The organism is Serratia sp. CY74737 (assembly GCF_052166775.1).
GTDB lineage: Bacteria > Pseudomonadota > Gammaproteobacteria > Enterobacterales > Enterobacteriaceae > Serratia > Serratia ureilytica.
On the sequence record NZ_JBJNOF010000002.1, the window covers coordinates 283,759 to 341,429 of the forward strand.

The 57,671-nt window shown below is 59.7% G+C and carries 45 protein-coding genes and 1 pseudogene (2 of these 46 only partly in view); 36 read left to right on the forward strand and 10 right to left on the reverse strand.

Annotated elements, in window-relative coordinates; translation table 11 throughout:
* The 3 genes in view from tcyJ to tcyN are tightly spaced (at most 3 nt apart) and all read left to right on the forward strand, a layout consistent with a single transcriptional unit that may run on beyond the window.
* Positions 1 to 267, forward strand: the final stretch of a protein-coding gene (tcyJ, locus tag ACJ8PE_RS03330) for a cystine ABC transporter substrate-binding protein (protein ID WP_033650878.1). Its footprint begins 534 nt before the window's first position; the window shows 267 of its 801 coding nt (coding positions 535-801); its start codon lies beyond the left edge, outside the window; its stop codon occupies positions 265 to 267.
* Positions 267 to 929 carry a cystine ABC transporter permease gene (gene tcyL, locus ACJ8PE_RS03335; RefSeq protein WP_033643498.1) on the forward strand — a complete coding sequence of 221 codons (663 nt, stop codon included), beginning with the start codon at positions 267 to 269 and terminating at the stop codon, positions 927 to 929. Before tcyJ ends, tcyL begins: the two co-directional genes overlap by 1 nt.
* 3 nt (positions 930 to 932) lie before the next feature.
* Positions 933 to 1,685 (forward strand): L-cystine ABC transporter ATP-binding protein TcyN, encoded by a 753-nt coding sequence (gene tcyN / locus ACJ8PE_RS03340; protein ID WP_033643496.1) that lies wholly within the window; start codon positions 933 to 935, stop codon positions 1,683 to 1,685.
* A gap of 29 nt (positions 1,686 to 1,714) precedes the next feature.
* Here tcyN and ACJ8PE_RS03345 read toward each other — a convergent pair.
* Both ACJ8PE_RS03345 and putA read right to left on the reverse strand, forming a co-directional pair.
* Positions 1,715 to 1,810 (reverse strand): annotated as a pseudogene (locus ACJ8PE_RS03345) (type II toxin-antitoxin system HicB family antitoxin); the annotation flags it as partial.
* Between the two features lie 201 nt (positions 1,811 to 2,011).
* A complete protein-coding gene (gene putA / locus ACJ8PE_RS03350; protein ID WP_046896608.1) occupies positions 2,012 to 5,983 on the reverse strand; it encodes a trifunctional transcriptional regulator/proline dehydrogenase/L-glutamate gamma-semialdehyde dehydrogenase in 3,972 nt (1,323 codons plus the stop codon).
* Positions 5,984 to 6,554: 571 nt separating this feature from the next.
* On the opposite strand from putA, the gene putP reads away from it, so the two are divergent.
* From putP to lpxO, 6 genes are all read left to right on the forward strand, one after another.
* Complete coding sequence (gene putP, locus ACJ8PE_RS03355; RefSeq protein ID WP_033643494.1) at positions 6,555 to 8,039, forward strand: sodium/proline symporter PutP; 1,485 nt, start codon at positions 6,555 to 6,557, stop codon at positions 8,037 to 8,039.
* A 245-nt stretch (positions 8,040 to 8,284) separates the two neighbouring features.
* The gene (gene efeU, locus ACJ8PE_RS03360) at positions 8,285 to 9,130 is read left to right on the forward strand and encodes an iron uptake transporter permease EfeU (protein WP_033643493.1); all 846 of its coding nucleotides are present in this window, start codon (positions 8,285 to 8,287) and stop codon (positions 9,128 to 9,130) included.
* A 20-nt stretch (positions 9,131 to 9,150) separates the two neighbouring features.
* Positions 9,151 to 10,287 carry an iron uptake system protein EfeO gene (gene efeO, locus ACJ8PE_RS03365; protein ID WP_197793493.1) on the forward strand — a complete coding sequence of 379 codons (1,137 nt, stop codon included), beginning with the start codon at positions 9,151 to 9,153 and terminating at the stop codon, positions 10,285 to 10,287.
* Between the two features lie 11 nt (positions 10,288 to 10,298).
* Positions 10,299 to 11,597, forward strand: coding sequence for an iron uptake transporter deferrochelatase/peroxidase subunit (efeB, locus tag ACJ8PE_RS03370; RefSeq protein ID WP_197793494.1), 1,299 nt, complete (start codon positions 10,299 to 10,301; stop codon positions 11,595 to 11,597).
* A 717-nt stretch (positions 11,598 to 12,314) separates the two neighbouring features.
* On the forward strand, positions 12,315 to 13,103 hold the full coding sequence (gene phoH / locus ACJ8PE_RS03375) for a phosphate starvation-inducible protein PhoH (RefSeq protein ID WP_015378226.1): 789 nt from the start codon (positions 12,315 to 12,317) through the stop codon (positions 13,101 to 13,103).
* 234 nt (positions 13,104 to 13,337) lie between these two features.
* Positions 13,338 to 14,240 (forward strand): lipid A hydroxylase LpxO, encoded by a 903-nt coding sequence (gene lpxO / locus ACJ8PE_RS03380; protein ID WP_015378219.1) that lies wholly within the window; start codon positions 13,338 to 13,340, stop codon positions 14,238 to 14,240.
* A gap of 36 nt (positions 14,241 to 14,276) precedes the next feature.
* On the opposite strand, the gene chaA is transcribed toward lpxO, so the two are convergent.
* The gene (gene chaA / locus ACJ8PE_RS03385; RefSeq protein ID WP_025303229.1) at positions 14,277 to 15,380 is read right to left on the reverse strand and encodes a sodium-potassium/proton antiporter ChaA; all 1,104 of its coding nucleotides are present in this window, start codon (positions 15,378 to 15,380) and stop codon (positions 14,277 to 14,279) included.
* Between the two features lie 292 nt (positions 15,381 to 15,672).
* Positions 15,673 to 16,491: a siderophore-interacting protein gene (locus tag ACJ8PE_RS03390; RefSeq protein WP_033650884.1), complete on the reverse strand. Its 819-nt coding sequence runs from the start codon at positions 16,489 to 16,491 to the stop codon at positions 15,673 to 15,675.
* Positions 16,492 to 16,621: 130 nt separating this feature from the next.
* Between ACJ8PE_RS03390 and chaB the strand changes: the two genes are divergently transcribed.
* The 3 genes from chaB to cbl all read left to right on the forward strand — a co-directional run bounded on the left by chaB (position 16,622) and on the right by cbl (position 19,049).
* On the forward strand, positions 16,622 to 16,849 hold the full coding sequence (gene chaB / locus ACJ8PE_RS03395; RefSeq protein ID WP_197759714.1) for a putative cation transport regulator ChaB: 228 nt from the start codon (positions 16,622 to 16,624) through the stop codon (positions 16,847 to 16,849).
* 250 nt (positions 16,850 to 17,099) lie between these two features.
* Complete coding sequence (locus ACJ8PE_RS03400) at positions 17,100 to 17,795, forward strand: gamma-glutamylcyclotransferase (protein ID WP_033643457.1); 696 nt, start codon at positions 17,100 to 17,102, stop codon at positions 17,793 to 17,795.
* A gap of 300 nt (positions 17,796 to 18,095) precedes the next feature.
* A complete protein-coding gene (gene cbl / locus ACJ8PE_RS03405; protein WP_033634950.1) occupies positions 18,096 to 19,049 on the forward strand; it encodes an HTH-type transcriptional regulator Cbl in 954 nt (317 codons plus the stop codon).
* Positions 19,050 to 19,099: 50 nt separating this feature from the next.
* On the opposite strand, the gene ACJ8PE_RS03410 is transcribed toward cbl, so the two are convergent.
* Both ACJ8PE_RS03410 and ACJ8PE_RS03415 read right to left on the reverse strand, forming a co-directional pair.
* Positions 19,100 to 19,291: a hypothetical protein gene (locus ACJ8PE_RS03410; RefSeq protein WP_033643456.1), complete on the reverse strand. Its 192-nt coding sequence runs from the start codon at positions 19,289 to 19,291 to the stop codon at positions 19,100 to 19,102.
* Complete coding sequence (locus ACJ8PE_RS03415) at positions 19,281 to 19,928, reverse strand: hypothetical protein (protein WP_060660592.1); 648 nt, start codon at positions 19,926 to 19,928, stop codon at positions 19,281 to 19,283. Before ACJ8PE_RS03415 ends, ACJ8PE_RS03410 begins: the two co-directional genes overlap by 11 nt.
* Positions 19,929 to 20,207: 279 nt before the next feature.
* On the opposite strand from ACJ8PE_RS03415, the gene ACJ8PE_RS03420 reads away from it, so the two are divergent.
* From ACJ8PE_RS03420 to ACJ8PE_RS03445, 6 genes are all read left to right on the forward strand, one after another.
* Entirely contained in the window at positions 20,208 to 21,776 is a 1,569-nt protein-coding gene (locus ACJ8PE_RS03420; protein ID WP_197759715.1) for an ABC transporter substrate-binding protein, read from the forward strand.
* On the forward strand, positions 21,776 to 22,831 hold the full coding sequence (locus ACJ8PE_RS03425) for an ABC transporter permease (RefSeq protein WP_147838058.1): 1,056 nt from the start codon (positions 21,776 to 21,778) through the stop codon (positions 22,829 to 22,831). Before ACJ8PE_RS03420 ends, ACJ8PE_RS03425 begins: the two co-directional genes overlap by 1 nt.
* Positions 22,828 to 23,697 (forward strand): ABC transporter permease, encoded by an 870-nt coding sequence (locus tag ACJ8PE_RS03430; RefSeq protein ID WP_046687287.1) that lies wholly within the window; start codon positions 22,828 to 22,830, stop codon positions 23,695 to 23,697. The genes ACJ8PE_RS03425 and ACJ8PE_RS03430 overlap by 4 nt, the downstream gene beginning before the upstream one ends.
* On the forward strand, positions 23,687 to 24,529 hold the full coding sequence (locus ACJ8PE_RS03435) for an ABC transporter ATP-binding protein (RefSeq protein ID WP_042784795.1): 843 nt from the start codon (positions 23,687 to 23,689) through the stop codon (positions 24,527 to 24,529). The genes ACJ8PE_RS03430 and ACJ8PE_RS03435 overlap by 11 nt, the downstream gene beginning before the upstream one ends.
* Positions 24,526 to 25,197, forward strand: a complete 672-nt coding sequence (locus ACJ8PE_RS03440; protein WP_033643450.1) for an ABC transporter ATP-binding protein — start codon at positions 24,526 to 24,528, stop codon at positions 25,195 to 25,197. Before ACJ8PE_RS03435 ends, ACJ8PE_RS03440 begins: the two co-directional genes overlap by 4 nt.
* A gap of 132 nt (positions 25,198 to 25,329) precedes the next feature.
* Complete coding sequence (locus tag ACJ8PE_RS03445) at positions 25,330 to 26,913, forward strand: ABC transporter substrate-binding protein (protein WP_089197166.1); 1,584 nt, start codon at positions 25,330 to 25,332, stop codon at positions 26,911 to 26,913.
* Positions 26,914 to 26,981: 68 nt separating this feature from the next.
* Here the strand turns inward: ACJ8PE_RS03445 and ACJ8PE_RS03450 are convergent, their stop codons facing one another.
* Positions 26,982 to 28,250, reverse strand: coding sequence for an EpsG family protein (locus tag ACJ8PE_RS03450; RefSeq protein WP_197793496.1), 1,269 nt, complete (start codon positions 28,248 to 28,250; stop codon positions 26,982 to 26,984).
* 97 nt (positions 28,251 to 28,347) lie between these two features.
* Positions 28,348 to 29,037: a prepilin peptidase gene (locus ACJ8PE_RS03455; RefSeq protein ID WP_442536712.1), complete on the reverse strand. Its 690-nt coding sequence runs from the start codon at positions 29,035 to 29,037 to the stop codon at positions 28,348 to 28,350.
* Between the two features lie 526 nt (positions 29,038 to 29,563).
* On the opposite strand from ACJ8PE_RS03455, the gene ACJ8PE_RS03460 reads away from it, so the two are divergent.
* Positions 29,564 to 31,075, forward strand: a complete 1,512-nt coding sequence (locus ACJ8PE_RS03460; protein ID WP_089191922.1) for a YchO/YchP family invasin — start codon at positions 29,564 to 29,566, stop codon at positions 31,073 to 31,075.
* Here ACJ8PE_RS03460 and narL read toward each other — a convergent pair.
* Positions 31,072 to 31,722, reverse strand: a complete 651-nt coding sequence (gene narL, locus ACJ8PE_RS03465; RefSeq protein WP_033643446.1) for a two-component system response regulator NarL — start codon at positions 31,720 to 31,722, stop codon at positions 31,072 to 31,074. The genes ACJ8PE_RS03460 and narL overlap by 4 nt on opposite strands.
* A gap of 10 nt (positions 31,723 to 31,732) precedes the next feature.
* The gene (gene narX, locus ACJ8PE_RS03470; protein ID WP_033643445.1) at positions 31,733 to 33,517 is read right to left on the reverse strand and encodes a nitrate/nitrite two-component system sensor histidine kinase NarX; all 1,785 of its coding nucleotides are present in this window, start codon (positions 33,515 to 33,517) and stop codon (positions 31,733 to 31,735) included.
* Between the two features lie 351 nt (positions 33,518 to 33,868).
* Here narX and ACJ8PE_RS03475 point away from each other — a divergent pair, with 351 nt between their 5' ends.
* From ACJ8PE_RS03475 to narJ, 17 genes are all read left to right on the forward strand, one after another.
* A complete protein-coding gene (locus tag ACJ8PE_RS03475; RefSeq protein ID WP_033650893.1) occupies positions 33,869 to 35,263 on the forward strand; it encodes a NarK family nitrate/nitrite MFS transporter in 1,395 nt (464 codons plus the stop codon).
* Positions 35,264 to 36,034: 771 nt separating this feature from the next.
* On the forward strand, positions 36,035 to 36,934 hold the full coding sequence (locus tag ACJ8PE_RS03480; RefSeq protein WP_033650894.1) for a transcriptional regulator: 900 nt from the start codon (positions 36,035 to 36,037) through the stop codon (positions 36,932 to 36,934).
* A gap of 178 nt (positions 36,935 to 37,112) precedes the next feature.
* Positions 37,113 to 38,075: an NAD-dependent epimerase/dehydratase family protein gene (locus tag ACJ8PE_RS03485; protein WP_033643442.1), complete on the forward strand. Its 963-nt coding sequence runs from the start codon at positions 37,113 to 37,115 to the stop codon at positions 38,073 to 38,075.
* A gap of 173 nt (positions 38,076 to 38,248) precedes the next feature.
* Positions 38,249 to 39,298 carry a UDP-N-acetylglucosamine--undecaprenyl-phosphate N-acetylglucosaminephosphotransferase gene (wecA, locus tag ACJ8PE_RS03490; RefSeq protein WP_033643441.1) on the forward strand — a complete coding sequence of 350 codons (1,050 nt, stop codon included), beginning with the start codon at positions 38,249 to 38,251 and terminating at the stop codon, positions 39,296 to 39,298.
* Between the two features lie 45 nt (positions 39,299 to 39,343).
* Positions 39,344 to 40,477: a polysaccharide export protein gene (locus tag ACJ8PE_RS03495; RefSeq protein ID WP_197759717.1), complete on the forward strand. Its 1,134-nt coding sequence runs from the start codon at positions 39,344 to 39,346 to the stop codon at positions 40,475 to 40,477.
* Between the two features lie 27 nt (positions 40,478 to 40,504).
* Entirely contained in the window at positions 40,505 to 42,676 is a 2,172-nt protein-coding gene (locus ACJ8PE_RS03500; RefSeq protein WP_197759718.1) for a polysaccharide biosynthesis tyrosine autokinase, read from the forward strand.
* Between the two features lie 4 nt (positions 42,677 to 42,680).
* Entirely contained in the window at positions 42,681 to 43,970 is a 1,290-nt protein-coding gene (locus tag ACJ8PE_RS03505; RefSeq protein ID WP_197759719.1) for a flippase, read from the forward strand.
* Positions 43,960 to 44,808, forward strand: a complete 849-nt coding sequence (locus ACJ8PE_RS03510; protein ID WP_033643436.1) for an ATP-grasp fold amidoligase family protein — start codon at positions 43,960 to 43,962, stop codon at positions 44,806 to 44,808. Before ACJ8PE_RS03505 ends, ACJ8PE_RS03510 begins: the two co-directional genes overlap by 11 nt.
* Before the next feature lie 134 nt (positions 44,809 to 44,942).
* Positions 44,943 to 45,848: a glycosyltransferase family 2 protein gene (locus ACJ8PE_RS03515; protein WP_033643435.1), complete on the forward strand. Its 906-nt coding sequence runs from the start codon at positions 44,943 to 44,945 to the stop codon at positions 45,846 to 45,848.
* 1 nt (position 45,849) lies between these two features.
* On the forward strand, positions 45,850 to 46,905 hold the full coding sequence (locus ACJ8PE_RS03520; RefSeq protein WP_122003919.1) for a glycosyltransferase family 4 protein: 1,056 nt from the start codon (positions 45,850 to 45,852) through the stop codon (positions 46,903 to 46,905).
* A 10-nt stretch (positions 46,906 to 46,915) separates the two neighbouring features.
* Positions 46,916 to 47,659, forward strand: a complete 744-nt coding sequence (locus ACJ8PE_RS03525) for a glycosyltransferase family 2 protein (protein ID WP_033643433.1) — start codon at positions 46,916 to 46,918, stop codon at positions 47,657 to 47,659.
* A complete protein-coding gene (locus ACJ8PE_RS03530) occupies positions 47,656 to 49,539 on the forward strand; it encodes a carbohydrate-binding protein CenC (protein ID WP_197793499.1) in 1,884 nt (627 codons plus the stop codon). Before ACJ8PE_RS03525 ends, ACJ8PE_RS03530 begins: the two co-directional genes overlap by 4 nt.
* A 12-nt stretch (positions 49,540 to 49,551) precedes the next feature.
* Positions 49,552 to 50,538, forward strand: coding sequence for a glycosyltransferase family 2 protein (locus ACJ8PE_RS03535; RefSeq protein WP_033643431.1), 987 nt, complete (start codon positions 49,552 to 49,554; stop codon positions 50,536 to 50,538).
* A 45-nt stretch (positions 50,539 to 50,583) separates the two neighbouring features.
* A complete protein-coding gene (locus ACJ8PE_RS03540) occupies positions 50,584 to 51,486 on the forward strand; it encodes a glycosyltransferase family 2 protein (RefSeq protein WP_197759720.1) in 903 nt (300 codons plus the stop codon).
* Between the two features lie 279 nt (positions 51,487 to 51,765).
* Entirely contained in the window at positions 51,766 to 55,527 is a 3,762-nt protein-coding gene (locus tag ACJ8PE_RS03545; protein WP_197793500.1) for a nitrate reductase subunit alpha, read from the forward strand.
* Positions 55,524 to 57,068, forward strand: a complete 1,545-nt coding sequence (gene narH / locus ACJ8PE_RS03550) for a nitrate reductase subunit beta (RefSeq protein WP_108680949.1) — start codon at positions 55,524 to 55,526, stop codon at positions 57,066 to 57,068. The genes ACJ8PE_RS03545 and narH overlap by 4 nt, the downstream gene beginning before the upstream one ends.
* Positions 57,065 to 57,671 carry the 5' portion of a nitrate reductase molybdenum cofactor assembly chaperone gene (gene narJ, locus ACJ8PE_RS03555; protein WP_197793501.1) on the forward strand. The gene runs 116 nt beyond the window's last position, so the window shows 607 of its 723 coding nt (coding positions 1-607); it begins with the start codon at positions 57,065 to 57,067; the stop codon falls past the right edge of the window. The genes narH and narJ overlap by 4 nt, the downstream gene beginning before the upstream one ends.

Below are 57,671 nucleotides of genomic sequence, written 5' to 3' on the forward strand. Positions count from 1 at the left end.
GATCCGACCAAGTATCAGGATCTGCGCGTCGGCCGTATCAACGCCATTCTGGTGGACCGCCTGGCGGCGCTGGATCTGGTGAAGAAAACCGGCGATACGCTGGCGGTGGCCGGCCCGGCATTCTCCCGCCAGGAGTCCGGCGTGGCGCTGCGCAAGAATAACCCAGAGCTGCTGGCCGCGATTGACCAGGCGATCGCCGAGATGCAAAAAGACGGCACGCTGGCGAAGATCTCCGAGAAATGGTTTGGCGCGGACGTAACTAAATAATGCACGAAAGTATTCAACTGGCGCTGGATTCAGCGCCATTTTTATTGAAGGGCGCCATACTGACGCTCCAGCTTAGCCTGGGCGGTATGGCGTTCGGCCTGTTGCTCGGTTTTCTGCTGGCGCTGATGCGCCTTTCGCCGCTTTGGCCGCTGTCGTGGCTGTCGCGCATTTACGTATCGCTGTTCCGCGGCACGCCGCTGATCGCCCAGCTGTTTATGATCTACTACGGTCTGCCGCAGTTCGGCGTTGAATTCGATCCCTTCCCGGCGGCGCTGATTGGCCTGTCGCTCAATACCGCCGCCTACACCTCAGAAACGCTGCGCGCGGCGATTTCGTCGATCGATAAAGGGCAGTGGGAAGCCGCCGCCAGCATCGGCATGACCCGTTGGCAAACCCTGCGCCGGGTGATCTTGCCGCAGGCGGCGCGCACCGCCTTGCCGCCGCTGGGCAACAGTTTTATCGGCCTGGTGAAAGACACTTCGCTGGCCGCCACCATTCAGGTGCCGGAACTGTTCCGCCAGGCGCAGCTCATCACCTCGCGCACGCTGGAAGTGTTCACCATGTACCTGGCGGCATCGCTGATTTACTGGGTGATGGCGACCCTGCTTTCCGCACTGCAAAACCGTCTGGAAGCCCACGTTAATCGCCAGGATCAGGAGTAGCGCATGAGTGCCATTGAAGTTAAGCAATTGACCAAGCAGTTCAAGGGTCAGACGGTGCTGCATGGGATCGATCTGGCGGTGGACGCCGGCGAAGTGGTGGCGATCATCGGGCCGAGCGGTTCCGGGAAAACCACCTTGTTGCGCTGCATCAACCTGCTGGAGGAGCCGGATTCCGGCACCATCCGCGTCGGCGATATCCGGATCGACGGCAGCAAGCCGCTGAGCAAACAGAAAAATCAGGTGCGCGCGCTGCGTCAGCAGGTCGGTTTCGTGTTCCAGAACTTCAACCTGTTTCCGCACCGTTCGGTGCTGGAAAACATCATTGAAGGGCCGGTTATCGTTAAAGGCGAGGCGAAAGCCAGCGCCGAACAGCGTGCTCGCGCGTTGCTGGCCAAAGTGGGCCTGAGCGGCAAAGAGGCGGCTTATCCGCGTCGGCTGTCCGGCGGGCAGCAGCAGCGGGTGGCTATCGCGCGCGCGCTGGCGATGCAGCCGGAGGTGATTTTGTTCGACGAGCCGACGTCGGCGCTCGATCCCGAGCTGGTGGGGGAAGTGCTCAATACCATGCGCTCACTGGCGGAAGAGAAACGCACCATGGTGATCGTCACCCATGAGATGAGCTTCGCTCGCGACGTGGCCGATCGGGTTATCTTTATGGATCACGGCCGCATCGTCGAACAGGGCCCGGCGAAAGCGCTGTTCGCCAATCCGCAGCATCAACGCACCCAGCAATTCCTCGACAAGTTCCGGAATCAATAAGGCGGCGGGGGCGTTTCCCCCGACCGCATTCACTCCGCTTTCAACCATTCGTTTCGCGCGGCGGCGGCGAGAAATCCGCTGCGGCTGCCGTATCCCGGATATTGCCGAACCCGAAAGTCAATGCGTTTCGTAGCGCTCTGACGCGGCTTTCAAGCAGAGTAATCCGTCTATGTTGTTATCGTCCATGAGCGACGCCCCACCCTGTAAGGATAACAAGGCGCTAACGGCCGATCGGCCTGCGGACAATAAAAAAAACCCTGCACGAGTGCAGGGTTTGCGTAGCGGTAAGCCCATCAGGCTGCAACGCGTGCAGCCTTGAGGATGCATTAACCGATGGTCATCAGGCTGGCGTTACCGCCGGCGGCGGCGGTGTTGACGCTCAGGGAACGTTCGATCAGCAGGCGTTCCAACAGGATGTTGGTTTCACCGTGGGCGAAGCCCTGCACCGAGACGATGGCGCCGCCGCGCTGGGCGATCTGCTCGCACAGGGTGCGCAGCTGGTCGGCATCGCCGTGGTAGATGGCGGCGTCGAACTCGACCTTGTCCTGCTGCCAGTCTTTGCTGAAGGCGATGCGCGCCTGCACATCGTTCGGCAAGCGGCGGAACAGATTGCGTTGCAGTTCCGCTTCCGGCCACAGCGCGCAGCTGCCAACCGCCAGCACGGCGGCCAGCTGGATCAGCGCGTCGGTTTCGTTATCCGCCAGGCACAGCACGCGTTCACGCGGCAGCAGGGCATAGGTGTTGCGCTCGCCGGTCGGGCCCGGCAGCGGACGTACGGTGCCGCCCTGGCCCAGTTCCGCATAACGTTGCGCCAGTGCTGCCAGTTCGCCTTGTTGGCTGGTGACCGCCCACTTCTCCAGCGATTGCAGCGCGCCCAGCAGCTGCGGCCGCGCGGTGGCTTCCATCGGGCGCTCTTCGTCCTGGCGGTGCAGCGTACGTTGCAGCGCGTCGTCCGGACGGTTGGCCAGCAGACGGTACAGGTACAGCGGGCCGCCGGCTTTCGGGCCGGTACCCGACAGGCCTTCACCGCCGAACGGCTGTACGCCGACCACTGCGCCGACCATGTTGCGGTTGACGTACAGGTTGCCGACCTTGGCGCGTTCGGTCACCCGGGCGATGGTTTCATCGATACGGGTGTGAATGCCCAGCGTCAGGCCATAACCGGCGGCGTTGATCTGATCGACCAGCGCGTCCAGATTGTTGCGCTGGAAGCGCACCACGTGCAGCACCGGGCCGAAGATCTCTTTCTGCAGCTCGTCGAAGCTGTCGAGCTCGATCAGCGTCGGCTTGATGAAGGTGCCGCGCGCCCACTCTTTCTCATCCTGCGCGCTGCCTTTGGCGGCCTGGTATACCTTGCGGCCTTTGGCGCGCATCGCCTGGATGTGGCGTTCGATGCCGGTTTTGGCTTCGGCGTCGATCACCGGGCCCACGTCGGTGGACAGGCGTTCCGGGTTGCCCATGCGGCATTCGGCCATCGCGCCGCGCAGCATTTGCAGCGTGTGCTCGGCCACGTCTTCCTGAATGCACAGGATACGCAGCGCGGAGCAACGCTGCCCGGCGCTGTCGAAGGCGGAAGCCACCACGTCGGTCACCACCTGTTCGGTCAGGGCGGAGGAGTCGACGATCATGGCGTTCAGGCCGCCGGTTTCGGCGATCAGCGGCGTCGGACGGCCTTGCGGATCCAGACGGCCGGCGATGCTGCGCTGCAGAATGCCGGCGACGTCGGTGGAGCCGGTAAACATCACGCCGCGGACGCGGGCGTCGTTAACCAGCGTTGAGCCGACGGTTTCACCCTGGCCCGGCAGCAGCTGCAGCACGCCTTGCGGAATGCCGGCTTCCAGCAGGATACGCACCGCCTGCGCGGCCACCAGCGGCGTTTGCTCAGCCGGTTTGGCCAGCACGCTGTTGCCCGCCGCCAGCGCGGCGGCGATTTGGCCGGTGAAGATCGCCAGCGGGAAGTTCCACGGGCTGATGCATACCACCGGGCCCAGTGGGCGGTGGCTGTCGTTGGCGAAATCGTCGCGCACCTGGCCGGCGTAGTAGTGCAGGAAATCGACCGCTTCACGCACTTCGGCGATGGCGTTGTTGAAGGTTTTACCCGCTTCGCGCACCAGAATGCCCAGCAGGCTTTGTAGCTGGCTTTCCATCAGCTCGGCGGCGCGTTCGAGGATCGCGGCGCGCTCCGTCGGCGGTGTCGCGAACCAGATTGGGCCGGCGGCCGCGGCGGCGTCGAGCGCGCGGCTGACTTCGCCTTCGGTGGCTTCACGCACGTAGCCGACCACATCGCCCGGCTCGGCCGGGTTAATCACCGGCTGTTCGACGCCCTGATCCAACTCGGCGTCGATGATCGGTTCCGCGCGCCATGGATGGCTGGCGCTGGTGAGCAGGGCGCTGGACAGCGAAGCCAGACGCTGTTCGTTGGACAGATCCAGACCGCTGGAGTTGGTGCGCTTCTCGCCGTACAGCTCGCGCGGCAGCGGGATGCGCGGATGCGGCAGGCCAATTTGACCTTCGCTGGCCGCCAGCGCTTCCACGGCGCTGACCGGATCGGCCACCAGCTCGTCGAGTGGCAGGGTGGCGTCGGCGATGCGGTTGACGAACGAGGTATTGGCGCCGTTTTCCAACAGGCGGCGCACCAGGTAAGCCAGCAGCGTTTCATGGGTGCCGACCGGCGCGTAGATGCGGCAAGGGCGGTTCAGTTTGCCGTCGGCCACTTTGCCCACCACCTGTTCGTACAGCGGTTCACCCATGCCGTGCAGGCACTGGAACTCATACTGACCAGGGTAGTAGTTGTTGCCGGCCAGGTGATAAATGGCGCTCAGCGTATGGGCGTTGTGGGTCGCGAACTGCGGATAGATAAGGTTCGGCACCGACAGCAGCTTGCGGGCGCAGGCCAGATAGGAAACGTCGGTGTACACCTTGCGGGTGTATACCGGGTAGCCTTCCAGGCCGTCCATCTGGGCGCGTTTGATTTCGCTGTCCCAGTAGGCGCCTTTCACCAGACGGATCATCAGGCGACGGCGGCTGCGTTGCGCCATGTCGATCACAGCGTCGATGGCGAACGGACAGCGTTTCTGGTAGGCCTGAATCACGAAGCCGATGCCGTTCCAGCCGGCCAACTGCGGTTCGAAGCACAGCTTCTCGAGCAGATCGAGCGAGATCTCCAGACGGTCGGCCTCTTCGGCGTCGATATTGATGCCGATATCGTACTGGCGTGCCTGCAGGGTCAGCGACAGCAGGCGCGGGTAAAGCTCTTCCATCACGCGTTCGTACTGCGCGCGGCTGTAGCGCGGGTGCAGGGCGGACAGCTTGATGGAGATGCCGGGGCCTTCATAGATGCCGCGGCCGTTGGAGGCTTTGCCGATGGCGTGGATAGCCTGCTGATAGGAAACCAGGTAGGCCTGGGCGTCGGCTTCGGTCAGGGCGGCTTCCCCCAGCATGTCGTAGGAGTAGCGGAAGCCTTTTTCTTCCAGCTTGCGCGCGTTGGCCAGCGCCTCGGCGATGGTTTCGCCGGTCACGAACTGTTCGCCCATCAGGCGCATCGCCATGTCCACGCCTTTGCGGATCAGCGGCTCGCCGCTCTTGCTGATAATGCGGTTCAGCGAGCGGGACAGATTGGCTTCGTTATGGGTCGACACCAGCTTGCCGGTGAACAGCAGGCCCCAGGTGGCGGCGTTGACGAACAGCGACGGGCTGCGCCCCAGGTGCGAGTGCCAGTTGCCGTTGCTGATCTTGTCGCGGATCAGGGCATCGCGGGTCGGTTTGTCCGGAATGCGCAGCAGCGCTTCCGCCAGGCACATCAGCGCTACGCCTTCCTGCGAGGAGAGGGAGAACTCTTGCAGCAGGCCTTGCACCATGCCGGCGCGGCCGTTTGCACTTTTTTGGTTACGCAACTTCTCGGCGATGCCGTAGGCCATTTTGTGAGTAGCCTGTGCAAGATCGGCGGGTAATCGCGCCTGTTCGAGCAACATCGGCACCGCTTCGGTCTCCGGGCGGCGATACGCGGCGGTGATGGCGGCGCGGGTCACCGACTGCGGCAGAATTTGTTCGGCGAAATCGAGGAATGGCTGGTGTGACTCTTCCTGCGCTTGCGGCATAATGTCGTCCGCTTCAGGCTGGCCCGCTGCGGCCAGCGCTGGAATTTCAGGAATATCGGTACCGCTCTCGAGACGCTCGAGGTAATTAAAGATGGCCTGCTTGATGAGCCAGTGCGGCGTGCGATCGATGCGCTGCGCGGCGCTCTTGATCCGGTCGCGTGTTGCCTCGTCGAGTTTCACGCCCATTGTGGTAGTGCCCATGCCTGTCCAACTCCTGTGTTTAGAACCTATCCCATCAGGCTAGACAAACAGCAGGCCGGAAAGCCTGTTGGGATAGGTTCGTGAGATGTGTGGTGTCAAGAATGCAGACAATATCCTGCATGTTGCAACTTTGTGCAACCTTGTTAAATCAGGCGGATGAGCGAAGTGTGAGTTTCATCGATTTTTTAACACGGGCAGTTGGCACGAATGTTGCGTTATTGAGCGAACGCGGCGGGGTTAATGATGCCGCAGACGCTTTACCTTGCGGTATATAAGGGTAATAGCAAGGTGCAACTCATTTTGCTTGTCGTGAGTGCAACCTTTGGGCCCGGTAAATGTGACGCAGGGTAAACTTTGTGTAACTTTGTTGTTAAATATCTTGTTGGTTGATGAAAGGCTCATCTAGGATAACCGACGGTCAACAATTACGGGCAGAAACTATTTTACCTGCACTTGCTCGCAGGCTGCGCCACGTTCCGGCGCGGCGGCCAGTGAAATGCATTGCGCGTGGGTTTACCGGCGCCGGCTTGGCCGGAGCGAAACGCGAATAATAATGAAAGTGGAGAATTAAATGACAATGAGCACACCTATGCTGGTGACCTTCCTGGTATACATTTTCGGGATGGTGCTGATCGGCCTACTTGCCTACCGGGCAACCAATAACTTTGATGACTATATTCTCGGCGGCCGCAGTCTGGGCAGCGTGGTGACCGCGCTGTCCGCCGGCGCTTCCGACATGAGCGGCTGGCTGCTGATGGGCCTGCCGGGCGCCATCTTCCTCTCCGGCATCTCCGAAAGCTGGATCGCCATCGGCCTGACCATCGGCGCTTACCTGAACTGGAAGCTGGTGGCAGGAAGGCTGCGCGTGCATACCGAAGCCAACAACAATGCCCTGACGCTGCCGGATTATTTCACCAGCCGTTTTGAAGACAACAGTAAGCTGCTGCGGGTGATCTCGGCCATCGTCATCCTGGTGTTCTTCACCATTTACTGCGCCTCCGGCATCGTGGCCGGCGCGCGTCTGTTCGAAAGCACCTTCGGCATGAGCTACGAAACCGCCCTGTGGGCCGGCGCCGCGGCGACCATCCTGTATACCTTCATCGGCGGTTTCCTGGCGGTGAGCTGGACCGACACCGTGCAGGCCAGCCTGATGATTTTCGCGCTGATCCTGACCCCGGTGATCGTGATCTTCGCCGTCGGCGGCATCGATACCTCGATGCTGGTGATCCAGGCGCAGAACCCGGCCAACCTCGACATGCTGAAGGGGCTGAACTTCGTCGCCATCCTGTCGCTGCTGGGTTGGGGCCTGGGCTACTTCGGCCAGCCGCACATCCTGGCGCGTTTCATGGCGGCGGATTCTCACCGCACCATCCGCAGCGCGCGCCGCATCAGCATGACCTGGATGATCCTGTGCCTGGCCGGCACCATCGCCGTCGGTTTCTTCGGTATCGCTTACTTTGCCAATAACCCGGATCAGGCCGGCAACGTGTCGCAAAACGGCGAGCGTGTGTTCATCGAACTGGCGATGCTGCTGTTCAACCCATGGGTGGCGGGCGTGCTGCTGTCGGCGATTTTGGCGGCGGTTATGAGTACCCTGAGCTGCCAGCTGCTGGTCTGTTCCAGCGCAATCACCGAAGACCTGTACAAAGCGTTCCTGCGCAAAGGCGCCAGCCAGCGTGAACTGGTGTGGGTCGGCCGCGTCATGGTGCTGGTGGTGGCGTTGGTCGCCATCGCGCTGGCGGCCAATCCGGAGAACCGCGTGCTGGGCCTGGTGAGCTACGCCTGGGCCGGTTTCGGCGCCGCCTTCGGCCCGGTTGTGCTGATCTCGGTGATGTGGTCGCGCATGACCCGCAACGGCGCACTGGCCGGCATGTTGGTCGGCGCGGTGACGGTGATCGTCTGGAAACAGTACGAATGGCTGGGCCTGTACGAAATCATCCCGGGCTTCATCCTGGGCTGTCTGGCCATTGTGGTGGTGAGCCTGATGGGCCGCCAGCCGTCTTCCACCATGACCGAACGTTTCGATCAGGCGGAAGCCGAGTACAAAACGGTATAACGCCGTTCACTGTCAGTCAGCAAGGGGCGCTCAGAGCGCCCCTTCTTTTTGCCTGTTCGCCACTGTCATTCAGCTGTAACACCTGGCGACATTTGATTAGAAAAAATCACGCTTGCGCCTCTTGTATTTCTTTTTGGCAGAATGATAATCACTCTCGTTGTATTTTACGTTTCTTTACATACTCGCCGCGGCTCATTGCGAGCCGGTTTTCTCTGCCGCCGCGGTCTTTTCAGGGGTGATTAGTTATGTTCGTTCCCTTTCTTATCATGTTCCGTGAGGGGCTGGAGGCCGCGCTGATCGTCAGCCTGATCGCCAGCTACCTGAAGCGCACGCAGCGCAGCCAGTGGCTGGGCGCGGTGTGGATCGGCGTGATTGTCGCGGCGGCGCTGTGTCTGGCGCTTGGCATCTTCATCAATGAGACCACCGGCGAGTTCCCGCAGAAACAGCAGGAGCTGTTCGAAGGCATCGTGGCGGTGGTGGCGGTGCTGATCCTCACCTATATGGTGTTCTGGATGCGCAAAGTCTCCAGGTCGGTCAAGGTACATCTGGAAGGGGCGATCGATCAGGCGCTCAGCGCCGGTAAAGGGCAGGGGTGGGCGCTGGTGGCGATGGTGTTCTTCGCCGTGGCGCGCGAAGGGTTGGAGTCGGTGTTCTTCCTGCTGGCGGCGTTTCAGCAAGACGTGGGCGCCGCCGCGCCGATCGGTGCGGTGCTCGGCCTGGTCGCCGCCATTGTGCTGGGCATGATGATTTACTGGGGCGGGGTGAAGCTGCATCTGGCCAAATTCTTCAAATGGACCAGCCTGTTCATTCTGTTCGTCGCCGCCGGGCTGGCCGCCGGGGCGATCCGCGCCTTCCACGAAGCCGGTCTGTGGAACCACTTTCAGGACATCGCCTTCGATTTCAGCAGCACCCTGTCGACCCATTCGCTGTTCGGCACCCTGCTGGAAGGCATCCTAGGTTATCAGGAAGCGCCGACGGTCAGCGAAGTGGCGGTCTACTTCCTGTATTTGATCCCGGCGCTGATTTTCTTCTTTCTGCCGCAACGCGCGGAGCCGGCAGCGGCCCCGGCGCAACGTAAAATCAATCATTAATGTTTAATAGGGAATCTCGTATGTCTACTCCGTTATTTCGCCGCAAGGCGTTGCACGCAGCATTACTGGCTATCCCGGCGTTTGCGCTGAGCATCGACGCCTTGGCGGCGGACGTGCCGCAGGTCAAGGTCACGGTCAACGACAAGCAGTGCGAACCGATGCAGCTGACGGTGCCGGCCGGCAAGACGCAGTTTGTGGTGCACAACACCAGCCAGAAAAACGTCGAATGGGAAATCCTGAAAGGGGTGATGGTGGTGGAAGAACGTGAGAACATCGCGCCGGGCTTTACCCAGAAAATGACCGCCACGCTGGAAGCGGGCGAATATGACATGACCTGCGGGCTGCTCAGCAACCCGAAAGGCAAACTGACTGTCACCGCAGCGGCCAACGGCGCCACCGACGGCAAGCCGAACGCGCTGGACCTGGTCGGCCCGATTGCCGAATACAAGGTTTACGTCACCAAAGAAGTCGATGGGTTGGTGAAACAGACCAAGCTGTTCACCGACGCGGTGAAGGCCGGCAACGTGGAGCAGGCGCGCAAGCTGTATGCGCCGACCCGCCAGCACTATGAGCGCATCGAGCCGATCGCCGAGCTGTTCTCCGATCTGGACGGCAGCATCGACGCCCGCGAAGACGACTACGAGAAGAAATCGGCGGATCCGAACTTCACCGGTTTCCACCGTCTGGAGAAGGCGCTGTTTGCCGACAACTCCACCAAAGACATGGGCGCCTACGCCGATCGCCTGTACCACGATACCGTAGAGCTGCAAAAGCGCGTGAGTGAACTGACCTTCCCGCCGAGCAAAGTGGTGGGTGGCGCAGCCGGGCTGATCGAAGAGGTGGCGGCCAGCAAGATCAGCGGTGAAGAAGACCGCTACAGCCGCACCGATTTGTGGGATTTCCAGGCCAACGTCGACGGTGCGCAGAAGATAGTCAACCTGCTGCGTCCTTTGCTGGTCAAGGCCAATAAGCCGCTGCTGGACAAGATCGACGCCAACTTCAAAACCGTGGACACCATCTTGGCGAAGTACCAAACCAAAGACGGCTATGAGTCCTATGAGAAGCTGAGCGATGCCGATCGCAATGCGTTGAAAGGGCCGATCACCACGTTGGCGGAAGATCTTTCCCAACTGCGCGGCGTATTGGGTCTGGACTGAGGCATACGGTTATGAGCAACAAGGCAGGCCCGAATAACGGGCCTCATCCGCACTCTCAGGGGGCGGCATCCCCTTCACGCCGCCGTTTGCTGCAGGGGCTGGGGCTGAGCGCGCTGGCGCTGGGCGGCAACCGCCTGGCGCAGGCGGCGGGTAACGCGGCGGAGCCGTTGGCGACGCCGCAGGATGAGCGCTGGCAGAAACAGCCGTTTTATGGCCGCCATCAGGCCGGCGTGCTGACGCCGCAACAGGCGGCGATGATGCTGGTGGCGTTCGATGTGCTGGCGACCAGCAAAGCGGATCTGGAGCGCCTGTTCCGGCTGCTGACCGATCGCATCGCGTTCCTGACCCACGGCGGCAAGGCGCCGGAGGTGGACGCCAAGCTGCCTCCGCTCGATTCCGGCATCATGGGGCCGGAGATTTACCCGGACAACCTGACCATCACCGTCTCGGTCGGCGCATCGCTGTTCGACGAACGTTTTGGTCTGCAGGCGCACAAACCGCTGCGGTTGCAGAAGATGACGCGCTTCCCCAACGATGCACTGGACGCCGCGCTTTGCCACGGCGACCTGCTGCTGCAGATCTGCGCCAACACCAACGAAACCGCTCTCCACGCGCTGCGCGACATCATTAAGCATTCGCCGGATCTGCTCAGCGTGCGCTGGAAGCGGGAAGGGTTCATCTCCGCGCACGCGGCGCGCAGCAAAGGCAAAGAGACGCCGATCAACCTGTTGGGGTTCAAAGACGGCACCGCCAACCCGAAAACCGACGACAAACCGCTGATGGATAAAGTGGTGTGGGTCGGCGACAACGTCGGTGAACCGGCGTGGACGGCGGGCGGCAGCTATCAGGCGGCGCGTATTATTCGTTTCCGCGTCGAGTTTTGGGATCGCACGCCGCTGCAGGAGCAGGAAACCATTTTCGGCCGCGAGAAGCACAGCGGCGCGCCGCTGGGCATGAAGCATGAACATGACGAGCCGAACTACGCGAACGATCCCGACGGCAAGGTGATCCCGATGGACGCGCACATTCGCTTGGCTAACCCACGCACGCCGGAAAGCCAAAGCAATCTGATGCTGCGACGCGGCTACAGCTATTCGCTGGGGGTATCCAATGCCGGCCAGCTGGAAATGGGGCTGCTGTTCGTCTGCTATCAGGCCGATCTGGAGAAAGGTTTCCTGACGGTGCAAAAAAGGCTGAACGGCGAAGCGCTGGAGGAATACATCAAGCCGATTGGCGGCGGGTATTTCTTCGTGCTGCCGGGCGTGAAAGAACGCGGCGATTATTTTGCCAGCGGCTTGCTCAAGGCCTGAGCGCGCAATGACGAGGCGGGCTCGCCTGCCTCGTTTTACGTGACTTGCCTATTGTGCGGGACATTAAGCGACGGAGTTCAATTCAATCCGTCGTCTGCGGATTAAAAAATCTGAAGGGCACGTCGGCTTTTGGTTGTGCAAAATTTAATCAAGAAACCAAAGTGTCATTCGCGGTTTTTAATTGTAATTCGTTGAAATTTATATGTTAAAAATTTTTATGGAATGACGTGTCGCGCGTGATATAGTGTTTTAGCGATAACTAAAAACCAAACATATAAAATTTTTTTACATTTTAGTAACGCGACAGGATTGAATGTCATTATACTGTAATCATCTGGCGGTAGTTTTCACACGGTGCACAGCTTGAAGCTGTAAATATCACTGCGGGGATCGCTAATGGTAAAGTCCTTGGTTGGGCTGGAAAGAAAAAATAACACATCTCCCCTGATTTCTCGTTGTAACGAGGGTTCTCTCTCCGACTCTCTTTTACCGGCAACTCCGCACTCTTATCGCTACCGAATCTCACCACTTTTTACTCCACGTTTATTGATGCAGTCCGCGTTGTCCCGTGAAGCAACGGCGCTTAAACGTTGTCGTCAATTCACATTGTCCCTTGGCTCTTATTGGCTCGGAGGAGGCCAAAACCTAATACGTGTGTGAAACATAATCGCGCGGCCTGGCCGTTGCGGTAGGTGAAACAAACTGTAAGGTGCCACTATGGGTAGACAGAAAGCAGTGATCAAAGCACGTCGTGAAGCGAAACGCGTTATTCGTCGTGACGCTCGTAGTCATCGCCAGCTGGAAGAAGAGTCTGTGACCTCGCTGGTGCAAATGGGGGGAGTCGAGTCTATCGGCATGGCGCGAGACAAGCGCGATAGCTCACCCATCGAGGCTAGAACCGAAGCTCAGGGTCATTACTTATCAGCCATAGAGAATAAGCAGCTGATCTTCGCCACCGGCGAAGCCGGCTGTGGCAAAACATTCATCAGCGCCGCCAAGGCGGCGGAGGCGCTGATCCATAAAGAGGTGGATCGGATTATCGTTACCCGTCCTGTTTTGCAGGCGGATGAAGACCTCGGTTTCTTGCCGGGGGATATCTCCGAGAAGTTCGCCCCTTATTTCCGCCCGGTGTATGACATTCTGGTACGTCGTTTAGGATCTTCCTTTATGCAGTACTGCCTGCGCCCGGAAATCGGCAAGGTAGAGATTGCGCCGTTCGCTTATATGCGCGGACGCACCTTCGAAAATGCGGTCGTTATCCTGGATGAAGCCCAGAACGTGACCGCCAGCCAGATGAAAATGTTCCTGACCCGCCTGGGGGAAAACGTGACGGTTATCGTCAACGGCGACGTGACCCAGTGCGACCTGCCGCGCGGTGTGAAATCCGGTCTCAGCGATGCCCTGGAGCGCTTCGAAGAGGACGAGATGATCGGCGTTATCCGCTTTGAAAAACAGGACTGCGTGCGCTCCGCTTTGTGTCAGCGCACGCTCAACGCTTACAGTTAACCTATCCGCTAATGGAAAGGCCGCTTCGGCGGCCTTTTTTATCTCCGCAATTTCCCCTCTCGTTTAACCTTTGTGTAAATTATTGTGGTTTTCTGTATAGATTTTCGTTGAGTTAGCGTTAATGATTAATGGGTTCCAGATTGGCGCGCAGTTTGCCTGCGCCGCCAAAAGGACATTTTCTGGGGTGTGCGCCGCGCGGCGCATTGAGTGTGGGTTCCTTGCTGCGATTCAAACATGAAATACATCATTCTGCTTTTGCTTATTTTATGCGTCGTCTACGTGCATTACCGCGGACGGGTGCGCTACAACGTGTGGCGGCAGCTGTCTGACCATTCCACCTTTACCGCACCGCTGAACGTCTTCATGTATCTGTTTTCTCGTGTGCCGACTACGCCGTACCTGAAGCCGGAGCAGTTCCCTGAGCTGGCGGTACTGCGGGAGAACTGGGAAACCATCCGCGACGAAGGACAGAAGCTGATGGAGATCCAGCAGATCAAAGCGTCCGATCAATTCAACGATGCCGGTTTCAACTCGTTCTTCAAGACCGGTTGGAAGCGCTTTTATCTGAAATGGTATGAAGACAGCCATCCTTCCGCCATGACCCTGTGTCCGCAGACCACGGAACTGCTGCGCAGCCTACCTTCGGTCAAGGCGGCGATGTTCGCCGAACTGCCGGACGGCAGCCGTTTGCCGCGCCACCGCGATCCTTACGCCGGTTCGCTGCGTTATCACCTGGGGTTGATTACCCCCAACGATGACCGCTGCTTCATTGAGGTGGACGGTGAGCGCTACAGCTGGCGAGACGGTGAAGGGGTGATGTTCGATGAAACCTATCTGCACTACGCGGAAAACCAGAGCGGGCAGAATCGTCTGATCCTGTTCTGCGACATCGAACGGCCGATGCGCTACCGCTGGGCGCAGGCGGTGAATCACTGGCTGGGGCGCAACCTGATGAGCGCCGCCACGGCGCCGAATGAAGAGGGCGATCGCACCGGCGGCGTCAACAAGATGTTCAAATATATCTATGCGATACGCCGGGTGGGGAAACGCCTGAAGGCCTGGAACCGCACCGGTTATTACATCATCAAGTGGATTTTGTTCGGGGGGATCGCCGCGGCGATATTCTTCTCGGTATAACGAAGGCAGGGGCGCACAGAGTGCGCCCCTTTTTGATCAGGCGAAGATAGTCATCATGTAGGCGGCGAACAGCGCCAGGTGGGCGGTGCCGTTCAGCACGTTGGTGCGGCCGGTCGAGAACGACAGCTGGCACAGCAGCAACACCGTCAACATCACCACGATATGCGGCGTTTGCAGGCCGAAGATCAGCGTCTGCCCGGTCAGAGTAGCGATGATGGTCACCGCCGGCACCGTCAGGGAGATGGTCGCCAGCACCGAACCGAAGAACAGGTTCATGGCGCGTTGCACCTGATTGTTCAACACGGCGCGCAGCGCGCCCAGGCCTTCCGGCGACAGGATCAGCAGCGCCACCAGGAAACCGGTGAACTGCGCCGGTGCATTCATCTTGGTCAGCAGGCCTTCCAGCGGGTTGGCGTTGAACTTGGTGACGGCGATAACCGCGATCAGGTGCACGATGAGCCAGGCGGCGTGCCAGGCGCTGCTGTGGGAAGAGGGCTTGCCGTGGTGCGGGTCGCCATCGTCGTCTTCATGCTCGTACACGAACAGGCTCTGGTGGGTTTTGGTCTGGATCACCAGGAACACGCCATACATGGCGGCGGAGATCAACGCCACCAGCAGCGCTTGCCCGGTGCTGAAGTTGCCGCCTGGCAGCGCGCTCGGGAACACCAGCACGATCACCGCCAGCGGGAAAATCGCCATCAGATACTGTTTGATGCCGCCCAGATTGACGTACTGGGTGGCGAACTTGCGCCCGCCGAGCAGCAGCGCAAAGCCGACCAGGCCGGCGGAAACGATCATGATGATGGAGTACAGCGTGTCGCGCATCAGCGCCGGCGCGGCGTCGCCGGTGGCCATCAGCGCGGAAATCAGGCTGACTTCGAGGATCACGACGGACAAACTGAGGATCAGCGAGCCGTAGGGTTCGCCCAATCGGTGAGCCAGCACGTCGGCGTGGCGCACCACGCTGAAGGCGCTGCTGAGGATCCCCACCAGCGCGAGAATATTGATGCCGACGATCAGCGGAAAGTTATCGGTGCTGCCCCATAGATTTAACACCACCAGCGCGGCGATAGGGAAGATCAGCGAGTATTCGGTGTGGCGAGATTTGGTGGATCGGCCAGGATCGTGTTGCGACTTCATGAGGGTGGCACTCCTTCTCAAACAGCGTAGCCCGTCAGCGCCGGTCGCCGTGATACGGCAACGTTGCGTTTCCAGTAGGTATTTTATATTAGGATACACCCGCGGCGCCGGTGTGATGTTGTTTTATCTGAGAAAGCAATTGCTTGCTTATGTGATCAGGGTAACAAAAAAACCGCACGGGGTGCGGTTTTATTTACTTACTTTTACGCAATAACGCCAATTTTTAGCGTTAGATTTGAGAAAAGTCGTGTTTACTTGTTTAGCTCGTGGTTAATCAAGGAAAATGAGACCGTCAGTCGTCAATGTTGTCCATGATTTCATGCCGTTTATTGTGGTAACCCTCTTCATTTAGCCCCTCACGCCAGTAAGGCACGGCATAAAGACGATTACGATCGCATTGACGTTCGCGACGCAGGTAGCGGCGCAGCTCTACCACCAGGCGATCTTCACCGGCGAGCCAGAAGTGGCTTTCGCCCTGCGGCAGGGACTGCGCGCGGAACCGAGCGACCAACTCGTCGGTCTTCTCCGTGCCGCCGACGACCCAATTGACCTCAACGTCGGCGGGTTTCTTCAGGTCAATGACGTCAGCGTTGCTGTCGACGCGGACGAAAGCGCGTCCGGCACTGTGTGGCGGCAGGTTTTCCAGCAGTGCGGCCAGCGCAGGCAGTGAGGAAGGATCGCCCGCCAGGCAGTAGAAGTCGGCGGCCGGCAGCATCGGCTTGGGGCCGCCCGGGTTGCTGATGCCGATTTTATCACCGGCTTTCGCCTGGCGTGCAAAGTCCACCGCCGGGCCCTGATGGTCATGAATGGCGAACTCGATGTCCACTTCCGCCAGTTCCGGGCGCACGGCGCGGATGGAATAGGTGCGCACAATCGGGCGCACGGCGTCCGCAGCCCAACGCGGGCCGTTTTCGGTCAGCGTCGGCAGGTCCGGCTGCGTCTGGCCGGCGAGCGGCAAAAAGACTTTGATGTGTGCAGCGGCGGCATTGGCCGGGTAGTAACGCAGATCGGGAGCGGTAAAGGTAATGCGGCGCAGGTGCGGCGTAATGTCCTGTACGCGGCTGACGGCGATCAGGTAGGGGGCGCGTGAGCGAGGGGCTTCGGTAGTCACGGGATTCTCCTTATAGTTCGTTTGGCGGTGAGTATAACATGTCGTTTGATAATGAGAATTGTTTGCTAATTGAGACGAAACCGCATGTGGGCTAGGCTTAAGGTTCACTCATCCTGAAAGGGGAGGCCATATGCCCTACCACAGCACGAACGACTTGCCGGACAACGTTAAGCATGTGCTGCCGGAACATGCGCAGGCGATCTATAAAGAAGCGTTCAACAGCGCCTGGCAACAATACCGGGAACCCGATGAGCGGCGCGGTGACGACAGCCGGGAAGAGACGGCGCATAAGGTGGCCTGGGCGGCGGTCAAGCAAAGCTATCGCAAGGGCGACGACGAACGCTGGCATAAAAAGTAACGAATTATCACGCAGTAAAATCGCGCAGACATTATGTGGAGCCCGGCAATTAATATTATTGCTGCTCAGTACAAATACTTTTTCACTTTAACGCCGCTTTGTAACTTGATTGCACGTCAGGAAAAGAATAAGGTCATTCTTATAAGGCGCGGTGATTGAATTAATAAAAATCCGCAGCCGAAAATAAAACATCAAAGGTTCAGCAGTGGCGAGGGAAGGCGAGAAATCGTATTCCCGGGAGGTAATATCAGTGTTAACGCGAGATTTTCTGCAAAAAGCGGATTGCAAAACTGCATTCGGCGCTATTGAGGAGTCGTTGTTGCTGACGCCTGAACAGCGTGCAGCCTCGTTGGATTGCACCTTATCGCGCCGGCCGGATCACAGCCCCGTATGGATATTCGGTTACGGTTCGCTGATGTGGAATCCAGTTTTCGAATCGGAAGAAGTGCGGCCGGCCACGCTACAGGGCTGGCACCGGGCGTTCTGCATGCGCTTGACCGCCGGGCGCGGCACGCTGCATCAGCCGGGGCGCATGCTGGCGTTAAAAGCCGGCGGCCACACCACGGGGCTGGCGTTTCGTTTGCCGGAAAGCAAGCTGCGTGAAGAGTTGGAGCTGCTTTGGAAACGCGAAATGGTGACCGATTGTTACGTGCCCACCTGGTGCGAGCTGCAGTTGGATGGCGGCGAGAAGGTTACTGCGTTGGTGTTCGTGATGAACCCGCAGCATCCCCTGTTTGAAGAAGACACCAGCTACCAGGTGATCGCGCCATTGATCGCCAGCGCCAGCGGCCCGCTGGGCACCAACGCGCAATATCTGTTTGCGCTGGATAACGAGTTAAAGCACCACGGCATGCAGGATGATTGCATCGGCGATCTGGTGCGCTGTGTACAGCAGTGGCTGCAGCAGAACCGCACCGGCGGCATCGGCAGCGAGGCCACCGCCTGAGGCTGCTGCGGGAATACGAACGGTGAGGGGCTCAGCATGCTGAGCCCTTTTTTATATCTAATGCCTATATTTAATAACTTTAATTTGCACAGCGATTGAAGGCATGTTTTTATTGTGGTTATCTATCCCGTTATTTTTAAAGTCATTAGCTGTTTTTTGTCAGTTTCCCACCCCACCTGCGAAGCAGAATGACCGACTTAGTATTAAATTGCATAAGTAAAGGTTATTTCTTATTTGTTCAGACTCGTCGGACTCCGTATCAATATGGCTAACGCTACTGGAAGAAACAGGGAGACGGGGATGAACTTTCAACAATTAAAAATTATTCGTGAATCGGCGCGCTGCAACTACAACCTGACTGAGGTCGCCAATACGTTATTTACCTCGCAGTCCGGCGTCAGTCGGCATATTCGCGAGCTGGAAGAAGAGCTGGGCATTGAAATATTCATTCGCCGCGGCAAACGGCTGCTGGGCATGACCGAACCCGGCAAAGAGCTGCTGGTGGTGGCGGAGCGCATTCTCAACGACGCCAACAACATCCGTCGCCTGGCGGACGTTTTCAGCAGCAACGACTCGGGGCAGCTGCATATCGCAACGACGCACACTCAGGCGCGTTATAGTCTGCCGGGGGTAATCAAAGAGTTTCGCGCGCTTTATCCGCGGGTGCGGGTGGTGCTCAATCAGGGCAGCCCTGAGGAGATCGTCTCGATGTTGGCCGCCGGAGAAGCCGATATCGGCATCGCCAGCGAACGGCTGATGAGTGACGAATCGCTGGCGGCGTTCCCTTACTACCGCTGGCATCACACTATCCTGGTGCCGGAAGGGCACGAGTTGACGCGTCAGCCGCAGGTGACGCTGGAGATGCTCAGCACCTTGCCGCTGATCACTTACCGCCAGGGCATTACCGGGCGCGCGAAGCTGGATGCGGCGTTCAAAGCGGCGGGCCTGACTCCGGACATCGCGCTCAGCGCGCAGGACTCCGACGTGATTAAAACCTACGTCGAGCTGGGGTTAGGCGTGGGCGTGCTGGCGGACATGTCGTATGAAAAAGAGCGCGATCGCGGGTTGGTCAGTCTCAACGCCGAGCATTTGTTTGAGCCTAATACGGTATGGCTGGGCCTGAAACGCAGCCAGCTGCAGCGCAACTATGCCTGGCGCTTTATCCAACTGTGCAACCCGACGCTGTCGCTGACCGAAATAAAAGACAAGGTCTTCTCGTCGCAGTTGGACGCGGTGATTGATTACCAGATTTAACAGCGCGTCATTGCCCTGCCGGACCGGATTGCTTGCGGGCTAATGCGGGATCAGTCGTCGGTACGTTCGATCAGATGACGTTTACTTTTTCTGAACGGGCCGATGGCTTCCCATTCAGGGAGTTCTTCGGGGGGGCGAGGGTTGGCCATCTCCCAGCGATGGTACTGACGTAGAATCTCTATGGCGATGCGTTTTTGCTCTTGAATGGAGAGCGTCGGGTCGGTCAGATCCTTATTTTTCATTTTTGCTTCCTTTTTGCGCGTTATTTGTACGCACCTTATCACATTTGGCACCGTATTTTTCCAGCGATTGTATGTACTTTTTCAGTGCGTTGAAGCTGGTTTTACATGTCATGGTACCGGGTATCACTTCAAAGGCGGCCTGACGGGTATACAGCGCCAACACGCGGTGATTAATGGCGTGGCTGATCAGCATGTCCGGCGGAGACGCCGGCGTCAGCCCCTGCTCTTGCAGGTTCAGGCCATACAGATACAGAGCCTGCAAGCAGTTGCGCAGCATATTGCCTTTCAGTGGATGTTGCGTTTCGCGCAAGGAGAAATTCTCCAGCGCGACAAGTTCAATAACGTTCTCGGCCTGGAGATAACGGCACAGACAAAAGCCTGCACGGCTCAGCGGGCTGGTTATTCGCCGGTAGACAAAAGCGAAAGTTATGGGCATTTGGGCATGATATTTAAAGAGAGAGCGCCAATTTAACGTATGGCCGTTTTTTCTGCCTTTTTGCCAGCGCCGGTCTTGTACCGTCAGACGAGTCATAAAGAGATCCGACTCAAGCAGCACGCTGTTCATATCTGCCAATGTTTGCTCTATCGCTCTCTCATGCCGGAGTGAGAAGCCATTTTCTGATGGATGGTTTTCCATTTGCCCGTCCTTTGGGTGACCGAGCTCACGTTAATCACCCGATGAAACAGACTCAAACCTCGACTTTCATCGCTGCGAATCGCGCCGCAAAGACAATGGGCAATTGCTGCGAGGTGCCGCGAGAGTGCGATCGGCCGCGCAATCCTCGCTCTAATAATCAAAACCCCATCTATATACATAAAAAGAATATCTATAGTGATTTAAGTACCTTCAGCTGCCGATCACGCTCGCATACACTCGCGAAATTATTATAAATTCCATCCGCTTGGAGAGTTTCAGATGAAAGCGCTCGTTCCTTCTTTGCTGTTTTTGGCCGTGGCGGCCAGCGTTGACGTACAGGCGGCGACGCCGGCCAACACGTTGGTGATCGCGCAGTCTATCGATGACGTGGTCAGCTTTGACCCGGCTCAGGGATTTGAGTTAACCACGGTGCAGTCGTTCAACAGCCTGTATCAACGTCTGATCCAGTCCGATCCGCACAATCCCGTCGATCTCAAACCGACCCTGGCCAGCCGTTGGCAGGCCGGCGCCGATAACCGCAGCCTGACCTTCAGCCTGCGCCCGGACGCCAAATTCGCCAGCGGCAACCCGCTGCGGCCGGAGGACGTGATCTTTTCGCTTTCACGGGTGGTGAAACTCAATCTCGAACCGTCGTTTATCCTGACGCAGCTGGGCTGGAACGGGAAGAACGTGGATCAACACCTGACCAAGGTGGATGACCATACGGTAAAAATCAGCTGGGATGAAAACGTCAGCCCGGCCTTCGTGCTAAGTCTGCTGTCGGCGCCGGTATCCTCGATCGTCGACGCCAAAGAGGCGCTGGCGCACCAGCAGGGCGACGATCTGGGGCACCAATGGTTGAACAGCCACTCCGCCGGCAGCGGCCCTTACAAAATCCGCACCTATGTGCCGCACGAAGTGGTGGTGTTGGACGCGAACCCCGGCTCGCCGGAAGGGGCGCCGACGTTGAAAACCATCCTGATCAAAAACGTGCCCGATCCGGCCGCGCGCCGTTTGCTGATCGAGCAGGGCGATGCCGATATCGCCCGCAACCTAGGGGCGGACCAGATGGCGGCCCTGAAGGGCAAGGCGGGTGTCAAACCGTTGGCCATTCCTTACGCCTCGCTTTATTTCCTGCAGTTCAACGCCAAGGCGTCGCCGGCGCTCGGCAACCCGGCGTTTTGGGAGGCGGCGCGCTGGCTGTTCGATTACCAAGGCATCGCCGACGATCTGCTGAAAGGGCAGTTCCAGAGCCATCAGGCATTCCTGCCGGACGGTTATCTGGGCGCGCTCAAGGATAGGCCGTACAGCTTCAATCCGCAGAAAGCCAAAGAAATACTGGCTAAAGCGGGGCTGAGCAACGTCAGTTTCCGTCTGGACGTCAACAACCAGCCGCCGTACCTGGATATCGCTCAGGCGCTGCAGGCCAGTTTTGCTCAGGGCGGCGTGAAGGTCGAACTGGTGCCGGGCATCAGCTCACAGGTCTCCACCAAGGTGAAAGCGCTTAACTACGATGCGACGCTGACCTCCTGGGGGCCGGATTACTTCGACCCCAACACCAACGCGGCCGCCTTTGCCTACAACCCGGAGGACGGCAGCAAGACGCTGGCCTGGCGAGCTAACTGGCAGATCCCGGCGCTGAGCAAGTTGACGCTGGCCGCCACCGCGGAAAACGACACCGCCAAACGGGTGGCCGACTACCAGCAACTGCAAAAACAGGTGCAGCAAAGCTCGCCGTTTGTCATCGGCCTGCAGGCGCGTAGCCTGATCGCGGTGCGTGACAACCTCAAGGGCTATGTGCAGGGCATCAACCCTGACATGGTGTTCTACAGCAAGGTCAGCAAGTAATGGCCGCTGAACTCTCCGCCTCCGCCGGGCTAGCCCGGCGGTATTGGCGCTGGGGCGGGCGGCTGTTCGGCGGCGTGTTGTCGCTGGCGTTAACGCTGCTCGGCCTGCTGCTGTTCACCTTTATGCTGTCGCACCTGGCGCCGATCGATCCGGCGCTGCAGGTGGCGGGCGATCACGCCAGCGAAGCCACCTATGCGCAGGTGCGTCATGACCTGGGGCTGGACCAGCCGCTGCCGGTGCAATTTTGGCGCTATCTGGTGCACCTGGCGCACGGCGATCTGGGCATTTCGCGCATTACCGCCCAGCCGGTGCTGAGCGATCTGTTGCGTACCTTCCCGGCAACGGTGGAGCTGGCCACCTGCGCCATTATTCTCGGCGCGTTAGGCGGTATTACGCTGGCGTTTCTGGCGGTGCTCAAACCGGGGAGCTGGTTGGATAATGCGGCGCGGTTGCTGTCGCTGGTGGGTTATTCGGTGCCGATTTTCTGGTTGAGCCTGCTGGGGCTGCTGCTGTTCTACGCCACGCTGCACTGGTCGGCGGGGCCGGGGCGCCTGGATGACATTTACTTGTACAGCATGGAGCCGCGTACGGGTTTCGTGTTGATTGACAGCTGGCTGTCCGGCGATCGCGAGATGTTCTACAACGCCATCAGCCACCTGTGGCTGCCGGTCGTGGCGCTGGCGCTGCTGTCGATGGCGGGCATCACCCGGCTGCTGCGCGCGGCGATGCTGGAAGAGTGCAACAAGGAATACGTGACGCTGGCGCGTTCCAAAGGCGCCGGCCGCCTGCGCATTCTGCTGCGCCACGTGTTTCCCAACGTGCTGGGGACGTTGATCACCGTACTGTCACTCTCCTATGCCAGCCTGCTGGAGGGCGCGGTATTGACCGAAACGGTGTTCGCCTGGCCCGGCGTCGGGCGCTATCTGACCTCGGCGCTGTTTGCCGCCGACACCCCGGCGATCCTCGGCGCCACGCTGCTGATCGGCACCTGTTTCGTGCTGTTGAATACCCTGGCCGATGCCTTGACCTATCTAGTGGATCCGCGAACCCGATGAGCCAATATCTCTCTGAACACGAACCGCAAAGCGAGCCGGCCGTCGGCTATCGCACCGGTCAGCGGCTGACCACGCTGACGCTCGGCGCAGCGCTGGTGGCGATCCTGATCGTCACCGCACTGCTGGCTCCGTGGTTGGCGCCTTTCGATCCCAATTTGCAGCATATCGAGCTGCGGCTGCTGCCGCCTTCCGCCACGCATTGGTTGGGCACCGACGGTTTCGGCCGCGACTTGCTCTCCCGCGTGATTTACGGCGCGCGGCCGACGCTGATTCTGGTGTCGCTGATTCTGGTGCTGACCATTCCTATCGGTCTGCTGGTGGGCATCTGCGCCGGTTATCTCGGCGGCTGGGCAGAACGCATCTTGATGCGTCTGACCGATATTTTCCTGTCGTTGCCGAGCCTGGTGATCGCGCTGGCGTTCGTGGCGGTGATGGGGCCGGGGCTGATGAACGGCGCGCTGGCGCTGGCACTGACCAGCTGGCCGGCCTTTGCCCGCCAGGCGCGGGCCGAAACGCTGGCGCTGCGCCGCAGCGATTATCTGGCGGCGGCGCGCATGCAGGGCATCAACGGTCTGCGGCTGATGGTCGGCCACATTTTACCTTTATGCCTGCCCAGCGCGGTGGTGCGCGCGGCGCTGAGCCTGGGCGGCATCATCCTGTCCGCCGCCGGTCTGGGGTTCCTCGGCATGGGCGTCGCGCCGCCGACCGCCGAATGGGGCTCGATGGTGGCCGAAGGCAGTAAAGTGATTTTCGATCAATGGTGGGTCGCCGCCGCACCGGGCGGGGCGATCCTGTTCGCCAGCCTGGCCTTTAACCTGCTGGGCGATGGCCTGCGCGATAAAATGGATCCTCGTCATGGGCACTGATAACACCTTATTGACCGTTGAACGTTTGGCGATCGGCGTGCCGGGGCCGCAGCCGGCGGCGCTGGTGAAGAATATTTCGTTCAGCATGGGGCGGGAGCGGCTGGCGCTGGTCGGTGAGTCCGGCTCCGGCAAATCGTTGACCGCGCGTGCGCTGATGGGGCTATTGCCGCCGCCGTTGCAGCTGCGGGCGCAGCGCCTGACGCTGGGCGACGAAGACTTGACGCGCCTTAGCGAGCGCCAGTGGAGCCGCCTGCGCGGCGACCGGGTGGCGATGGTGATGCAAGATCCCAAGCATGCGTTGAATCCCAATCAGCCGATCGGCCGTCAAGTGGAGGAGCCGCTGGTGTTGCATGCCAAGCTGAGCCGCGCCGAGCGGCGTGAAAAAGTGCTGGAGATGCTGGCGGCGGTGGGCTTGCCCGATCCGGCGGCGCTGTGTCGCCGCTATCCGCATCAGCTCTCCGGCGGGATGGGGCAGCGGGTGATGCTGGCCATCGCCCTGATCAACGATCCACAGCTGCTGATTGCCGACGAACCCACCTCGGCGTTGGATCACCAGATGCGCGATCAGGTGCTGCAGCTGATAGAAAATCTGGTGGCGCAACGCAATATGGGGCTGATCCTGATCAGCCACGATCTGCAGCAGGTGGCGCACCACTGCGAGCGGGTACTGGTGATGTACAAAGGCGAGCTGTTGGATCAGCTGCCGGCAGCAGAGCTGGCGCAGGCCACGCACCCTTATACTCGCACGCTGTGGGCGTGTCGGCCGAGCCGCGAGACGCGCGGCAAGCCGCTGCCGGTGCTGGATCGCGCGCTGCTGGAGGCATTGAAATGAGCGTGATTGCACTGGAGAACCTCAGCGTCAGCCATCGTCAGGGCTATGAACAGCGCACCGTGGTGCACGACGTTAACCTGCGTATCGAACCGGGCGAGTGCTTCGGCCTGGTGGGGCCTTCCGGCTGTGGCAAGTCCTCGCTGCTATGGGTATTGGCCGGGCTGAACGACAGCTGGCGCGGCGGTTTTGAACTGCTCGGGCGGCGGCTGCAGCCGGGGCAGGCGTTTACCGGCGAACTGCGGCGTGAAGTGCAGATGGTGTTTCAGGATCCTTATGCTTCGCTACACCCCAAGCACCGGCTGTTGCGCACGTTGTCGGAACCGCTCAACCTGCTGCAGGAAAGCGACATCGAACGCAAAATCAGCGCGGGCTTTCGCCAGGTAGGATTGGATCCGCGCCTGCTGGATCGCTATCCGCATCAGCTGTCGGGCGGCCAACGGCAGCGCGTGGCGATCGTGCGCGCCTTGCTGTTGCGGCCGAAGCTGCTGCTGCTGGATGAGCCGACCTCGGCATTGGACATGTCGGTGCAGGCGGAGATCCTCAACTTGCTCAACGAGCTGAAACAGGCGGGCGATCTGACTCTGGTGCTGGTCAGTCACGATGCGGATGTGATCGACCATATGTGCGATCGCGCAGTGGCGATGGCGCACGGCCGTCTCCTTGCCTGAGCCAATGCCCGTCAATGCGGCGGGCATATCCATCTTGGTAATAAATAAAGCAATTTATCGTCGTTCTTCTGTTAATTCTTACCCCCTACACTCGAAAAACAACGCAACCGCGTGATTGTGGAGAGTGTATCGATGAAACGGTTAATCCCAACCTTATTGTATGGCGCGCTGGCGACCGCTTTCGGCGCGCAGGCCGCCACCCCGCCGGATACCTTGGTGGTGGTCAGCTCGCTGGAGGGCATCATCAGCCTCGATCCGGCGGAGAGCTTTGAAACCGTCAGCTCGGCCAATCTGGTCAATCTCTATCAGCGCCTGGTGGCGCCGGATCGCGGTGCGCCGCAAAAGTTGGTGCCGGACGCCGCCGCCCGTTGGCAAGCGGGCGCCGATGGGCGCAGCCTGATCTTTACCCTGAAGCCGCAGCAACGTTTCGCTTCCGGCAATCCGCTGCGTCCCGAGGACGTGATTTACTCACTGGTGCGTGCGGTGAAGCTGAACAAGGCGCCGTCCTTTATTCTCGCTGAGTTTGGCTGGACGCCGGATAACGTCGAGCAGCAGCTGAAGAAGATCGGGGATAACCAGGTGCAGCTCAGTTGGTCGGCCAACATCGGCAGCGAGCTGGCGCTGCGGCTGCTGACGGCGAACGTGGCTTCGATCGTGGATGAGAAGCTGTTGAGCGAACACGCGCAGCAGGGGGACTTCGGGAACGCCTGGCTGCGCAACCATTCGGCCGGCGGCGGCCCGTATCGGGTGAATAACTATGTGCCGCATGAGGCGCTGCTGTTTGGCCGCAACGACTACGCGCCGTCGCCGGCCCGGCTGAAAACGGTGTTATTCAAGAACGTCAGCGATGCCGGCACCCGCCGTTTACTGTTGCTGAAGGGGGATGCCGACGTGGCCTACGATCTGGGCGCTGACCAGTTCGACTCGCTGCGCAAAGCGCCGGGCGTGCGCATTGAGCAGGCCGATGCGCCCAAGGTGTATTACCTCGGTTTCAATACCGGCAGCAAAGACAACCCGGCGCTGGGCAATCCGGCGCTGTGGCAGGCGGCGCGCTGGCTGGTGGACTATCAGAGCATCGCCGAACGGTTGCTGAAAGGGCAATATCGCGTGCATCAGGCATTCTTGCCGCAGGGCTTGGACGGTGCGCTCGACGAGCGGCCGTTTAAGCTCGATGTGGACAAGGCCAAACAGATCCTGCGCGATGCCGGCATCAACGAGGGCACAAGCATCAGCCTGATCGTCATCAACCAGCCGCCGTATACCGACATCGCGCAGGCGCTGCAGGCCAGCTTTGCGCAGGCTGGGCTGCGGCTGGACATTCATCCGGTGGTGGAGAGCGATCTGTGGGGCAAGATGCGCGGCCGCGATTTCCAGGCGATCTTCACCTATTGGGGCGCCGACTATCTGGATCCGAACACCAACGCTAGCGCCTTTGCCTACAATGTGCCGGGCGGGCCGAAGACCCTGGCCTGGCGCACCCAGTGGAGCATTCCCGCCATCAGCGCCGAAACGCGTGCGGCGGCTGCGGAGGGCGACAGCGCAGCGCGCAGCGCACGTTACGCCGCGCTGCAACGGGAACTGCAGGCCAGTTCGCCTTATGTGCTGGCGCTGCAGGGGCAAACGCTGGTGGCATTACGGGACAATGTTGAAGATGCCCGGGTGGATATCGCCAACAGCATGCTGTATCTGGATAGGGTGAATAAAACGCAGCCGTGAACGAAAAATGCCCCCTCACCACCGAGAGGAGAAGGGGGCCTGGCCCGGCCGGTGTTAACGCGGTGAACTCACCACGGCGTGCCGGCGAGATTCAGCTTATTGAGTATTGTCGGCAGGCTGTCGGTCACCAGCGCCTGCAGATCGCCGTACCAAAACTGCTGCACGCCGACCTGGTTGATATACAGATAGGACGCGATGCCCAGTGAGAAGCACAACAGCGTTAGCAGCACCCGGCTTACCGCGTCTTTCAGATTGCCGCATACCATCACCATAAAGATCAGCACGAAGATCATCATGTTGAATGAATAGCGGTTGGCCACCTCTTCAAAGCTGATGGTGGCGAAGAACACCGCGCAGTTATAAAGGAACATCAGGCGCACGGCATAGGCGGCTTGTACAAACTGAGGCGATGGCGTGCGGAACTTGTAGCGGGCGAATTGATACAGCGCCTCCACCACGCCGACGTACAGCAGCGTGATTTGGATTTTGCGCACCGGGTTATTACCGAAGTCGCCGCTGACGTAGGCTTCGGCGCGCGAGGCCAGAAAGTCGTTGCCGACGACGGCGATCAGTTTAGGCATCAGCACCGCGCCGCCGAGGTAACAGGCGGCGAACAGCGCCAGCACTGGCAGGGTGCCGACGGTGCGCCAGCTCGCGGGCAGCAGCAGATAGGGCAGAAACAGGAAAGCGGAAAAATGGCTGAAGGACGCCATCACGATCCAGAGCAGCATGCGGCCGCGGTGCTGTTCCGACACGGCCAGCACCAGGAAAGAGAGCGCCAGCCCCTGCCGCAACAGGTTGCCGTACAGCCCCTGGAAATTGTACTGGCAGCAGAACAAAAACAGGATCACGGCAAAGTAAGTGCGCGACAGGCGGTAAACGCCCAGCGCCAGCAGCGAAAAGCTGATAAGGAAGAAGGCGGCGAATGCGCCATTACCGACGCCAAACCAGGTGGCAGTCAGTTTAAACAACAGGTGCGAGACAAAGTCGGTGCCGGAAAACTGCGCCAACCAATCCATCAGGCCGTAGCCGCTGTACTGCTGCATCTCAAGGTAGTAGTTCACCTTGTCGTTCATCACCGGCTCGAGGTTCTTCGTCGCCAGCGGCACCGCGGATATCACGGTCAGCAGCAGGAAGGCGGTGAGATTCAGCACGCGATCGGGTTGCTGGCGCAGCAGCATAAAGGCGGCGATCAAGCCGCTGCAAATCACCAACGATAAATAGGGGGCGAACCAGACGCCTGTGATGGCGACGGCGCCCAGCAGCAGCCATTGCACGGAAGAATGCGCCTGTTCGCTGTCGGGAAGGGCGGCGAGTGGCCTGACCGGGTTTTGCATGGGATGCTCCATGGCGTGATCCAGCTGGGGAACATAACACCGGGGCCTAAAGGGACACAGTGAGTTTTGGTGAAATAGGCAAAATTTCACCGGGTTATCATCCCTTGCCGGCAGCGGAAAAATGGCCGTCGGCGAGGCTGGGTAAAAACGGTGCGAAATGCGCAGAACCGCGTTCTGCCTCGATTTCATGTGGGGCTGATGCTGTGAAATAAATGAAATTCCACTGCGGGCCAGGTGAGCCGGGACCGGTCAGCAGGCATAGCCAGCCGGCCGCCGCTAACCCGATACCGAAAGGTTGCGGCGTTCGCCAGGCTCGGCGGTTGTGCAGGCCACGCGCCAACGCGACGCCCAATCCGAACGCCGCCGCCAGAAAGACCAGCAGCGGCAACATCGTCCAGCCAAGCCAGGCGCCCAGCGCCGCCAGCAGTTTGAAATCGCCCTGGCCGATGCCGTCACGCCGCTGCGTCAGCCGGTAGAGCGCATTGAGCAGCCATAACGCGCCGTAACCGGCGACGGCACCCAGCACGGCGTCTTCCAGCGGCGCCCAGCGAGCGTCAAGGTTGCACAGTAGCCCGCCCCACAGCAGCGGCTGAGTCAGTCGATCCGGCAGCCACCGATGGCGCCAGTCCAGCCAGGCCAGGGCGATCAGGAGCGCCGCGGCCGGCACTAACCCCCATCGAGGCGCTGCAGTCAGGCTCAGGGGCAGCGTCGCCAACGCCAGCCCCAGTGCCGTCAGCAGCGGCCCCTGAAGGCGCAACCTCTGTGGGCGATCGTTGACGCCCTCCACGCGTTCCAGCCACGTAATGAGCGCGAAGGCGATCAGGCCCGCCGACAGCAGCGCGGTGAAAAACAGCGCGTGTCACAGTAAAGAAAGCAACATCCGGACTCCGCCAGTCGTAGAACAGACGGCTAAAATAACGGCAAAATGCGTATTTCATCAGGGGAAAACGCGGTCGGTTGTGAGGAATGCGCAGGCGTTCGCATCGCCACGCTGCGTATTGCAGGGGTGTACACTGCCCTGCGCGGTGGCGCGCAGCCACGGGGTACTGTGCTTTTTATCGGCAAAATCGGCGCTAAAATGCGGTGAATTCACCTGGCGGCCGGAATGGATCGGTAAAGGGTACAAGTGACGGCGTCACTCAGGAGTGATTGGGGTTTATCCTATTGTTTCTGCTCGTCAAGCCGTTAGGCTATGAGGACATAGGCGCCCCCGCCGGGCTAGGGGGCGTGAGGTTTTTCAGCGCTGTCGCGGGAATGGCGGCGGCAAAGCAGTGGGTTGGCGTGCTCCAGGAAGGAGGGAAGCCAACGGTGTCATGAAAGACGTCATTCAGGCAGTACTCATCAAGACTAAAAAACGATTCTGGCGCCGACGCCAGACGGCGTGGCTGGCCGGGCCGCTGGTGTGGCTGGCCGGCGCGGCGCCCGCGTGCGCCGAATCCCCACCGGCGCCGGACAGCGTTATCTCTTCCGAACAGGCCGGCGCAGATCCGGCGGCGAACTTGCCCGAACTGGGCGGTGCGCCCGACGACGCCGCGCGCGAGAAGCAGTGGGCCGAGATGGCCAAACAGCTCGGCGAAAAAGATCTGAACAACGTTTCACGTCAGCAGATGCGCAGCCGCGCTGAAGATTATTTGCTGGGCCAGGCGACCGGTGCGCTGCAGCAACAGGCGCAAGAACTGCTGTCTCCGTTGGGAACCGCCCGGCTGTCGCTGAAGATGAACGGCGAGGGCGATTTTACCGGCAGCAACGGCCAGCTCTTCAGCCCGTTGTACGACGTCGACGGGTTGTTGACCTACAGCCAAATCGGCTGGCTGCAGCAAAGCGCCGGGGCGCTCGGCAATGTCGCGCTGGGGCAACGCTGGATCGCCGGTGACTGGCTGCTGGGTTACAACACGGCGCTCGACAGCGATTTCGCCCGGCAGCGCAATCGCGGCAGCGTGGGGGCGGAAGCCTGGGGGGACTATCTGCGTTTCTCCACCAACTATTACTATCCGCTGTCGGCGCTGTCGCAACAGCCCGGCGATGGAGTATTTTTCAGCCGTCCGGCGCGCGGTTACGACATCACGACGCAGGGCTATTTGCCGTTTTATCGCCAAATCGGCGGTTCGCTCAGCTATGAACAGTACCTGGGCGAGAATGTCGATCTGTTCGGCAGCGGCAAGAAACAGAACGATCCGCGCGCGATGCAGCTGGGGCTCAACTATACCCCGGTGCCGCTGGTGACGATGAAGGCGTTGCATAAGATTGGTGCGGGCGGGCAGAGCCAGGATCAGGTGGAACTGGCGCTGAGCTACCGGCTCGGGGTGCCGCTGGTCAAGCAGATTTCGCCGGAGTATGTGGCGCAGGCCAAGTCGCTGCGCGGCAGCCGCTACGATCCTGTCGAACGTAAAAACGTGCCGGTGCTGGAGTTCCGCCAGCGCAAGACGCTGCAGGTGTTCCTGGCCACGCCGCCGTGGAGCCTGCAGGCGGGGGAAACCGTGCCGCTGGTGTTGGAAATCAAGGCGTTGCACGGGATTTCTCACGTCAGCTGGCAGGGGGATACGCAGGCGCTGAGCCTGACGCCGCCGCACAATGCCAACGATCCGCAGGGCTGGACGGCGATCGTGCCGCCGTGGGATGACGCCCCGGGCGCCGCCAACAGCTATCGGCTGTCGGTCACGCTGGAGGACGACAAACAGCAGCGCGTGACGTCCAACTGGATAGAACTGAAAGTGGCGCCGCCGCTGACGGCGACCGCCGGTGATGAAGCGGATCAGCCGCCGATCCAAACCCTGACGCCGCCGCCGATCCCGGCGCAAACCGGGCCGCTGTACGGCGACGATTAACCGTTTTTACCCTGCAACACCCACACGGCGGCCTCGACGCGGGATTTCAGCTTCATCTTTTTCAGCAGGTGTTTGACGTGTACCTTGACGGTGCTTTCCGTGATGGTCAGGCGGCGGGCGATCAGCTTGTTCGGCAGCCCCTGGGCGATCAGCTTCAGGATATCCCGTTCGCGCGGCGTCAGTTGCTGAATATCGCGCTCGGCGCTTGGGCGGTTTTCCCGCAGGCTGGCGGCGAGGATCGGCGTCAGCGTTTCGCTGAGCACCATCTGCCCGGCCGCCGCCTGATGCAGCGCCTTAAGCAGATCCTCCGGCTCCATGTCTTTCAGCAGATAGCCATCGGCGCCCCGCTTGAGCGCGCTGACGACGTCGTCTTCATGGTTGGATACGCTGAACACCACGATGCGCCCCGACAGATCGGTCTGGCGCAGGCGATCCAGCGTTTCCAGCCCGTTGATGCCGGGCATGTTCAGGTCGAGCAGGATCAGATCCGGATCGTGCTGCTCCGCCAGCGCGACCCCTTGTTCACCGTTGCTGGCCTCGGCGATGACCTGCAGGCGAGCGTCCATGCCGATCAGCTGTTTTACGCCGTTGCGCAGCATGGGGTGGTCGTCGATCAGTAAGATGGTGGCGGCGGTTTCTGTCGTCATGGTGTCTCCGTTAGTCGATGGCGTGGTTATCCGGCGTGAAGCTGACCCGCACCTCGGTGCCGCCGCCGCTGCGCGGTAAAATGTCGCAGCGGCCGTGCAGGCTCTTGGCGCGATCGCGCATGATGATCAAGCCGTAATGGTCGGGGCGAGAGGTCTCGGCCGGCAGGCCGCGTCCGTTGTCGCATACGCTCAGGGTCACTTCGCCGCGTTTATTGATGACCTGAATGCTTACCTCGCTGGCGGCGGCATGCTTAAGGATGTTGCTGAGCGCCTCGCGGGCGATCTGCAGCAGGTGTATGGCCTGATAGGCCGGCACCGTGCGCGGCCCCAGCTGATAATCGAGGCTGATGGTCAGGCCCAGTTTGGGGTTGAACTCCGCGACCGTCGATTGCAGCGCCGCCAGCAGACCCGGTTCGGTCAACTGCAGACGGAAGGTGGTCAGCAGTTCGCGCAGTTGGCGATAGGCGCCGTTCAGCTCTTCACGCATCTGTTGCACCAGCGCCTGGCTGGCGGCAGAGAGCGTTTCCCCCTGCATCTGCAGACAGGCGATCTGCATTTTCAGGCAGGAGAGCGATTGGGCGATGGAGTCGTGCAGCTCGCGGGCGATCGCCGCCCGCTCCTCCATCAGCATCAACTGCTGCTGGTGGTCGACCTGACGTTCGATGGCCAGCACGCTGGTCAGCTGTTCCACCAGGGTATTGATCAGTTGGCGATGTTCATCGTTCAGCGGTTGCTGCGGCGCATGTTGCGCCACGATCACGCCGTAGTCGCCGAGCTTGTCGCTCAGGCTCCAGCTCAGCGACGGATTGTTGGGATACTGGCGGTCGCTGTCGTTCAGGCAGGCGCTGCACACCGGGTTATGGCAATGCTCCGGCCTTAGCGGTTGGTTGCCGCTCAGCTGCAGCAGCGGTTCCCGGCTGTCGTTTTCATACAGCCGCACCTGAATGGCGCGCAGCGGCGTCAGGGTTTGCAATTGGTTGAGCAGCGGCGTCAGGCGACTGCACAGCGGCTCGCTGGCGTGCAGCTGGCGGCTGGCGCGATAGAGGAAGCTCAGCACCTGATTTTTCTGCTGCAGGTCGGCGGTCTTCTCGGCCACGCGCTGCTCCAGCCCGCTGTAGGTGGCCGACAGCTCGTCGGACATGGTGTTCAACGCGCCGCCGAGCGACGCCATTTCATCCTGATGGCCGCGCTGCGCAAAGCGGCGGCTAAAATCACCGCGGCCTACCGCCAGGGCCATCTCCACCAGTTGCCGCCAGGGATGCAGCAACCGGCGCCGCAGGTAGCAGGTGGTGCCGATCAACAGCAGCAGCGTCAGCGCAATAAAGCCGGCCTGCACCAGCGTCACCATCAGCAGACGGCGTTCGGTTTGCCTGTCGATATCCGACACCAGCTTATCCAACAACCGCACGAAGTGCGCGACCTGGGGCGCGGCGTCGGCCGGCTGCTGCGCGCTGCGCAGGCGAGGTTGCAGCGTCTGTTGCCAATAGTCGCGCAGGGCGTTGAAAGGCTGCGTCAACCCTTCCTGCTCCACCGAACGCTGCAGGTCGGGGCTATTTTCGTCGCGCTCCAGTTCCCGGATCAGCGCTTCGTGCCGTTCATCCAGCGGCACCTGCGCCAGCAGCCGGTAGCTTTGCATGCGCAGCGAGCCGGCCTTGTTGATGGCGTGCGCGTTGCCCTGAATGCTTTGCGACATCCAGGCGGAAATCCCCATGCCGGCCACGCCCAGCATGCCCGACAGCAACATCAGCAGGGCGACCTGATTCACGATCGAAAGCGGGGCCAACAGGCGTTTCATAAGTGCGGATTCCTGGCGTTTGGCGCCGCTGAAGCTCAGGGGCGAAGGCGGCGATGGGGCTAAACAAGTCACGATTCAGCCGTATTTTTGATTATCCCTGCGCATAACCCCATACCTCGAATGAAGTACCCATTAGTTTCCAGGGGCGCGTCGAGACGGCAAGAAAACGAAAGTGATAGTGATTAGTTGATTGATTTAAATGGATTTAATTTTTGGTTAGGGCGTACCCCTAAGGGGATGAAGCCGCCATTTCCGCCGCCAACTACTTGCATGCGGGTTGATATACATCAACTTTGCCGCCGGGGCCGCCCCCTAGGGTGTGCGGAATGATCCCCCGTGTCTGAGGTTTTTATGTCGCAACTTGCAACGCCTTCATCAAAGAAAACCGGTGCGCTGATTCAGGACTGGCGCCCTGAAGACAGCGCTTTTTGGCAGCAGCGTGGCCAGCGCATCGCCACCCGCAACCTGTGGATTTCCATTCCCTGTCTGCTGCTGGCCTTCTGCGTCTGGATGCTGTTCAGCGCCGTCGCGGTCAACCTGAACAAGGTCGGCTTCAATTTTACCACCGACCAGCTGTTTCTCCTGACGGCGCTGCCGTCGGTCTCGGGCGCCATTTTGCGCGTACCGTATTCCTTCGTGATCCCGCTGTTTGGCGGCCGTCGCTGGACCGCCATCAGCACCTGCTTCCTGCTGGTGCCCTGCCTGTGGCTCGGGTTTGCGGTGCAGGACAGCAGTACGCCGTACAGCGTGTTCGTCATTATTTCCCTGCTGTGCGGTTTCGCCGGCGCCAACTTTGCTTCCAGCATGGCCAACATCAGCTTCTTCTTCCCGAAAGCGCGTCAGGGCGGGGCGTTGGGGCTCAACGGCGGGTTGGGCAATCTGGGCGTCAGCGTCATGCAACTGGTCGCGCCGCTGGCGATTTCCTTCAGCCTGTTCGGCCTGTTTGGCGGCACGGCGCAAAACCAGGTGGAGGGGGGCCAGCTGTGGCTGGAAAACGCCGCCTGGATCTGGGTGCCGTTCCTGCTGGTCGGCACGTTGGCGGCCTGGTTCGGCATGAACGATCTGGCGGCGGCCAAGGCATCGCTGCGTCAGCAACTGCCGGTGCTCAAGCGTGGGCATCTGTGGATGCTGAGTCTGCTGTATCTCGCGACCTTTGGCTCTTTCATCGGTTTCTCCGCCGGCTTCGCCATGCTGTCGAAGACGCAGTTCCCCGACGTGGTGATCTTGCATTACGCGTTTTTCGGGCCGTTCCTGGGGGCGCTGGCGCGGCCGGTCGGCGGCGCGTTGTCTGACCGTTTCGGCGGTGTGCGGGTGACGTTGATCAACTTTGTGGTCATGGCCGTTTTTGCCGCGCTGTTGTTCCTGACCTTGCCGAGTGCGGGCGAGGGCGGGTCGTTCATCGCCTTCTACGGTATCTTTATGGTGCTGTTCCTCACTGCGGGGCTGGGCAGCGGATCGACTTTCCAAATGATCGCCGTTATTTTCCGCAAAATCACCGTCGATCGCGTTAAAGCGGCCGGCGGCAGCGATGAAAGCGCGCAGCGTGAGGCGGTAACCGATTCCGCCGCCGCATTGGGCTTTATCTCGGCGATTGGCGCCGCCGGCGGCTTCTTCATTCCGCAGGCCTTTGGCACCTCACTGGCGCTGACCGGTTCACCCGCGGGCGCGATGAAAGTGTTCCTGGTGTTTTACATTTTGTGCGTCGTGATCACCTGGGCGGTGTATGGCCGCAAGAAAAAAGCCTGAGTGTCAAACGACTTTCTCTATCCCTCCCGACAGGGGAGGGATATTTCGTTCATACCGAAACTTCTCTCTTCTCCTCCTCAGTGAAATTTTCTGCCTTTAGGTAAAATTCTCACCCCCGCTTGCCGTTTTTTTCTTTTTTTATAGTTATATCTCTCAATGTATGAATCCTTCCTCACAAAAGGTTTATATTATTCACGCGGTTTTTTCGTTTTGTTGAGCGTGTTCTTACTATTAAACAATTAATGCTTTTTCCTGCGTTTAAATGAAATTGCTTAGGAGAATACCTAATTGATGTGCGTATTATAAAATCAGCAATAGGGTTTTGTCTTAGATGCTGAGCCCGTTGGATGGAATGAACGCCGGAGTTAAATCAGATAACTCTCATTCTGTTTTTTCCGTCTTTTTGTAGTCTATCTGACGTTCAGATTAGGTGGAAAAACAGAATGAATTCAGGGCGTAGAATGAAATTTCACAATTTCATTCGATTAACAATCAAGCAACGCCGTTAGTTTTTTCTTTCTAAATCAAAGAGGTGCTAGTTTGAATTTTACGGTAGCCAGGAAAGAAATCCATGTTACCAACAGGGAAATAGAGTCGTTTGGATAAACGGAATATCCTGAATCAGGCTTAATGTAAAAAATGAAATCAGAAAATTTTTATAAAAGCCAATATCCGATGAATGCAACCTGTTGAGTTTACATTTAATTTCTTGAACATTTTTTGATATTTCTATACAAAGTGTGCAGGACAGGCACGCTAAGGAAATTAAAAGTGAATCTTGATAAAAGAATAAAGATTAGGAATCTCGATGTTCTGACTCCTGCCGGGGAGAAATTCCGTCTGCGTTGGAAGGAGTATCAAATTCTTTCGCTGCTTGTCGCCAGATCCCCCGAGCTGGTTACCCGAACGGAAATTATAGAAAATATCTGGAAAGGAACCTATTGTTCAGATTCAACGATAAATCAAACAATTAAATCCATTCGTCAGAAAATTAGCGATTCGGAACACACGCTTATCAGAACCATTCCACGCTTGGGTTACAAGGTGGAAAATCAAGCGGCTTTTCACTTTATATCTGAAGATGAAGACTACGCCGATGATGATATATTAAACGGTAACGATGATATTGACGTTGATATTCAAGCGGAACTTTCTGAAAGTGAAAATGAATCGCCTGTAGCCAACGACGAAAAAATAGTTAAGCCGCGTAAATCAACCCTCGTTTCTGCGCCTGTTGCGGCGATGGATTCCTCTCAAGATCCGGCGCATGAAAAGAAGTCGCTGTCCGTGCGCCGCTTTTTCAGCGTGCCTGCCAGTCGCGTGGTGAAATACCTGACGGTGTTCGCCTCGTTACTGGTTATTTCACATTTTTCATATGTCCTGGGCAACCAAACCCGTCCGCCGGTGATCAATGATATTCAGAACAACACGCGCGTGGTGTTGACGCTGACGCTGAATAATCCCCATACCAACAGCCCGCAAACGCTGTTCTGTCTGTACCAGGGAGAGAACATGGATCAGGCCACCATCGAATGTGTCGATCCTAAACAAGGCCAGCTGAAATTGCCGGTAAAATATGAGACCTCTTCCTCCACCGGTAAAGGTCGGATTAATCTCATATTGCCGAATAAAACCTTGCAATATCAAGTTGCTTACGATGTTAAAAATTAGCGCTGAATGAGGTTTTATCTATAGCGATAATTTTACATTTGATGAAATCTTTTATTTCATTATTTGTTATTTGAAAGCCAGGTTCGATTTGTCCAGTCTGGAACTCATTACCTAACGCGTATTAGCGCCTGTCCCAATCGGGTGACGGGAATAATGAGAACCTGCTGAGTGACAATTTATGGATAAGCGTAAAGTAGCTATTATCGGGGGTTCCGGTTTTATCGGAACACGCCTGGCGAAACGTCTCAGTAAGCGCGATGATCTGACATTGGTCATCGTCGATAAGCAACCCAGTGCACATTTTCCATCCCTTTATCAGTATGGCGATGTGACTCAACCTCAGACTTTGCAAGAACCGCTGGCGGGCTGTGACGCCATCATTAATCTGGCGGCGGAGCATCAGGACAATGTCGATCCCATTTCGCTCTATTATCAGGTCAATGTCGAAGGCGCACGTCATGTCTGCATGACCGCCTCTGCATTGAATATCCGCCAAATCATTTTCACCTCCTCGGTCGCCGTTTACGGGTTCGTCAAGCAGGAAACCGGCGAAGAAGGGCGTTTCGAACCTTTCAACCATTACGGCAAGTCCAAGCTCGAGGCGGAATATGTTTATGAGGCCTGGCGCAAGGCAGACGCCGCAAATAAATTGACCATCATCCGTCCGACGGTGGTGTTCGGCGAAGGCAACCGCGGCAACGTGTATAACCTGTTCCGCCAGATCGCCAGCGGCCGTTTCGTGATGATTGGCAGCGGCAATAATATGAAGTCGATGGCTTACGTCGAGAATATTGCTGCACGGTTGGAGCATGCGTTGGATCAGCAGTCCAGTTATCAGGTCAGCAACTATGTCGATAAACCGGACTTTACGATGAATCAGCTGGTCGACGTTATTTCCTCTTCATTGGGCAGGGAAAATAAGACGATTCGCATTCCTTACGCCTTGGGAATATGCGGCGCAACCGCATTGGATGTCGTGAGTAAAATAAGTCGAAAGAAATTTCCAATCAGTCGCGTCAGAGTGCAGAAATTCTGCGCCAGAACGCAATTTAAAAGCAATGTGCAGAATAATTTCGTGGCGCCGGTCGAACTTGATTCGGCAATCGAAAGAACCATTAAACATGAGTTTTCTGATAGATAACTTAATCGCACGCTGACGTTATTTCGATATTTTCGCTGACAAGCGGATAAATCTGCATTTTCAGGATTAGCGCATGCTGACTTATATCCTGGCCGGATCAATTTTGTTTTTGTTAATAGCGCATTGGGAGCTGTAACTCAAGGGCGGTAGCGTGCTTATTCGCTGGAGGAACGATGTTATATCAACTGAGCGTGATATTTGTGCTGGCGGTGGCGTGGGTGCTTATTGCCCGCCGCGCCGCCTTGGTGGTGGGGTTAGTGGATAAGCCCAATGCGCGCAAGCAACATCTGGGGCACATTCCGCTGGTCGGCGGCATCGCCGTGTACCTGACGCTGATGCTGATGACGCTGTGGCAACCCGCCTGGCTGCCCGAAAGCACGATCTACCTGCTGTGCATAACGGCGCTGGTGGTGTTGGGCGTGCTGGATGACCGCTTTGATCTGCCCGTGGCGCCGCGCGTCATGGTGCAGGGAGGGATCGCGCTGGCGATGATGCTGGCGGCAGGGATGCAACTCTCCTCGCTGGGTTATGTCTGGGGGCATCAGGAAGTGATGCTCGGCTATGGCGCGTTGCTGCTCACGCCGCTGGCGGTATGGGGAGCGATCAATGCCTACAACATGGTGGATGGCATCGATGGGCAGTTGGGCGCATTGTCCTGCGTCACCTTCGTCGCGCTGGCCATCGTGTTCGGGCTGGGCGGCCGGGAAGACCTGGCGCTGTGGTGTCTGGGCCTGATCGCCGCTCTGGCGGCTTATCTGCTGTTCAACCTGAGTCTGTTCGGTGCGCGCAGCAAGATCTTTATGGGGGATGCCGGCAGCATGGTGATCGGCTTCAGCGTGCTGTGGCTGGTGTTGCTGGCGACCCAGGGACCGCAGGCGGTGATGCGCCCGGTGACCGCGCTGTGGCTGATCGCCATTCCTCTGATGGACATGGTGACGGTGATGGTGCGCCGCCTGCTGCGCCGCCAAAGCCCATTCAAAGCGGGGCGCGATCATTTGCACCATATTCTGATGCGTCGCGGACTGAATGCGCGCCAGGCGCTGGCGATGAGCACCATGCTGGCGGTGACGCTGGCCTGCATCGGTATCTGCAGCGAAGTGCTGAAACTGCAAGAGAGTTTGATGCTGGTGGCGTTTCTGCTCTGTTTTTGCGGCTATTTCGCCCTGTTGCGCGAGCCGCGTCAGGCGACGGTGTTCAGCGATAATCCGACCGTCGGCCGTTAATCCCCTCACGGGCTGCGGCGGCAGCCCGTTTATCACGGTACTTCCATGAATTTTCATTTGCCTCTTTTGATGCCGTTGGCCTTTACCTCCGCGCTGTTGAGCGGGTGTACGGTGATTCCCGGCTCACATTTATCGACCAGCGGAAAAGCCGTCGTCGTGCAGCAAGACGACGGTTTTGATTTGAATAACCAGGTGCAGGTCTACCGCATGTCGCCGATGTTGCTGCAGAAAATGCGGCGCGTAGAACCGGTCGCCCGGCCGAACCCGGCGCTGGATCAGCGGCTGCAGAACTATCAATACCGTATCGGCGTCGGCGACGTGTTGAACGTCACCGTCTGGGATCACCCTGAGCTGACTACGCCGGCCGGGCAATACCGCAGCGCCAGCGACACCGGTAACTGGGTCCATGCCGATGGCACGATTTTTTATCCCTATATCGGGCGAGTGGCGGTGGTGGGCAAAACCGTCACCGAAGTGCGCAGCCTGATCGCCGGCCGTCTGGCGCAGTATGTGGAAAGCCCGCAGGTGGATGTCAGCATCGCCGCTTTCCGTTCGCAGAAGGCTTATGTGACCGGTGAGGTGAAAACCTCCGGCCAGCAGGCGATCACCAACGTGCCGCTGACCATCCTGGATGCGATCAACGCCGCCGGCGGCCTGACGGAGAACGCCGACTGGCGCAACGTGGTGCTGACCCATCAGGGCAAGGATCGGGCCATCTCGCTGCAGGCGCTGATGCAGCGCGGCGACATCAGTCAGAACGCGTTGCTGCAGCCGGGTGACATCCTTTACGTCCCGCGCAATGACGAACTGAAAGTGTTCGTGATGGGCGAAGTGGGCAAGCAAGCGACGCTGAAGATGGACCGCAGCGGCATGACGTTGACCGAGGCCCTCGGCTCTTCCGAAGGGATCAGCCAGACGGTCGCGGATGCGACCGGGGTATTCGTGATCCGGCCGAGCGGCGGCAAAACGCCGCAGCGGCTTGCGACGCTGTATCAGTTCGATCTTTCCGACGCCAGCGCGCTGGCGATGGGCGCTGAATTTCAGCTGCAACCTTACGACGTCGTGTACGTCACTGCGGCGCCGGTCGCGCGCTGGAACCGTTTGATCAGCCAGCTGGTGCCGACCATCAGCAGCTTTAACGATCTCAGCGAGGCTACCCTGCGCGTGCGCAACTGGTAAATCCGCAGGATGAATAAGGAACAGAAGATGAAGAACAATGCGCTGTCCGTGATGGTGGCCGAACAAGATGAAAAGCTGGAGTGGGAGCGTCTGGTAGGGCCGCTTTGGGATAACCGCTGGCGGATCGCCGTCGTAACCGGCGTGGCCGGCGCGCTGGGCGTCGCCTATGCCCTGTTGGCGACCCCGGTGTATCAGGCCACGGCGGTGGTGCAGGTGGAAAAACAGCTGTCCGGCGACTCGCTGCTGCGCGAAACGCTGGACAGCTCGATGGGGCAGAATTCGGCGACGCAGGATGAAGTGACGCTGGCCAAGTCGCGCTACGTGCTCGGCAAAACGGTGGATGCCCTTGGCCTGACGGTGCGCGTCGAGCCGGACTATTTCCCGGTATTCGGTAAAGGTTTTGCCCGACTGAGCGGCGAAAAGGCGCCGGTGCTGGATATCGCCACGTTGACGACGCCGCCGGAAATGGAGGGCGAAGCGCTGACGCTGACGGTGCGCGATGGGCAGCATTACGAGCTGAGCCATGACGGCGCCAAACTGTTCAGCGGCGCGGTCGGGCAGCCGGTGGCGCAGGGCGGATGGAACATGGCCGTCTCGGCGCTGGACGCGGCGCCGGGCGCCAGCTTTACGGTGGTCAAAGTCGCGCGCCAGAAAGCGGTGGACGATCTGCGCAAAAATCTTGACGTAGTGCCGGGCGGTAAAGACAGCGGCATCATGACCTTTACGCTGCCGAGCGAAGATCCGCAGCGCGCCGAGGCGGTGCTGAAGAACATCACCGACAACTACCTGCAGCAGAACGTGGATCGCAAAACGGAAGAGGCGCAGCGAATGCTTGCGTTCCTGCAAGAGCAACTGCCGCAAACGCAAACCTCGCTCAACAACGCCGAAACCCAGCTCAATCAGTTCCGTCAGCAAAACGACTCGGTGGATCTGTCGCTGGAAGCCAAATCGGTGTTGGACACGCAGGTGCAGCTCGAAGCGCAGCTCAATGAACTGACCTTCAAGGAAGCGGAGATCTCCAAGCTCTATACCCGCGCGCACCCGGCTTACCGGGCGCTGCTGGAAAAGCGCGCCACGCTGGAAGCGGAAAAGGCGCGGCTGGGCAAACAGGTGCAGACGCTGCCGAAAATGCAGCAGGAGATCCTGCGTCTCACCCGAGACGTGCAGGTGGATCAGCAGGTTTACATGCAGCTGATGAACAAGCAGCAGGAGCTGAGCATCAGCAAGGCCGGCACGGTAGGCAACGTGCGCATCATCGATGAAGCGGAAACCGCCATTCGGCCGATCCAGCCGCAAAAGATGCTGATCGTGCTGTTGGCGCTGCTGCTGGGCGCCGGGGGCGCCGCCGCGGTGGTGCTGTTGCGCGCGGCCTTCCACCGCGGCATCAATGATATCGATACGCTGGAGAAGCGGGGCATCAACGTCTACGCCACCGTGCCGCTGTCGCCGTGGCAGGTGAAGCGCAACCGCGAGCAGCGTCATCTGTTGCCCAAATCCGGCGGCCGGCGCCTGCCGATCCTGGCGGTGGCCGAGCCGACGGATCTGTCGGTGGAGGCAATCCGCAGCCTGCGTACCAGCCTACATTTCGCCATGCTGGAAGCCAAAAACAATATTCTGATGGTCTCCGGTGCCAGCCCGGAAAGCGGCAAGAGCTTCACCAGTACCAACCTGGCGGTGGTCGTGGCGCAGGCCGGGCAGCGGGTATTGCTGATCGACGCGGATATGCGCAAAGGCTTCCTGCATCGCTGGCTGGCCGAGGATGGACATCGCGGTTTGTCCGACATGCTGGTGGGCGACGTGATGGCGGAACAGGCGGTGCGAAAAACCGCCATCGCCAACCTGGACTTCGTGCCGCGCGGCCAGGTGCCGCCGAATCCGTCCGAACTGCTGATGCATCGCCGCTTCGCCGACTTCCTGCGCTGGGCCGGGCAAAACTACGATCTGGTGCTGATCGATACGCCGCCGATTCTGGCGGTGACGGATGCGGCGATCGTCGGTCATCACGCCGGCACTTCGCTGCTGGTGGTGCGTTTTGAAGTGAACACCGTCAAGCAGATCGAAACCAGCATGCGCCGTTTCGAACAGAATGGGGTGGCGATCAAAGGCGTGATCCTCAACGGCATGGTGAAAAAATCCGCCGCCGATGCGGGTTACTACGCCTTTGCCTATCCGAGCCATCAGGAAGAAAAGGTGCCGTAAGCGCATGAAAGCGATGCTGATGAACTCTTTGTGGTTAATGCTGGAGCGGGTATCGCTGAGTCTGTCGGGGATTTTCGTTTCGGTGTACGTCGCGCGCTATCTCGGGCCGGCGCAATACGGTTTGATTAACTACTTGCTGTCGGTGATCGCCATCGCCGTGCCGCTGGTGCAGCTGGGGGCGGACGCGGTGCTGTTCAACCGCGTCGCCAAACGGCGCCGGAGTGGCATGCGGCTGATGCTGGCTTCGATGCGCATCCGCCGACAGCTGTTTGCGCTGATCGCGCTGCCGCTGATGGCCTGGACGCTGTTGACGCAGGATCGCACCAACCAAATCATGATGCTGCTGATGTTGATCAGCGCGTATTTCTCCGTGCAGGACGTCTACAAAATCTATTACGACGCGCTGCTGAAGTCGAAGTTGAACACGTTGATCAACAACGTCGCGCTGTTGCTGTCGATCGTGATGCGGCTCGGCCTGGTGTACGCGCAATTGACGCTGGTGTGGTTTGCGCTGCCCTATGTGCTGAGCAGCCTGCTGCCTTATGCGGTGCGCTGGGTGCTGTTCCGTCGCGAGCAGGCGCAGATGCCGGCGATCAGCGGCAGACACAAACGGCGCTACGGCCGCTACCTGTTCAGCGTCGGCTTGCCGCTGGCGATCTCCAGCCTGTCGATCGTCATTTATACGCGCATTGATCAGATCATGCTGGGCAACTATATGGGAGAACACAGCGTCGGGCTTTACAGCGCCGCCATCACGCTGAGCCAGGGGTGGGTATTCGTGCCCATCGCGCTGATCATGTCGATGATGCCAGGCGTGGCGAATGCCGGTTCGGAGCAGGAACAAGAGGCGCGCATTCGCCAGCTGTATCTGATGGTGCTGGTGCTTTCGATGCCAGTGATAGCGGTGCTGTCGCTGTTTCCGCAGCAGATAGTCGCGCTGATGTTCGGCGAAAGTTACCGGCAAACGGCGACCATTTTGGCACTGTGCTCGGTGACGTCGTTGTTCTCGGTGATGGGAACGGTGTCTTACCGCGCCATCGTGCTGTTCAGCGGCTATCGATTCATCGCCATCAAAATGCCGCTGGCGGCGTTGGCCAACGTGGTGATGAATTTCATCCTGATCCCGCGCTACGGGATCATGGGCGCGGCGATATCGACGTTGATCACGGAGTTTATTTCATTCTTTGTGCTCAACAGCTTTTTCAGAGGAGGAAAAATTACGCGTTTGCAGGTGACTTGCTATCGGTGTTTTCCGCAATTAATAGGGAAGGTACGAGAAATATATGTTAAATAATCTGGTGAAAGGGTTATACCGACGTATGCCCGATGCAATATATCATCAGTTAAAATACGCAATGTTTTTCCGCAAGGTGCCGCATCTGGCCCATCCGGTGGGGTACAGCGAAAAACTGATGCGTAGGAAAGTTTATCCACTGGCGATATATACGCAGCTATCCGATAAATATCGGGTGAGAGAGTATATCGAACAGCTATGGGGTAAAGAGTATTTGATCGATCTTTACGCGCACGGCAACGAATTTACGGAAGAGATGTATCAGCAGCTGCCCGAGTCGTTTGTGATTAAAGCCAACCATGGCAGCGGATATAACAAGCTGGTATTTGATAAAAGCCAAACCGGTTATAACGAACTGCGGGTGTTGACCAACAGTTGGCTGCGGCAAAGTTTTTATCAGGTTTATCGCGAGCGGCATTATAAAGATATTCCACCTTGCATCATGGTGGAAAGAATGCTGATCGACGAAGGGCAAATACCGAACGACATCAAGATCCACTGTTTTAATCTTGACGGTGAGGTGCGCTTCTTTATTCAGATCGATTATCAGCGCTTTATCGATCATCGCCGCGATTTCTTTGATGCGGACTGGAACCGCACCGAGATCCGCATGGGCGTGCCGAACAGCGACGTGCCGATGTCGCGCCCCAGCGGGCTAAAGGAGATGCTGCGGCTGGCGCGCCAGGTGGCGGAACAATTCTCGTACGTACGCGTCGATTTTTATCAGGTGCAGGATCGCATTTATTTTGGCGAGCTGACTTTCACCCCGGGGGCCGGATTACAACGGCTGATGCCAGAAACGATTGAACAAGAATGGGGAGGGTATTTTCATACGTAGCTGAAACAGGCCGTTGGCTGCGCGTACTCGACCCGAGGCGGGGGGATAACCGGGCAGGGATATGCTGCGATAACAAACTTTTTCTCTGGCATCAGGCTGCACTCGCCAGTTGATAATAGCTTTTGAGGTATTAAATGGACTTATCAATTGTTATTCCCGCTTTTAATAATTCAAACCATCTCGCCGCCACGCTGGCGCGCATGACCCATTATTGCGCCGGTTTTGATTATGAAATTATCGTGGTCGATTATTCATCGGAAGCCGGTGAGTCGGAAAAGATACACGGACTGTTGGCGGCGAATCATCGCGCCAGGCTGCATGAAAGCCGGGTGCGCGGCAATATCGCCGTCGCCTGCAATATCGGTTTTCGCCTGGCGCGTTCTGAGGTGGTTTTTTTTCTGGAACCGGAGGATATGTTTGGCACCAATTATATCATCCGGCGCTTGAGACGGCATGAGGACACGCGGATCGATATCGTGTTCGGCAATTACACCACGGTCAACGACAAGAATGTGCGCAGCTACGTGTTTAATTACCAAGAGGGCGTGGCCGGGGAAGATTTCTTATTTATCGAGATGGGGGATATTCGCACCTCGACCATCAGCGTGCGCAAGAAACAAGACCGGCGGTTTTTATTTCCGGAGTTTTTGGCCCGTTACCAGGACTGGGGGTTTTTGGTCAACGCCACCAACCTGGGCGCCCGGGTGGTTCACGATCAGGGCGGTGGGGTGTTCATCCGCTGCGGCGACGAGGATCTGAACCGCTGCCGATTGAACATCGACGCCAGCGAACGCTTTATCGATACCTATCTGCAGGCCAGCGGCCGTTATATCAGCGGCTTTGCCTGTAAACACCTGCTGGCTTCGCTGTACAGCGAAGATCTGCAGGCTTTCAACTACTACTCATCGCGCATGGAGCGCCACACCCTGAGCGGCAAATTCAAGGCGATCAAGCTGTATGGCGACTGTCTGGCCAGGCTGGGACTGTTTCCATTGGGGGGGAGGCTGCTGCGCACGGCCCGCGAGGGATTACGGAGGTGACATGCAACCGCGGAAAATCGCAATTGTAATCGAAGACATCGGCGGCAAAGGCGGCACCGAACGGGTGGCCAGCAGCCTGGCCAATGCGCTGACCACCCGCTTCGGCCACCAGGTCGAACTGATATCCATCTGCGGGGATCGGGCGTTCTATCCGCTGGAGCCGGCGGTGACGCTGCGCTTCATGCGCGGCAAGACGCTGCTCTGGCCGTGGCGCCTGGCGCTGTTCTTACGCCGCGGCCGCTATGACGCCATCATCACCGTCTCGATGGGGAAACTCTCGGTGATCATGGTGCCTTACCTGCGGCTGTTGTGTCCCGGCAGCCGCTTGGTGCTGAGTGAACATGTCAGTTTCCACCAGTATCCGTGGCCGATGAAGTGGCTGAAGGTGCTGATCTACCGGCTGGGCGATCGCACCGTGCTGCTGACGCAAAAAGATCTGGCGAATATCGGCCGCTGGGTGCCCGCCCGCAAATGTCGGGTGATTGAGAACGTGTCGCCGTTTCCGCTGCGGGCGCCGCATCCGGAACAGCAACAGCCGGTGGCGCTGGCGGTCGGCCGACTGTGCCACCAGAAAGGCTTCGACCGGCTGATCGCCGCCTGGCGGCAGGTAGCGCAGCAGGCGCCGGAGTGGCGGCTGCACATCGTCGGCGATGGCCCGGATCGGGCGGCGTTGCAACGGCAGATCGCCGATTACGGGCTCGACGAACGGGTGCAGCTGCTGCCGGCCACCGCCGATATCGCCGGGCATTACCGGCAGGCGAGCCTGTTGCTGATGACCTCTCGCTACGAAGGCCTGCCGATGGTGCTGATCGAAGCCATGAGCTTCGGCCTGCCGCTGGTGGCTTTCGACTGTCTGACCGGCCCGGCGGAGCTGATCGACGATCGCGAAAACGGTTATCTGGTGGCGGACGGCGACGTCGACACCTTCAGTCAGCGTGTCCTGGCGCTGATCGGCGACGGCGAACTGCGTCGCCGCTTCTCCCACCGTGCGTTGGAAAAGGCGCAGCGGTTTGTGCCTGAACGTATTTACCCCCAGTGGCAAGAGCTTATCGTCTGAGGTAATCATCATGGAAAAAGTGTCCGTCATTATGCCGGCTTATAACGCCGCCGGTTTTATCCGCGAGTCGATCCTTGGCGTATTGAATCAAACTTATCAGGACTATCACCTGTATGTGATTGACGACGCCTCCACCGACAACACCGCCGAGGTGGTCAAGCCGTTCATTCACGATCGACTGACCTACATCCGCAACAACGCCAATCAGGGGGTGGCCGAAACGCGCAACATCGCCATCGAAGCGGCGCGCGGCGACTACATCGCGTTTTGCGACAGCGACGATGTTTGGCATCCGAATAAGCTGGCCCGCCAGGTCGGCATCCTTAAAACCCAGCGTTACGACGTGGTCTGCTCGCACTATTACACCTTCGAGAATGACCTGGCGCAGGTGAAAAATTACCGCGGCGCCGGGGAGATCATCGCCTACCGCGACATGTTGAAAAGCAACTGGATCGGCAACCTGACCGGCATGTACAACCAGCGCCGGGTCGGCAAGGTCTACCAGCGCAAGGTCGGGCATGAAGACTACGTGATGTGGCTGTCTATTCTGGAGCGCGCGCGCAATCGCCTGGCGTACTGCATTCCGGAGCCGCTGGCGTTTTACCGGCTGTCCGCCAATTCGCTGTCCGGCAACAAGATCCGCGCGGCGGACTGGCAGTGGCAGATCTACCGTCGTCATCTGGGGCTCTCTTATCAAAAATCCTGCTACCTGTTCTTCTCCTACCTGTACAGCGCGGTGATGAAAAGACAATGACCAGCAAAATCTTGAACGCAGCCTGCGTGCTGATCGGATGCGGGCTGGCGGCTCAGGCCGGGGCGGCGGGCTGCGAGACCAATCTGCTGACCAACCCCGGCTTTGAGCAGGGACAGACGGGCTGGTCGCTGCCGCCGGCCAAGGTGGTCTCCGGCGGCCGCAGCGGCCGGGCCAGCCTGTACTACAGCAATCCTGACCCGGCGGAGTATCACCAGATGCTGCAAACGCTGCAGGTGAAAGCGGGCCAGACGATCGCGTTCGGCGTGTGGGTGCGCGGCGATAACCTGCGCGGCAAAGGCGATCAGCCGGGCGCCGGGGTGTACGTCGAAAGCTATGACGCCAAGGGGCGCCACCTGGCCGGCAGCTACCCGCAAGGCCTGCTGGGCAGCAGCGGTTGGCAGCCGGTGGAGGGCAGTTTCACCGTGCCGGCAGAGGCCACCACCACCGTACTGGGGCTGTATATGCGCAAGGGCACGACCGGCAATGCCTGGTTCGACGATGCCTACGTTTGCAGCCAGCCGACGGCGCCGGCGTTGTATCAGATGCGCGCCGGCGGGCAATCGGCCTCCAGCCTGATCGAAGTGCAGCAGCCTCAGGAAGTGCAGGTGGAAAGTACGCTGCTCGATAGCCAACGCACCGCCGTGCGGCAGGAGAGCCGCCGCTACCATGTCGCCGAGCGTCAGCGCGTAGAGTTCTCGTTGCCGGCCAACCTGACCGCCGGCGAGTACCGCCTGCAGCAGCAGGTGACGGACGTGGCGTCGAAGCACAGCCGGAGCAGCGAAATGCCGGTCAGCATCGGCGAGGCGCCGCCGAAAGTGGCGCTGGACGAGCAGGGCTATACGCTGCGGCAGGGCAAGCGCTTCTTTCCGCTGGGCATCTACATGTACGGCAACATGGCGACCGATGAGCATCTGGCGCGCATCCGCGACGCCGGTTTCAACACCGTGCTGAATTACAACTACGGCGCAGGGCGCGACCCGTACGCCTATTTCCGCAAAACGCAGCAGTACGGGCTGCAGGTGATTTTCTCGCTGAAGGATTTCTACCCCGGCCTCGACTCTGCGCCGAAAACGCGCCTGAGCTACCCGCAGTTGACGGCGTCTTATGTGGAGAAGTTTAAAACTCAGCCGAACCTGCTCGCCTGGTACATCAACGATGAGCTGGCGCCGAAGTACGCGCCGCAGATAGAGCAGATGCATCTGCAGGTGAAGCAACAAGATCCTGACCATCTGACCTTTCAGGCGCTGAATCAGACCGGCGCGCTCAACGCCTATTTCAACAGTTCCGACGTGTTGGCCAGCGATCCTTATCCGGTCGGACGCGATGCCGATATGACGCGCACGCTGGAATACTCGCGCCTGACGGTGCAGGTGGCGCGTCAGGCGAAGGGCGCCTGGCTGGTGATGCAGATCATGGATCACGCCGCCTATGAGCCGCACCGCAAGCCGCGCCAACCGAGCGAAGCGGAGATCCGCAACCAGGCCTGGCTGGGGCTGATCGGCGGCGTCAAAGGGCTGCTGTTCTACTCCTATACCGACCTGTTCTACAAGCGCCGCAGCGGTGATTTCAACCAACAGGAATTCGACGGTATTTGGCAAGGGGTTGCCCGCGTGGCGCAACAGATCGACAGCTTCACGCCGTACCTGCTCTCGGGCGAAAGCGCGACGCTGTCCGGCAACAACACCGCCGTACCGGCGCGGCTGTTTATCGACGGCGAGCGCGGCCTGGTGCTGATCGCCAACCCGTACTATCGGCCGATGGCCGCCCGTTTTGACCTGCCGCCCGGCTGGCGCTGGCAGGGGCAGCCGCAGATCGACGCCAAATTGCCCGCGGTGGGCAGCAGCGCGCTGTGGGTGCAACGAGACACTAGCAATCAATAAGGATACCCGTTCATGACTATCACGCTAAGCCTGATCGTCCCGGTGTATAAGGTGGAAGCCTACATCGAAGCGTGCCTGGATTCGGTGCTGAGTCAATTGCCCGACTGGGCGGAAGTGATCCTCGTCGATGACGGCAGCCCGGACGGCTCCATCGCCGTCGCGCAAGAGGTGCTGTGCCGTTATCCGGCATTGAAAACGCAGGTCAGCATCCTGCGCCAGGATAACCAGGGGTTGAGCGCCGCGCGCAACGCCGGGATCGCCCATGCCGAAGGCGAATATCTCGGTTTTCTGGACTCCGACGACGTGCTGCTGCCGGGCTATTTCAGCATTTTGGGGCGCCTGCTGGCGGATAACCCGCAGGTGGAGATCGTGGCGTTCAACGCCCAGCGCTTCTCGCGGCTGAAAAACGGCAAGATAGAACCGGATGGCCTGATGGCGATCGTGCCCGGCAACGCCGCGCCACAGGAGCGCGAGCCGCATATGGCGCTGCTGGCGGACAGTTTTAACCGCAGCCTGTGGTACGCCTGGGCGCGGATTTATCACCGTTCGCTGTTCAACGACGCCGCGTTTCCGGCGGGGCGCAACTTCGAGGATATCCAGCTGATCCCGCAGCTGTATCTGAAAGCGAACCGCATCGTGGTGTGCGACACGCCGTTGGTAGGATACCGCGCTAACCCCAACGGCATCACGCGTGCGCCGAAGCGGCGGGATTTGGACGATCTCGATTACGCCATCGAGCGCGCTGACAGCGGGCGTCGCCGCGAGGGGGGGAAGGGATTCCACTCGGTGCTGTTCGTCACCACGCTGAAGGCGCGCCTGCTGGTCGGGCTGGACTTCTTCGGCCTGCGCGACGCGCTGCGGGAAACCGCCGAGCTGAAACGGCGCTATGCCCGGCTGCGGGCGGAGGAGCGGCAAATGCTGAGCCGCAAGAACCGCCTGTTCTACCGCAGTCCGCTGGTCTACTACCTGATGGCCAGTCTCTACAACCGTTTCGGGTGAATCTGACCGTGCCCGAACGACGATAAACCCGCGTGGAAGCCCATTATGAGTATCAAAGTCAGCGTCATTATTCCGACCTATGGCCGCAGCGAACTGCTGGCGCGCGCCATCGACAGCGTCCTGGCGCAAACCCATCAGCCGGTGGAGATCGTGGTGGTGGACGATAATCCGCCGAACCATCCGCAGCGCCAGGCCACCCGCGAACGGCTGGCCGGCTATATTGCCGCCGGGCAGATCGTCTATTGCCCGCGCGCGCGCAACGGCGGCGGGGCGCGGGCGCGCAACAGCGGCATCCTGCGCGCCACCGGGGAATACCTCACTTTTCTGGACGACGACGATTACTACCACCCGGAGAAGATCGCCCGTCAGCTGGCCTTTATGCAGCGCGGCAATTACCCCGTCAGCCTGTGCGATATGGATATTCTGCAGGACGGCCAAATCAGCGCCGAGCGCTATTACCGCGCCCGCTGCGACGGGCTGGAGGACTTCATGCTGGCCGGCGTCGCTTACACGCCGATGATCATGCTGCGCCGCGAGGCAGCGATCGCGGTGCGCGGGTTCTTCAATACCCCGCGTTATCAGGATCATATCTTCATTTATCGCCTGCTGGCGGCGGGCATGCGCATCGGCACGTTGCACGAGCGCCTGGCGGTGCATAACGATCACGACGGTGAGCGTATTACCTCCAGCCCGAAAGGCATCATCGGCTATCACAACAAAATGCAGTTCGAGCGCCGGTTGATGCCGCAGATTTCGCCGCGGGCGCGCAAGGTGATGCGGCTGCGCCACACCTGCATCACGTCGCGCATCATCACCGACAGCCGAAGCCGTCTCGGCGGCGTGCTGCACGGCATGAAGGGCATCATCTACGTCAACAGCGGGGTGATGGCCGGCGTTTACATGAAGAACATTCTGCGCAACGTCTTCTTCCGCGGCGTTCCTTTCTGAAACCCGACGCGGGGTTTTTCCCCGCGTCCTACCCCCAAATACCCCGTCTTGCCTCCCGCCCGTTCACCTTCTTCTTGATATTCTGATTTATTCATTTTAATTCAAACAATTAATCCTATTTCTCACCCCTATACTTTGGTGGTATTTCCCGCCCGGCGCACGCGTCGCCCGCCGCTTTCTCTTGATCGCAATCAATTTGCCGCCGGTTGGCCGTCAGTAGGCTGGCGGCAGATTGAGCATGTCTTCTTATAACGACAAGAGCCTTCAGGAGCATTCCGGATGAGCAAATTTTTAGACCGTTTCCGCTATTTCAAGCAGTTGGCGGAGCCTTTTTCTGGCGATCACGGCCAGACCTTGAACACCAACCGCGACTGGGAAGACGGCTACCGCAGCCGTTGGCAGCATGACAAAGTGGTGCGTTCCACCCACGGCGTGAACTGCACCGGTTCCTGCAGTTGGAAGATCTACGTGAAGAATGGTCTGGTGACCTGGGAAACCCAGCAAACCGACTATCCGCGCACCCGCCCCGATCTGCCCAACCATGAACCGCGCGGCTGCCCGCGCGGCGCCAGCTACTCCTGGTACCTGTACAGCGCCAACCGGCTGAAATACCCGCTGATGCGCAAGCGGCTGCTCAAACTGTGGCGCGAGGCGAAAGCGCAGCACAGCGATCCGGTCGAGGCCTGGGGATCGATCGTCGGCGATGCGGAAAAAGCCAAAAGCTACAAGGTGGCGCGCGGCCGCGGCGGTTTCGTCCGCTCCAGCTGGCAAGAGGTCAATGAACTGATCGCCGCCGCCAACGTCTATACCGCCAAAACCTTCGGCCCTGACCGCATTATCGGCTTCTCGCCGATCCCGGCGATGTCGATGGTGTCCTACGCCGCCGGCGCCCGTTACCTGTCGCTGATCGGCGGCGCCTGCCTGAGCTTCTACGACTGGTATTGCGATTTGCCGCCGGCTTCGCCGATGACCTGGGGCGAGCAGACCGACGTGCCGGAGTCCGCCGACTGGTACAACTCCTCCTACATCATCGCCTGGGGCTCCAACGTGCCGCAGACGCGCACCCCGGACGCCCACTTCTTTACAGAAGTGCGCTACAAGGGCACCAAAACCGTGGCGGTGACGCCGGACTACGCCGAAGTCGCCAAGCTGTGCGACTACTGGCTGAATCCGAAGCAGGGCACCGACAGCGCGATGGCGCTGGCGATGGGCCATGTGATGCTGAAAGAGTTCCATCTCGATCGCGAAGTCGGCTACTTCCGCGACTACGTGCGCCGCTATACCGACATGCCGATGCTGGTGCTGCTGGAGCCGCGTGAAGGCGGCCACTACGCCGCCGGCCGCCTGCTGCGCGCCGCCGATCTGGTGGACGGACTGGGCCAGGAAAACAATCCCGAGTGGAAAACCGTCGCTATCGACAGCCGCAGCGGCGAGCTGGTGGCGCCGCAGGGCTCCATCGGTTTCCGCTGGGGCGAGAAGGGCAAGTGGAACCTGGAGCAGCGCGAAGGCAAGTCGCAACAGGAAGTCGAGCTGCAGCTCAGTCTGCTGGGCATGCATGACGACGTTGCCGAGGTGGGCTTCCCGTACTTCGGCGGCGCCGACAGCGAGCATTTCAACAGCGTGGCGCTGGACGAAATCCTGCTGCACAAGCTGCCTGTGAAACGCCTGCGGCTGGCGGACGGCAGTGAAGCGCTGGTGACCAGCGTGTATGACCTGACGCTGGCCAACTACGGCCTGGAGCGCGGGCTGGGCGACGCCAACTGCGCCGCCGACTATGACGAGGTCAAGGCTTACAGCCCAGCCTGGGCCGAGCAGATCACCGGCGTGTCGCGCCACAACATCATCCGCATTGCCCGCGAGTTCGCGGAAAACGCCGAGAAGACCCACGGCCGTTCGATGATCATCGTCGGCGCCGGCGTCAACCACTGGTATCACATGGACATGACCTACCGCGGCCTGATCAATATGTTGATCTTCTGCGGTTGCGTCGGCCAGAGCGGCGGCGGCTGGGCGCACTACGTCGGCCAGGAAAAACTGCGGCCGCAAACCGGCTGGCTGCCGCTGGCGTTCGGCCTTGACTGGCAGCGCCCGCCGCGCCACATGAACAGCACCTCGTTCTTCTACAACCATTCCAGCCAATGGCGCTATGAAACCGTCGGCGCCGATGAGCTGCTGTCGCCGCTGGCGGACAAATCGCGCTTCGGCGGCAGCCTGATCGACTTCAACGTGCGCGCGGAGCGCATGGGCTGGCTGCCTTCGGCGCCGCAGCTGGGCGCCAATCCGCTGCGCCTGGCGGAGCAGGCCCGCGCCGCCGGCCAGTCGCCGGTTGAGTTCACCGTCGACAGCCTAAAGAGCGGCGCGCTGGGCTTTGCCGCCGAGCAGCCGGACAATCCGCAGAATTTCCCGCGCAACCTGTTCGTCTGGCGCTCCAACCTGCTGGGTTCTTCCGGCAAGGGCCATGAATACATGCTCAAATACCTGTTGGGCACCGAGAACGGCATCCAGGGGAAAGATCTCGGCCAGCAGGGCGGCGTGAAGCCGCAGGAAGTGGAATGGCGCGAGCAGGGCGGCGAAGGCAAACTGGATCTGGTGGTGACGCTCGATTTCCGCATGTCGAGCACCTGCCTGTATTCCGACGTGGTGCTGCCGACCGCCACCTGGTATGAAAAAGACGACATGAACACCTCCGACATGCACCCGTTCATTCATCCGCTGTCGGCGGCGGTCGATCCAGCCTGGGATTCGAAGAGCGACTGGGAAATCTACAAGGGCATCGCCAAAGCCTTCTCCGAGGTGTGCGTCGGCCATCTGGGCCAGGAAACCGACGTGGTGACTTTGCCTATTCAGCACGACTCCGCCGCCGAGCTGGCGCAGCCTTACGGCGTGCAGGATTGGAAGAAAGGCGAGTGCGAACTGATCCCCGGCAAAACCGCGCCGCACATCATCGCGGTGGAGCGCGATTACCCGGCTACCTACGAGCGTTTTACCTCCTTGGGGCCGTTGATGGACAAACTGGGCAACGGCGGCAAGGGCATCAGCTGGAACACCCAGACCGAGGTCGATTTCCTCAAGCAGCTTAACTACGTCAAGGCCGACGGCCCGGCGGCGGGGCGGCCGAAGATCGAGAGCGCGATAGACGCGGCGGAAGTGATCCTGTCGCTGGCGCCGGAAACCAACGGCCAGGTGGCGGTGAAAGCCTGGGAAGCGCTGAGCAACGTCACCGGCCGCGATCACCGGCATCTGGCGCTGAACAAGGAAGACGAGAAAATTCGCTTCCGCGACATTCAGGCGCAGCCGCGCAAAATCATCTCCAGCCCAACCTGGTCCGGCCTGGAAGACGAGCACGTCTCCTATAACGCCTGCTACACCAACGTGCATGAGCTGATCCCGTGGCGCACCCTCAGCGGCCGTCAGCAGCTGTATCAGGATCACGAGTGGATGCGCGCCTTCGGCGAAAGCCTGCTGGCGTATAGGCCGCCGATCGACACCCGCGCTGCGCAGCCGCTGCTCAACAGCAAACCGAACGGCAACAAGGAGAAGGCGCTGAACTTCCTGACGCCGCACCAGAAGTGGGGCATTCACTCCACCTACAGCGACAACCTGCTGATGCTGACGCTGTCGCGCGGCGGCCCGATCGTCTGGCTGAGCGAAGACGACGCCAAAGATCTGGGCATCGCGGACAACGACTGGATCGAGGCCTTCAACGCCAACGGCGCGCTGACGGCGCGCGCGGTGGTCAGCCAGCGTATCCCGGCGGGGATGACCATGATGTACCACGCGCAGGAGCGCATCGTGAATCTGCCCGGCTCGGAGATCACACGCCAACGCGGCGGCATCCATAACTCGGTGACCCGCGCTTGCCCGAAACCGACTCACATGATCGGCGGCTATGCGCAGCTGGCCTACGGCTTCAACTACTACGGCACTGTCGGCTCCAACCGCGACGAGTTCGTGGTGGTGCGCAAGATGAACCGCATTGATTGGTTGGACGACGAAGGCAACGACTACGCGCAGGGCAGTCAGCAGGAGAACAGCAAATGAAAATTCGTTCGCAAGTCGGCATGGTGCTGAATCTGGACAAGTGCATCGGTTGCCACACCTGTTCGGTCACCTGCAAGAACGTCTGGACCAGCCGCGAGGGGATGGAATACGCCTGGTTCAACAACGTGGAAAGCAAGCCCGGCGTCGGGTATCCGCATGCCTGGGAAGATCAGGAAAAATGGAAGGGCGGCTGGATCCGTAAAATCAACGGCAAGCTGGAGCCGCGCATGGGCAGCCGCGTCGGCGTGCTGGCGAAAATCTTCGCCAACCCGGACGTGCCGGCGCTGGATGACTACTACGAGCCGTTCGATTACGACTACCAGCACCTGCACACCGCCAAACAGGGCAAACACCAGCCGGTGGCGCGCCCGCGTTCGGTGATCACCGGCCGGCGCATGAACAAGATCGAAAACGGCCCGAACTGGGAAGAGATCCTCGGCGGGGAGTTCGAAAAACGTTCGCAGGACAAGAACTTCGACAACCTGCAGAAGGCGATGTACGGCCAGTTCGAAAACACCTTCATGATGTATTTGCCGCGCCTGTGCGAGCATTGCCTCAACCCGGCCTGCGTCGCCACCTGCCCGAGCGGGGCAATCTACAAGCGCGGCGAAGACGGCATCGTGCTGATCGATCAGGACAAGTGTCGCGGTTGGCGCATGTGTCTGACCGGCTGCCCATACAAGAAAATCTACTTCAACTGGAAGAGCGGCAAGTCCGAGAAGTGCATCTTCTGCTACCCGCGCATCGAAGCCGGGCAGCCGACGGTCTGTTCGGAAACCTGCGTCGGCCGCATCCGCTACCTCGGCGTGCTGCTGTACGACGCCGATCGCATCGAACAGGCGGCGGCGGTGGAAAACGACAAGGATCTGTACCAGAGCCAGCTCGATATCTTCCTCGATCCGCATGATCCGAAGGTGATTGCTCAGGCGCTGGCGGACGGCGTGCCGCAGGGCGTCATTGAAGCCGCTCAGCAGTCGCCGGTGTACAAAATGGCGATGGACTGGAAACTGGCGCTGCCGCTGCATCCGGAATACCGCACGCTGCCGATGGTGTGGTACGTGCCGCCGTTGTCGCCGATTCAGTCGGCCGCCGACGCCGGCGAGCTGGCGCACAGCGGCGTATTGCCGGATGTCGAGAGCCTGCGCATTCCGGTGCAGTATCTGGCGAACCTGCTGACCGCCGGCGATACCGAGCCGGTGTTGCTGGCGCTGAAACGCATGCTGGCGATGCGCCACTACAAACGGGCGGAAACCGTCGACGGCGTGGTGGACATCAGCGCGCTGGAGCAGGTCGGTCTGAGCGAAGCGCAGGCCCAGGAGATGTATCGCTACCTGGCGATCGCCAACTATGAAGATCGCTTCGTGGTGCCGTCGAGCCACCGTGAGCTGGCGCGCGAAGCCTTCCCCGAAAGCAAAGGCTGCGGTTTCAGCTTCGGCGACGGCTGCCACGGCAGCGACGGCAAGTTCAATCTGTTCAACAGCCGCCGTATCGACGCCATTGACGTGACCGCGAAAACCGCGCGGCCGGAGGATGCCTCATGATCAGCCTGAAAGTGATCGCCCGCCTGCTGGATTACCCGGAGCAGGCGCTGTTTGACCATCAGCAGGCGCTGATTGAAGCGCTGGAACCGGCCAGTGAGCTGGATCTGCACCACAGCGCGCTGCTGATTCTGTTTATCCGCCGCCTGTGCGCGCGCCCGTTGCTGGACGCGCAGGCCGACTATTGCGAGCTGTTCGATCGCGGCCGCGCCATCTCGCTGCTGCTGTTTGAGCACGTGCACGGCGAGTCGCGCGATCGCGGCCAGGCGATGGTTGACCTGATGGCGCAGTACCGCGCCGCCGGGCTGGAGATCGACAGCCGCGAGCTGCCGGATTTCCTGCCGCTGTATCTGGAGTATCTGGCCAGCCGCAGCGCGGCGCAGGCGCGCGAAGGGCTGCAGGACATTGCGCCGATCCTGGCGCTGCTGGGCGCGCGCTTGCAGCAGCGCGAAAGCCCGTATGCGGTGCTGTTCGATCTGCTGTTGGCGCTGTCCGGCAGCGATGCGCAGGCGCAGGCGCTGAAGGCGCAGGTGGCGCAAGAGGCGCGCGACGATACGCCGCAGGCGCTGGATGCGGTATGGGAAGAGGAGCAGGTCAAATTTCTCG

What these genes read in the sequence shown, in the direction of transcription:
- narL (WP_033643446.1), bottom strand. Translation starts at nt 31,722, where the DNA reads ATGACGACAGAAACCGCCGCCACCATCTTACTGATCGACGACCACCCC.
- ACJ8PE_RS03415 (WP_060660592.1), bottom strand. Translation starts at nt 19,928, where the DNA reads ATGGAAAACCATCCATCAGAAAATGGCTTCTCACTCCGGCATGAGAGA.
- lpxO (WP_015378219.1), top strand. Translation starts at nt 13,338, where the DNA reads ATGAAATACATCATTCTGCTTTTGCTTATTTTATGCGTCGTCTACGTG.
- ACJ8PE_RS03445 (WP_089197166.1), top strand. Translation starts at nt 25,330, where the DNA reads ATGAAACGGTTAATCCCAACCTTATTGTATGGCGCGCTGGCGACCGCT.
- ACJ8PE_RS03485 (WP_033643442.1), top strand. Translation starts at nt 37,113, where the DNA reads ATGGATAAGCGTAAAGTAGCTATTATCGGGGGTTCCGGTTTTATCGGA.
- ACJ8PE_RS03495 (WP_197759717.1), top strand. Translation starts at nt 39,344, where the DNA reads ATGAATTTTCATTTGCCTCTTTTGATGCCGTTGGCCTTTACCTCCGCG.
- ACJ8PE_RS03450 (WP_197793496.1), bottom strand. Translation starts at nt 28,250, where the DNA reads ATGCAAAACCCGGTCAGGCCACTCGCCGCCCTTCCCGACAGCGAACAG.
- ACJ8PE_RS03545 (WP_197793500.1), top strand. Translation starts at nt 51,766, where the DNA reads ATGAGCAAATTTTTAGACCGTTTCCGCTATTTCAAGCAGTTGGCGGAG.
- ACJ8PE_RS03515 (WP_033643435.1), top strand. Translation starts at nt 44,943, where the DNA reads ATGGACTTATCAATTGTTATTCCCGCTTTTAATAATTCAAACCATCTC.
- ACJ8PE_RS03535 (WP_033643431.1), top strand. Translation starts at nt 49,552, where the DNA reads ATGACTATCACGCTAAGCCTGATCGTCCCGGTGTATAAGGTGGAAGCC.
- putA (WP_046896608.1), bottom strand. Translation starts at nt 5,983, where the DNA reads ATGGGCACTACCACAATGGGCGTGAAACTCGACGAGGCAACACGCGAC.
- ACJ8PE_RS03525 (WP_033643433.1), top strand. Translation starts at nt 46,916, where the DNA reads ATGGAAAAAGTGTCCGTCATTATGCCGGCTTATAACGCCGCCGGTTTT.
- ACJ8PE_RS03500 (WP_197759718.1), top strand. Translation starts at nt 40,505, where the DNA reads ATGAAGAACAATGCGCTGTCCGTGATGGTGGCCGAACAAGATGAAAAG.
- efeU (WP_033643493.1), top strand. Translation starts at nt 8,285, where the DNA reads ATGTTCGTTCCCTTTCTTATCATGTTCCGTGAGGGGCTGGAGGCCGCG.
- narH (WP_108680949.1), top strand. Translation starts at nt 55,524, where the DNA reads ATGAAAATTCGTTCGCAAGTCGGCATGGTGCTGAATCTGGACAAGTGC.
- ACJ8PE_RS03505 (WP_197759719.1), top strand. Translation starts at nt 42,681, where the DNA reads ATGAAAGCGATGCTGATGAACTCTTTGTGGTTAATGCTGGAGCGGGTA.
- ACJ8PE_RS03460 (WP_089191922.1), top strand. Translation starts at nt 29,564, where the DNA reads ATGAAAGACGTCATTCAGGCAGTACTCATCAAGACTAAAAAACGATTC.
- ACJ8PE_RS03510 (WP_033643436.1), top strand. Translation starts at nt 43,960, where the DNA reads ATGTTAAATAATCTGGTGAAAGGGTTATACCGACGTATGCCCGATGCA.
- tcyN (WP_033643496.1), top strand. Translation starts at nt 933, where the DNA reads ATGAGTGCCATTGAAGTTAAGCAATTGACCAAGCAGTTCAAGGGTCAG.
- tcyL (WP_033643498.1), top strand. Translation starts at nt 267, where the DNA reads ATGCACGAAAGTATTCAACTGGCGCTGGATTCAGCGCCATTTTTATTG.
- ACJ8PE_RS03430 (WP_046687287.1), top strand. Translation starts at nt 22,828, where the DNA reads ATGAGCCAATATCTCTCTGAACACGAACCGCAAAGCGAGCCGGCCGTC.
- chaB (WP_197759714.1), top strand. Translation starts at nt 16,622, where the DNA reads ATGCCCTACCACAGCACGAACGACTTGCCGGACAACGTTAAGCATGTG.
- ACJ8PE_RS03540 (WP_197759720.1), top strand. Translation starts at nt 50,584, where the DNA reads ATGAGTATCAAAGTCAGCGTCATTATTCCGACCTATGGCCGCAGCGAA.
- wecA (WP_033643441.1), top strand. Translation starts at nt 38,249, where the DNA reads ATGTTATATCAACTGAGCGTGATATTTGTGCTGGCGGTGGCGTGGGTG.
- ACJ8PE_RS03435 (WP_042784795.1), top strand. Translation starts at nt 23,687, where the DNA reads ATGGGCACTGATAACACCTTATTGACCGTTGAACGTTTGGCGATCGGC.
- cbl (WP_033634950.1), top strand. Translation starts at nt 18,096, where the DNA reads ATGAACTTTCAACAATTAAAAATTATTCGTGAATCGGCGCGCTGCAAC.
- ACJ8PE_RS03520 (WP_122003919.1), top strand. Translation starts at nt 45,850, where the DNA reads ATGCAACCGCGGAAAATCGCAATTGTAATCGAAGACATCGGCGGCAAA.
- ACJ8PE_RS03475 (WP_033650893.1), top strand. Translation starts at nt 33,869, where the DNA reads ATGTCGCAACTTGCAACGCCTTCATCAAAGAAAACCGGTGCGCTGATT.
- ACJ8PE_RS03425 (WP_147838058.1), top strand. Translation starts at nt 21,776, where the DNA reads ATGGCCGCTGAACTCTCCGCCTCCGCCGGGCTAGCCCGGCGGTATTGG.
- narX (WP_033643445.1), bottom strand. Translation starts at nt 33,517, where the DNA reads ATGAAACGCCTGTTGGCCCCGCTTTCGATCGTGAATCAGGTCGCCCTG.
- ACJ8PE_RS03530 (WP_197793499.1), top strand. Translation starts at nt 47,656, where the DNA reads ATGACCAGCAAAATCTTGAACGCAGCCTGCGTGCTGATCGGATGCGGG.
- efeB (WP_197793494.1), top strand. Translation starts at nt 10,299, where the DNA reads ATGAGCAACAAGGCAGGCCCGAATAACGGGCCTCATCCGCACTCTCAG.
- phoH (WP_015378226.1), top strand. Translation starts at nt 12,315, where the DNA reads ATGGGTAGACAGAAAGCAGTGATCAAAGCACGTCGTGAAGCGAAACGC.
- efeO (WP_197793493.1), top strand. Translation starts at nt 9,151, where the DNA reads ATGTCTACTCCGTTATTTCGCCGCAAGGCGTTGCACGCAGCATTACTG.
- ACJ8PE_RS03420 (WP_197759715.1), top strand. Translation starts at nt 20,208, where the DNA reads ATGAAAGCGCTCGTTCCTTCTTTGCTGTTTTTGGCCGTGGCGGCCAGC.
- putP (WP_033643494.1), top strand. Translation starts at nt 6,555, where the DNA reads ATGACAATGAGCACACCTATGCTGGTGACCTTCCTGGTATACATTTTC.
- ACJ8PE_RS03410 (WP_033643456.1), bottom strand. Translation starts at nt 19,291, where the DNA reads ATGAAAAATAAGGATCTGACCGACCCGACGCTCTCCATTCAAGAGCAA.
- chaA (WP_025303229.1), bottom strand. Translation starts at nt 15,380, where the DNA reads ATGAAGTCGCAACACGATCCTGGCCGATCCACCAAATCTCGCCACACC.
- ACJ8PE_RS03440 (WP_033643450.1), top strand. Translation starts at nt 24,526, where the DNA reads ATGAGCGTGATTGCACTGGAGAACCTCAGCGTCAGCCATCGTCAGGGC.